This window comes from Paenibacillus sp. sgz302191 (assembly GCF_057749925.1).
Genome location: NZ_JBYLHY010000009.1, coordinates 173015 through 230685, shown reverse-complemented (window position 1 = coordinate 230685; position 57671 = coordinate 173015). Strand labels below are relative to the sequence as shown.

General features: G+C 51.8%; 51 protein-coding genes (2 of these 51 running past the window's edge). 12 read left to right on the top strand and 39 right to left on the bottom strand.

All coding sequences use genetic code 11. The features are described 5' to 3' along the window. The 3 genes from AC3G2T_RS15740 to AC3G2T_RS15730 form a co-directional block, all read left to right on the top strand. Positions 1-269: the 3' portion of an NTTRR-F1 domain gene (locus AC3G2T_RS15740; RefSeq protein ID WP_488436134.1), read on the top strand. It extends 3736 nt beyond the left edge of the window; the window shows 269 of its 4005 coding nt (coding positions 3737-4005); the start codon falls outside the window, past its left edge; the stop codon is at positions 267-269. Positions 270-399: 130 nt separating this feature from the next. Then, on the top strand, positions 400-552 hold the full coding sequence (locus tag AC3G2T_RS15735) for a hypothetical protein (protein ID WP_474684191.1): 153 nt from the start codon (positions 400-402) through the stop codon (positions 550-552). A 104-nt stretch (positions 553-656) separates the two neighbouring features. After that, positions 657-2468 (top strand): DUF2334 domain-containing protein, encoded by a 1812-nt coding sequence (locus tag AC3G2T_RS15730; RefSeq protein ID WP_488436083.1) that lies wholly within the window; start codon positions 657-659, stop codon positions 2466-2468. Between the two features lie 125 nt (positions 2469-2593). Here the strand turns inward: AC3G2T_RS15730 and AC3G2T_RS15725 are convergent, their stop codons facing one another. Both AC3G2T_RS15725 and AC3G2T_RS15720 read right to left on the bottom strand, forming a co-directional pair. Then, a complete protein-coding gene (locus tag AC3G2T_RS15725) occupies positions 2594-3013 on the bottom strand; it encodes a MerR family transcriptional regulator (protein WP_488436082.1) in 420 nt (139 codons plus the stop codon). Between the two features lie 23 nt (positions 3014-3036). Continuing rightward, complete coding sequence (locus tag AC3G2T_RS15720) at positions 3037-3771, bottom strand: SDR family oxidoreductase (RefSeq protein ID WP_488436081.1); 735 nt, start codon at positions 3769-3771, stop codon at positions 3037-3039. Between the two features lie 141 nt (positions 3772-3912). On the opposite strand from AC3G2T_RS15720, the gene AC3G2T_RS15715 reads away from it, so the two are divergent. Both AC3G2T_RS15715 and AC3G2T_RS15710 read left to right on the top strand, forming a co-directional pair. Beyond that, the gene (locus tag AC3G2T_RS15715; protein ID WP_474684187.1) at positions 3913-4074 is read left to right on the top strand and encodes a hypothetical protein; all 162 of its coding nucleotides are present in this window, start codon (positions 3913-3915) and stop codon (positions 4072-4074) included. A 56-nt stretch (positions 4075-4130) separates the two neighbouring features. Next, positions 4131-4559, top strand: coding sequence for a hypothetical protein (locus AC3G2T_RS15710; RefSeq protein WP_474684186.1), 429 nt, complete (start codon positions 4131-4133; stop codon positions 4557-4559). Positions 4560-4725: 166 nt separating this feature from the next. Here AC3G2T_RS15710 and AC3G2T_RS15705 read toward each other — a convergent pair whose 3' ends face one another. The 7 genes from AC3G2T_RS15705 to AC3G2T_RS15675 all read right to left on the bottom strand — a co-directional run bounded on the left by AC3G2T_RS15705 (position 4726) and on the right by AC3G2T_RS15675 (position 12864). Continuing rightward, positions 4726-6243: a glycoside hydrolase family 28 protein gene (locus AC3G2T_RS15705; protein ID WP_488436080.1), complete on the bottom strand. Its 1518-nt coding sequence runs from the start codon at positions 6241-6243 to the stop codon at positions 4726-4728. A 12-nt stretch (positions 6244-6255) separates the two neighbouring features. Continuing rightward, positions 6256-7359 (bottom strand): glycoside hydrolase family 88/105 protein, encoded by a 1104-nt coding sequence (locus AC3G2T_RS15700; RefSeq protein WP_488436079.1) that lies wholly within the window; start codon positions 7357-7359, stop codon positions 6256-6258. A 38-nt stretch (positions 7360-7397) separates the two neighbouring features. Then, positions 7398-8516: a hypothetical protein gene (locus tag AC3G2T_RS15695; RefSeq protein ID WP_488436133.1), complete on the bottom strand. Its 1119-nt coding sequence runs from the start codon at positions 8514-8516 to the stop codon at positions 7398-7400. A 24-nt stretch (positions 8517-8540) separates the two neighbouring features. Next, positions 8541-9416 (bottom strand): carbohydrate ABC transporter permease, encoded by an 876-nt coding sequence (locus tag AC3G2T_RS15690; RefSeq protein WP_488436078.1) that lies wholly within the window; start codon positions 9414-9416, stop codon positions 8541-8543. Positions 9417-9429: 13 nt separating this feature from the next. Further along, positions 9430-10380, bottom strand: coding sequence for an ABC transporter permease (locus tag AC3G2T_RS15685; protein WP_474684182.1), 951 nt, complete (start codon positions 10378-10380; stop codon positions 9430-9432). A 101-nt stretch (positions 10381-10481) separates the two neighbouring features. Further along, positions 10482-12008 carry an extracellular solute-binding protein gene (locus AC3G2T_RS15680; protein WP_474684181.1) on the bottom strand — a complete coding sequence of 509 codons (1527 nt, stop codon included), beginning with the start codon at positions 12006-12008 and terminating at the stop codon, positions 10482-10484. 283 nt (positions 12009-12291) lie between these two features. Beyond that, positions 12292-12864 carry a DJ-1/PfpI family protein gene (locus AC3G2T_RS15675; RefSeq protein WP_474684180.1) on the bottom strand — a complete coding sequence of 191 codons (573 nt, stop codon included), beginning with the start codon at positions 12862-12864 and terminating at the stop codon, positions 12292-12294. A gap of 354 nt (positions 12865-13218) precedes the next feature. Between AC3G2T_RS15675 and AC3G2T_RS15670 the strand changes: the two genes are divergently transcribed. Beyond that, on the top strand, positions 13219-15042 hold the full coding sequence (locus tag AC3G2T_RS15670) for an asparagine synthase-related protein (RefSeq protein WP_474684179.1): 1824 nt from the start codon (positions 13219-13221) through the stop codon (positions 15040-15042). A 15-nt stretch (positions 15043-15057) separates the two neighbouring features. Then, a complete protein-coding gene (locus AC3G2T_RS15665) occupies positions 15058-16269 on the top strand; it encodes an MFS transporter (protein ID WP_474684178.1) in 1212 nt (403 codons plus the stop codon). A 273-nt stretch (positions 16270-16542) separates the two neighbouring features. On the opposite strand, the gene AC3G2T_RS15660 is transcribed toward AC3G2T_RS15665, so the two are convergent. Next, a complete protein-coding gene (locus AC3G2T_RS15660; RefSeq protein WP_488436077.1) occupies positions 16543-18066 on the bottom strand; it encodes an extracellular solute-binding protein in 1524 nt (507 codons plus the stop codon). Positions 18067-18216: 150 nt separating this feature from the next. Between AC3G2T_RS15660 and AC3G2T_RS15655 the strand changes: the two genes are divergently transcribed. Both AC3G2T_RS15655 and AC3G2T_RS15650 read left to right on the top strand, forming a co-directional pair. Then, positions 18217-20517, top strand: a complete 2301-nt coding sequence (locus AC3G2T_RS15655; protein ID WP_488436076.1) for an AraC family transcriptional regulator — start codon at positions 18217-18219, stop codon at positions 20515-20517. Positions 20518-20576: 59 nt separating this feature from the next. After that, positions 20577-22379, top strand: coding sequence for a sulfatase family protein (locus AC3G2T_RS15650; RefSeq protein WP_488436075.1), 1803 nt, complete (start codon positions 20577-20579; stop codon positions 22377-22379). On the opposite strand, the gene AC3G2T_RS15645 is transcribed toward AC3G2T_RS15650, so the two are convergent. The 21 genes from AC3G2T_RS15645 to AC3G2T_RS15545 form a co-directional block, all read right to left on the bottom strand. Then, positions 22343-25000 carry a discoidin domain-containing protein gene (locus tag AC3G2T_RS15645; protein WP_488436074.1) on the bottom strand — a complete coding sequence of 886 codons (2658 nt, stop codon included), beginning with the start codon at positions 24998-25000 and terminating at the stop codon, positions 22343-22345. The two genes, AC3G2T_RS15650 and AC3G2T_RS15645, sit on opposite strands and share 37 nt — an antisense overlap. Before the next feature lie 38 nt (positions 25001-25038). Further along, positions 25039-26526 (bottom strand): glycosyl hydrolase, encoded by a 1488-nt coding sequence (locus AC3G2T_RS15640; protein WP_488436073.1) that lies wholly within the window; start codon positions 26524-26526, stop codon positions 25039-25041. Positions 26527-26653: 127 nt separating this feature from the next. Beyond that, complete coding sequence (locus tag AC3G2T_RS15635; protein ID WP_474684172.1) at positions 26654-28024, bottom strand: sugar phosphate nucleotidyltransferase; 1371 nt, start codon at positions 28022-28024, stop codon at positions 26654-26656. Positions 28025-28066: 42 nt separating this feature from the next. Then, complete coding sequence (locus AC3G2T_RS15630; RefSeq protein WP_488436072.1) at positions 28067-29395, bottom strand: UDP-glucose dehydrogenase family protein; 1329 nt, start codon at positions 29393-29395, stop codon at positions 28067-28069. 4 nt (positions 29396-29399) lie between these two features. Next, on the bottom strand, positions 29400-30500 hold the full coding sequence (locus AC3G2T_RS15625; protein ID WP_474684170.1) for a glycosyltransferase: 1101 nt from the start codon (positions 30498-30500) through the stop codon (positions 29400-29402). Positions 30501-30529: 29 nt separating this feature from the next. Next, positions 30530-31672: a glycosyltransferase family 4 protein gene (locus tag AC3G2T_RS15620; protein WP_474684169.1), complete on the bottom strand. Its 1143-nt coding sequence runs from the start codon at positions 31670-31672 to the stop codon at positions 30530-30532. After that, entirely contained in the window at positions 31650-32909 is a 1260-nt protein-coding gene (locus tag AC3G2T_RS15615) for a glycosyltransferase family 4 protein (protein WP_474684168.1), read from the bottom strand. Before AC3G2T_RS15615 ends, AC3G2T_RS15620 begins: the two co-directional genes overlap by 23 nt. Further along, a complete protein-coding gene (locus AC3G2T_RS15610; RefSeq protein ID WP_474684167.1) occupies positions 32896-33738 on the bottom strand; it encodes a glycosyltransferase family 2 protein in 843 nt (280 codons plus the stop codon). Before AC3G2T_RS15610 ends, AC3G2T_RS15615 begins: the two co-directional genes overlap by 14 nt. A 16-nt stretch (positions 33739-33754) precedes the next feature. Then, positions 33755-35143 carry a lipopolysaccharide biosynthesis protein gene (locus AC3G2T_RS15605; RefSeq protein ID WP_474684166.1) on the bottom strand — a complete coding sequence of 463 codons (1389 nt, stop codon included), beginning with the start codon at positions 35141-35143 and terminating at the stop codon, positions 33755-33757. Beyond that, a complete protein-coding gene (locus AC3G2T_RS15600) occupies positions 35106-36590 on the bottom strand; it encodes an O-antigen ligase family protein (RefSeq protein WP_474684165.1) in 1485 nt (494 codons plus the stop codon). Before AC3G2T_RS15600 ends, AC3G2T_RS15605 begins: the two co-directional genes overlap by 38 nt. Next, complete coding sequence (locus tag AC3G2T_RS15595; RefSeq protein ID WP_474684164.1) at positions 36587-37108, bottom strand: VanZ family protein; 522 nt, start codon at positions 37106-37108, stop codon at positions 36587-36589. Before AC3G2T_RS15595 ends, AC3G2T_RS15600 begins: the two co-directional genes overlap by 4 nt. A 21-nt stretch (positions 37109-37129) precedes the next feature. Continuing rightward, the gene (locus AC3G2T_RS15590; RefSeq protein ID WP_474684163.1) at positions 37130-37906 is read right to left on the bottom strand and encodes a WecB/TagA/CpsF family glycosyltransferase; all 777 of its coding nucleotides are present in this window, start codon (positions 37904-37906) and stop codon (positions 37130-37132) included. After that, complete coding sequence (locus AC3G2T_RS15585) at positions 37903-39243, bottom strand: O-antigen ligase family protein (protein WP_474684162.1); 1341 nt, start codon at positions 39241-39243, stop codon at positions 37903-37905. Before AC3G2T_RS15585 ends, AC3G2T_RS15590 begins: the two co-directional genes overlap by 4 nt. A 5-nt stretch (positions 39244-39248) precedes the next feature. Next, complete coding sequence (locus AC3G2T_RS15580; RefSeq protein ID WP_474684161.1) at positions 39249-40193, bottom strand: glycosyltransferase; 945 nt, start codon at positions 40191-40193, stop codon at positions 39249-39251. Beyond that, the gene (locus AC3G2T_RS15575; RefSeq protein WP_474684160.1) at positions 40183-40878 is read right to left on the bottom strand and encodes a sugar transferase; all 696 of its coding nucleotides are present in this window, start codon (positions 40876-40878) and stop codon (positions 40183-40185) included. The genes AC3G2T_RS15580 and AC3G2T_RS15575 overlap by 11 nt, the downstream gene beginning before the upstream one ends. Next, positions 40847-41785 carry a UTP--glucose-1-phosphate uridylyltransferase GalU gene (gene galU, locus AC3G2T_RS15570; protein ID WP_474684159.1) on the bottom strand — a complete coding sequence of 313 codons (939 nt, stop codon included), beginning with the start codon at positions 41783-41785 and terminating at the stop codon, positions 40847-40849. Before galU ends, AC3G2T_RS15575 begins: the two co-directional genes overlap by 32 nt. Positions 41786-41862: 77 nt before the next feature. After that, a complete protein-coding gene (locus tag AC3G2T_RS15565) occupies positions 41863-42498 on the bottom strand; it encodes a CpsD/CapB family tyrosine-protein kinase (protein ID WP_488436071.1) in 636 nt (211 codons plus the stop codon). Next, positions 42482-43225 (bottom strand): YveK family protein, encoded by a 744-nt coding sequence (locus tag AC3G2T_RS15560; RefSeq protein WP_474684157.1) that lies wholly within the window; start codon positions 43223-43225, stop codon positions 42482-42484. The genes AC3G2T_RS15565 and AC3G2T_RS15560 overlap by 17 nt, the downstream gene beginning before the upstream one ends. Before the next feature lie 155 nt (positions 43226-43380). Further along, positions 43381-44010 carry a response regulator gene (locus AC3G2T_RS15555; RefSeq protein ID WP_474684156.1) on the bottom strand — a complete coding sequence of 210 codons (630 nt, stop codon included), beginning with the start codon at positions 44008-44010 and terminating at the stop codon, positions 43381-43383. A gap of 41 nt (positions 44011-44051) precedes the next feature. Then, positions 44052-45707 (bottom strand): sensor histidine kinase, encoded by a 1656-nt coding sequence (locus tag AC3G2T_RS15550; RefSeq protein ID WP_488436070.1) that lies wholly within the window; start codon positions 45705-45707, stop codon positions 44052-44054. Between the two features lie 637 nt (positions 45708-46344). Further along, positions 46345-46728, bottom strand: a complete 384-nt coding sequence (locus AC3G2T_RS15545; protein ID WP_488436069.1) for a hypothetical protein — start codon at positions 46726-46728, stop codon at positions 46345-46347. A gap of 184 nt (positions 46729-46912) precedes the next feature. Between AC3G2T_RS15545 and AC3G2T_RS15540 the strand changes: the two genes are divergently transcribed. Beyond that, a complete protein-coding gene (locus AC3G2T_RS15540) occupies positions 46913-47254 on the top strand; it encodes a helix-turn-helix domain-containing protein (RefSeq protein ID WP_488436068.1) in 342 nt (113 codons plus the stop codon). Between the two features lie 552 nt (positions 47255-47806). Here AC3G2T_RS15540 and AC3G2T_RS15535 read toward each other — a convergent pair. From AC3G2T_RS15535 to AC3G2T_RS15525, 3 genes are all read right to left on the bottom strand, one after another. Next, entirely contained in the window at positions 47807-48769 is a 963-nt protein-coding gene (locus tag AC3G2T_RS15535) for a PfkB family carbohydrate kinase (RefSeq protein WP_488436067.1), read from the bottom strand. 14 nt (positions 48770-48783) lie between these two features. Continuing rightward, positions 48784-50241: a glycoside hydrolase family 32 protein gene (locus AC3G2T_RS15530; protein ID WP_488436066.1), complete on the bottom strand. Its 1458-nt coding sequence runs from the start codon at positions 50239-50241 to the stop codon at positions 48784-48786. A 481-nt stretch (positions 50242-50722) separates the two neighbouring features. Continuing rightward, on the bottom strand, positions 50723-51010 hold the full coding sequence (locus AC3G2T_RS15525; protein WP_488436065.1) for a hypothetical protein: 288 nt from the start codon (positions 51008-51010) through the stop codon (positions 50723-50725). Between the two features lie 115 nt (positions 51011-51125). Here AC3G2T_RS15525 and AC3G2T_RS15520 point away from each other — a divergent pair, with 115 nt between their 5' ends. Then, positions 51126-52031 (top strand): alpha/beta hydrolase fold domain-containing protein, encoded by a 906-nt coding sequence (locus tag AC3G2T_RS15520; protein WP_488436064.1) that lies wholly within the window; start codon positions 51126-51128, stop codon positions 52029-52031. 248 nt (positions 52032-52279) lie between these two features. Here AC3G2T_RS15520 and AC3G2T_RS15515 read toward each other — a convergent pair whose 3' ends face one another. The 5 genes from AC3G2T_RS15515 to AC3G2T_RS15495 all read right to left on the bottom strand — a co-directional run bounded on the left by AC3G2T_RS15515 (position 52280) and on the right by AC3G2T_RS15495 (position 57056). Next, entirely contained in the window at positions 52280-53254 is a 975-nt protein-coding gene (locus AC3G2T_RS15515; protein ID WP_488436063.1) for a LacI family DNA-binding transcriptional regulator, read from the bottom strand. A 508-nt stretch (positions 53255-53762) separates the two neighbouring features. Beyond that, the gene (locus AC3G2T_RS15510; protein WP_488436062.1) at positions 53763-55073 is read right to left on the bottom strand and encodes a hypothetical protein; all 1311 of its coding nucleotides are present in this window, start codon (positions 55071-55073) and stop codon (positions 53763-53765) included. A gap of 12 nt (positions 55074-55085) precedes the next feature. Beyond that, positions 55086-55919 carry a hypothetical protein gene (locus tag AC3G2T_RS15505; RefSeq protein WP_488436061.1) on the bottom strand — a complete coding sequence of 278 codons (834 nt, stop codon included), beginning with the start codon at positions 55917-55919 and terminating at the stop codon, positions 55086-55088. Continuing rightward, positions 55916-56605 (bottom strand): ABC transporter ATP-binding protein, encoded by a 690-nt coding sequence (locus tag AC3G2T_RS15500; RefSeq protein ID WP_474684146.1) that lies wholly within the window; start codon positions 56603-56605, stop codon positions 55916-55918. Before AC3G2T_RS15500 ends, AC3G2T_RS15505 begins: the two co-directional genes overlap by 4 nt. 73 nt (positions 56606-56678) lie before the next feature. Then, the gene (locus AC3G2T_RS15495; protein ID WP_474684145.1) at positions 56679-57056 is read right to left on the bottom strand and encodes a GntR family transcriptional regulator; all 378 of its coding nucleotides are present in this window, start codon (positions 57054-57056) and stop codon (positions 56679-56681) included. Between the two features lie 546 nt (positions 57057-57602). Between AC3G2T_RS15495 and AC3G2T_RS15490 the strand changes: the two genes are divergently transcribed. Next, positions 57603-57671, top strand: partial view of a hypothetical protein gene (locus tag AC3G2T_RS15490; protein WP_488436060.1) — the 5' end (the start) only. The gene runs 264 nt beyond the window's last position; 69 of the gene's 333 nt are visible here — the first part of the coding sequence; the start codon lies at positions 57603-57605; its stop codon lies beyond the right edge, outside the window.

Below are 57671 nucleotides of genomic sequence, written 5' to 3'. Positions count from 1 at the left end.
CCGGAAGCCGCGTTTGGTTAACCGGAATTGTCGGATGGCAAGCAGATGCGGCTAATACTGTGCTTCAATTGCAAATTCTTAATGGAGCAACCGTCATCTTTAGCATCAATGATGAAGCGATCTCGACATCCTCATTTTTCGCAACGAGCGTCGACCATGTTGATTCAACTTCTGGAACCGGCGATGTAACGTATACGTTACAGGCGTTAACGCTGAGCGGTACGGCGACTGCAATCGGAGCGATCACTTTCACCGGAATTTTGCTGTAAAAAATAAAGCTTTGAGGCCGACCTTTTACAGGTTGGCCTTTTAACTGCCCTTTTGCCCCCTCTCCCTGCCCGAAAAGCGGATATCCTTCCCACCGAATGGCTATATTACTTGTTAAGGAGCGTGAAAATAGTGCCAAAACATGAAAAAGAAACCGAGCCGACGATCGCACCCGGAATGAACACCCATGATCCGCTTGAAGAAAAGGCTGACGGAAAAGAGATCGAGCAAGGCGAATATACGGAGGTTACCCGCTTGTACCTTGATCGCACGCCGGAAGACTAGCCCCCCTCGCATCCTCTCCCCTTGCAAAAGCCGGTTATGAAAAAGGCCGATCCCATCATACATATCACCAACGAAAGGTTTCGTGCAGGCGAGGGGGAATTCGGATGAAAAAAGCATTGATTCGGCTTGAAGATATCGGCCCCGGAGACTATTACGAATCTGCGGAAAATCAGGCGAAGCTTATTGCTGTCGCCGATTTTTTGCGTGCGTCTGGCGTTCCGTTTCATGTCGCCGTCATTCCCCGGTTTGTCGACCCGATCCGCCGGATCGACCGCTCCATTGCGGACCGGAGCGATCCGGTATCGGTTCGTTTTGTCCAAACGCTGCACACGTTGTCCGATAAAGGCGCATCCCTCGGCATTCACGGATACACGCATCAATACGGCAAAACGGTAAGCGGCGAAGGCTACGAATTTCATTACGCAAACTGCCGCGCGAACTGCCCGCCGGACGATTCGCCGAAGGCATTGAGTCAGCCTGCCCAGCTGCGGCATTCGTACGCATACGGTCGGTTCGCCAAGGCGCTTGAGCTGTTTCACGCCGCCGGGCTGCGGGCGGATTGGTTCGAGACGCCGCACTATGCGGCATCCCCGGTTCAAAGGGATATTCTTGAAGCTTGCAGCGGCCTCATTTATGAAAATAATCCCGCCTTCCCCGACAGCCGGAAGGTCACGTTTCACGGCTCGGACTCGCCTGTCTCCAGTGGAGCTCTGTACGTTCCGACGCCCCTCTTCTACGTAAGCGGCGAAGCTGTCAATGAAGACACGAAACGAATCGTCAGCGAGATGCGCAAGTATGGAGCCGATGACTTGGCTTCTTTTTTCTATCATCCGTTTCTTGAATTCCCATATATCCGGCTTCAGCCCGGCGCCCCGCCAATCTATGAGGCCAAAACGCCGCTCAAAACGCTAATCCGCTCCTTTCAAGCGGACGGCCGACGGTTCGTCTCCATTTTGGGTTTGCTTTCGTTTGTACCGGATTTCCGGCAAACCGATGTTTGGGAAGGACCCGATTACCGGGTTCTGACTGCAAAAACCGAAAAAGGCGGTAAAGACAGGCTCATGATCCGTCAGCGCTCAAGCGGCAATTGGTATTTTGCTGAGGTGAGTTTGGACAGCAGGTTTAAAATCGGGAACGGGATTCGCACGGTGCGTCCGGTTTTGTCGGGCTGGCCCGTATCGGGCGGCGGGACGGAGCTGGCCGACGATTTCAACGGCGACGGCCGAACTGACGCTGCGGTATGGCATCCCGGGCTTTGCGTTTGCGAGGTGGCGCTACATACAGGTACCGGGCTGCAGCCTGACGGGAGATGGCTTGCCGCGGGAGACGCGTTCAGGGGATGGCAAGCTCTTGCGGGGGATTTGAACGGCGACGGGTTGACGGATTTGGTGCTGTGGGACCCGGATTCCGGCCGTCTGGCTGTGGCTCTCAGCCACGGACGAGGGTTTTACGCCCCGCAGCTCCGGCTGCAAGTCCCCGGCTTCGCCAAAGCCCGCTCCCCTTATATCGCGGACGTCAACGGCGACGGGCTGGCCGATCTTGTGCTCTGGGACCGCGCGGCAGGTCAATGGGACGTCTGGCTAAGCGACGGACTGCGTTTACATGCCGCTGGCGCCTGGTTGACCGCGCCCATATCCGGCGAGCGCTATGACGCGCTTCTCGCTGATTTGAACGGCGACGGCCGCAGCGATCTCCTGCTTGTGGATCGGGAGCAGGGACTTTGGACAGCCGCCCTCAGTACAGGAAGCGCCTTCTTACCGCCGGCTTCCCCTTTCGGGCCGTGGGCCGCGGGCGCAAGCATGGAGCCGCTCGCGGGCGACTTTCACGGGACTGGCCGGAACGACCTGCTGGCGCGTTGGCCCGATCGGTTTGGCGGCACGCTATCTGCCGCGGTCAACATTTTGAACAGGCGCTAAAACCGCCGGCTGCAGGCTGCAGGCAGCGTGCATTTTGTCACGCTCAGTTCTTTCCCTCGGCGCCACATTCCTTGTGTTCGAAGAAAATAAAATGCAGACTGGCGATATGGCAGCTCATCGTTTAATTACTCTTCTATGGGATCGCAGTTGGAATCTTTTAAATCGGGGTTCATTAGAACCCTATTATAATAATCAATTTTATAATCAACAATTTTTTCGGTCTCCTGCAATCGAGAAATTTCGTCTTGGACTCTTGTCTTGTGCTCGATTAGAAACGAGATTTTTTGATGGATTGAGGAAGATCCTTGCGAGGAGAGTTGACGGTATCGCTTGATTTCTTCCAACGTCATTCCTGTTGCCTTCATTCTCGTCAAAAAAACCATAAACTCCAGCTGATGTTTACTGTAAGTCCTGCGCCCGTTTGCTTTACGATCCGCATACGGCAGCAATCCAATTTTCTCATAATAGCGGATCGTATCTTCCGATAGCCCAGTGAATTTTGCCGCCTGTTTAATTGAACTGAAGGCTTCCGGAACGTCGCTCACTTTTGCCACCTCCTCCTGCTGTATTACCACGGTATCACTCCGTTTTCATCAAAGAAACCGCCGGTCGGACCATCGTTGGGGAGGGTGGCGAGTTTCACGACAATAGACGCGCCCTGTTCAACGGTACGATAACCCGTATGCCCATTCAAATCCGTAGCTGTGTACCCCGGATCAGCTGAATTTATCTTGATCGGCGTACCTTTTAATTCTCTGGCAAACAAGACAGTCAGTGCATTGACAGCCGTTTTCGAACTCATGTAGGCGAGCACATTGACTCCGTATTTTTCGGCATCGGATTCCGGGTCATTATTCAAGGTCAAGGAAGCCAGGCCACTTGAGAGGTTTACAATTCTGCCAGCAGGCGAATTTTTAATCAAAGGGAGCATTGCCTTAGTGACAGAAAACATGCCGAATACATTCGTTTCATAAGTATTCCTTAGAACGGTCAATTCCAGTTGACTCGGAGGAAGACCTCCATCCAAGCTCACGCCAGCGTTATTAATCAGAATATCAAGCGCCCCATATTGATCATCAATTCGTTTCGCGGCAGATTGAATGGTATCCATGTCTGTAACGTCAAGCGTAATTGCCTCAGCATCTATGTTCTCATTCTTCAGCAAAGCTGCAGCTTCATCCCCTTTAGATTGATCTCTTGAACCGATTAAAATTGTGAATCCCAGCTTGCCCAATTGCCTGGCAGTCTCAAGACCAATACCTTTGTTTCCGCCAGTGATCAAAACTGTTTTTGAAGTGCTCATGATTACGCCTCCTGGAGGTAGAATTTACTTGCTGAAAATCATGATAAAACTTGGAGTATACTCCAAGTCAAGCATTAACAAGGAGCGTTTTTTATTGAACTGAGGGGGCGATAGGGAAAGTTCCGCGAGTTCAACGTTCGCGTGATGACAAGTGCGATCACGGGGGCGATCGGGGAGTATTGGGCGAATGCGAATCTTTACGGTAAAGTCGACCTGGAGTCGTATTCCGCGGAATTGGTGAACATATTCGACAGAACTATCCTGATCGACGCCGGCTCCAGCGATTCGATTGCAAAAAAATGAGCCGTGAGGGGGTGGGAATTACTGGAAGTAGGAGTCTGTGCGACGGGGTTGCTTTTATGCATACCCATTACCCTAATTTGAGGGATAGCCGCTTTTTCTGGGCGCGTACCTCTCCTTGCGAGGTCGCGGAACTGAACAAAATGGGCAGGATGCATCGTGTCAGGGAGAAAACCTGCGAAAGTGCAGTTTTTTTCTCTGAAATTGGCTTTTTTTGGCGAAAAGCCTGCGAAAGTGCAGGAATTTGCGCTGAAAGTGAACCTGAGCCCATATCCCCGCTGAAAAGCCTGCACAATTGCAGGAATTTTTCGTGGCCAGCGATCAAGGACGCAAATTCATGTATTTTTGCAGGTTTTCTTCGTGCAGCCAAGCAGATTGTGGTTATCGCCGCTGACACGGGGGTTTTTCAACAGCCTGACTTTTGCAGGTTTTGCGGGGTGGAGGCCTTGCAGAGTGAAGCCACTGCGGGCTGCCGAGCCGCTTCATAAACGGTCGCACCGGCTTTGGACGACGTTGCGCAGAAACGGCTTTTGCTACGGTGGGGACTCGGGTGAATATCGTACTACCCGGAGCCGCCGATGCTCATCAAGAAATAGTCGGGCCTAAGCCCGACTTATCCAAAAAAAACCAGGGGAACCGAGCTCCCCTGGTACGTCATCCCCCCACGCGCGTGCTGCCCGCGTCGGTTTGCAAATAGCTGCCGTCAGCCGTATGCCTGCCGGCAATAAACACCTCCGCCGAGCGGGTCAGCGCCACGACCGGCGTATCTTTGTGCCTGCGCTTCATGGACAGCTCATGCGCTTCGAAGTCGCGCACGTCTTCCGCGCGCAGCGCCGGACCTTGCCGCGTCTCGATGCGGACGTGGTGGAGCTCCATGCCCTCCACGTGCTTGCACAGCATGCCGTCTCCGGCCATGACGATCGGCTCCCGCACCATATCCGGCTCGTCGCCCTGCTCCAGCGGATCGGTCGTCATTTCGATCAGCACATGATGCAGCTGCACGTCCCGGATCGGCATCTCCGGCAGTCCGTAAATAAATCCGGCGGAAGCTCTGCACCGTTTGGCGGTTACGTCGCTGATCCGGATGTGCTCGATCACGGGCGTGCTGTCGGTGACGGCGACGGGAAGCGGACTGCCGATCAACGGATTGCTTTCATCCACTCCGTGCCGGTAGAACGAATTGACCGTCAGCGGGCAAAATACATCCTCCATATACACATTGCTAACCTGAATGTTTCGGATGTACCCTCCGCGGGCGCGGTTCGTTTTCATGCGGATGCCGCGATCCGTACCGATGAAGATGCAGTTCGAAATGACGACGTTGCGAATGCCGCCGGCCATTTCACTGCCGAGCACGACCCCGCCGTGCCCTCTGAGCATCGTGCAGTTCGTCACCGCGATGTTCTCCGAAGGCTTGCCGACACGGCGTCCGTCTTCGTCGATGCCCGACTTGATGCAGAGGCAGTCGTCCCCCACGTCGAAGAAGCAGTCGGAGATCCGCACATTCGAGCACGAATCAATGTCCAAGCCGTCGCCGTTCGGCGTGTCGCTCGGATTTTTAATGTTCACGCCGTGAATATGCACGTTTTTGCAGTAGACCAGATGCGTGTTCCAGAACGGCGAATTTTGCAGTGTAACGCCTTCGATGCTCACATGCTCGCAATCGATCAGCTGCAGCAAGGGCGGGCGGAGAAATTGCGACTCCCACTCCACGATATTGCTTTTGACCGAGCGAAGCAGCTCCTCGTTCAAGCCGGCGATTTCCTTCGTCCGCGCGCTTTCCACGGTTTCGCCCCGGCGCAGGGCCCGATTCGCCTGCCACCACGGGGCTCCCTGCCCATCGATGATCCCTTTGCCCTTGATCGTCACATGGGACAGACCACTGCCATAGATGAGCGGCGAGTAGCCGTAACATTCATAGCCGGACCATCGGGTCGGAACAGGCGGATAGTCGTCAAAGTCGGTGCGGAACTGCAGTACGGCGCCCGCTTCCAGTTCCAGCGTCATGCGGCTGCGCAGCACGATTCTGCCGGTGACATAAGTCCCTGCGGGAATGTAGACGGTCCCGCCTCCGTTGATCGCGCAAGTTTCGATAGCCTCGGCGATCGCCTGACTGTTATCGGTGACTCCGTCGGGAACGGCGCCGAACCGTGTAATGCTATATATCGACATTTGGCTGCACCTCTAGTGTTCATTTGCGGTTAACGATTGCATCTCCACGCAAGCCATGACGAATGTGCCTATGCCGTGCAGATCGTTCTCGCTCGTCGGCCGGGTCACATAATTTTCGTAATCGCCGGCGGAAGTTCCGATACAGATGTGCGGCAAAATCAGGCACTTCTGCTCGTCGAACTGCAGCGTGCGGATAAGTCCCTCATATCCCCTTCGGGCCGCATCCAGGCACTCGTCTCCGACAACGCCGTGCTTAATCGCTTTGGCGATCGTGTACACAAACAAGTTGGTGCAGGATGTCTCCAGCCAATTGTCGGGCATGTGCCCTTTGTCCACGATTTGGTACCACAGACCGCTTTCTTGGTCCTGGTAGCGAATCAGCGCGCGCACAAAATCCCCCAGAGCGGCGGCCAGTTCGTCACGGCCCGCTTCGCCTGCCGGCAGCTCATCCAAAAACTGCGCCAGCGCCAGACCGTACCAGCCCAGCGACCTGCCCCAAAACTCCGGCGAACAGCCCGTCTCCAGGTTGGCCCACGGCATTCTCCGGCTCTCGTCCCACGCGTGGTAGAGCAGGCCCGTACGCTCGTCTTTCATGTATTTGCGCATCAGCTTCTCCTGATGCAGCACCGTCGTCCGCAGGCTGTGATCCCCGTAGGCGTTGGCGTATTTCAAGGCGAAAACGCCGCCCATATACAAGCCGTCCAGCCACATTTGATACGGGTATTTGTCCTTATGCCAGAAGCCGCCTTCGGAAGTCAGGTTCAACGTATGAAACAAGCTTCTCAGCTTGTCGGCGGCTATCCGGTATTTGCTGCGGCCCGTCCGCTGTTCCAGGCGGAACAGCAAAAGCCCGGCCTGAATCGCGTCCAATTCGTCGCGGGCAAAGTACAGATTACCGGATTCGTCCACAAGGCCGTCCACATATCCCTGGATATAGTCGGCGTAGCGCTCTTCCTTCACCTGCTCCGACAGCAGCTCCACTCCGCACAAAAATACGCCCTGATGGTAGTGCCAGCGCCCGGCGGGCGGAAGCTCCATCGGGGTATACTGGCTCATAACGGAATCGCAGGCAGCCTTCGCCCACTCGATCGGTGTCTTTTTTGCAATAACAGTCATTCTGATTTCTCCCTTCCCTCTCTAGCTTGCCAGTGTTATCACAGTATTGGTTTGTAAAATGAATCGGCGGAAAAACTCCACCCCGGCTCCTGCAGGCCGGCCAGATGATAGCACACGGACCGGATCAGCAGCGCCTGCGTTCCCGCATTCATATCGCCCTCGACTAGCCCGCGCCCGATATGAACCGGCCTCGGCATGTCCGGGTAATACTCCCCGCGCTTGATCTGCGCCACATTCGGCGCCGAAGGCGAGTGAGCCAGCTCGCGGGAAAATCCGCCGTCCGTGCGGAGCAGCCTGCTCATGTTCGCCAGCGTGATGCGGACGATCTCGCGCAGCTCCTCCGGCGGGATGTCCGGCTTCATATAGGAAAGCAGGTGGATCGGGTTGCGAATGTAGCACATATCGCTGGCCTCCTCCGTCCGCAGGCAGCGGAGTATGCTGCTGTAAATCCGCCGCTCTGCGGGCATGGGCACACCGAAGCTGTCATAAAAGGTATGCAGCTTGAAAGTGCCGGAAATTCGCTCATACTGCGTTCCCCGGCCCCAAAGCCCAGTGTCCGGGTCCTGAATTTCCGCAAAAAACCGGAACGCCGTATGCGCAAACTCCGCCCGGCGCTCCGGCGGCTCGACTTGCCGCACATACACCGCGGAAGTTGACAAGCGGTCGCAGCCGCGCCAGCTGTTGCTTAATTCCACGGAGCGCAGCCAGCGGAGATAAGCTTCCGGCGAGCTCATGTAGCCGGGCGCCTGCCGCGCCTGAAACGGCAAAGCGTAAAGCGGCTCGCCCCCGAGCTTGCGCAGGGCGTTAAGGCTGTAGCCAATCGCCCGGGCTACCATCACCTCGTCTTCGCGCATATGCGAATTCGCATCGTAAAAGCAGCCTGTGTCCGGGTCCTGCTTGCTCTGGAAAAAGCGGATCAACCGCTCCTTCACCGCGGGCGGCATCGATTCCAACAGGCCGCAGCGCTCCAAAATGTTCAGCGCCTGAGCCGTCGATTCGATGTCCGGCGTAAGGCCGGCGATCTCCCGCGAGCTGCGGGCGTAGAAAAATCCGCCGCTGCGCGCATCGTACTGCCCGGCCAGCCAGTCGAAAAACCGGCTGAACAAACCGTCCATTTCGGCAAGCGCAGCGCGTAAATTCTCTTCGTGTGTCTGCATGTGCATGTGCAAGACCCTCTTTTCCTATCCCTTGATCGAGCCCAACATCGCTCCTTTAGCGAAATGCTTTTGCAGGAACGGGTACACCAGCAGGATCGGCAGCGTCGCAACGACGATAACGGCCATTTTGATCGATTGCGCCGGCGGCGGAGTCGTATTGTCTAAGGCTGAGCTGGAATCCATTCCGCTGGCCAGAACGACGATTTGTCTGAGCAGCACCTGAATCGGCCACAGCTTGCTGTCGTTAATATAAAAGATTGCGTTGATATACGTGTTCCAATGAGTCACTGCGTAGAATAAAGAGATGGTTGCAATTGCCGGCATCGATAATGGCAGCACAATGCGGAACAAAATGCCGAAATCGTTGCAGCCGTCGATTTTGGCCGATTCTTCGAGCCCTTCCGGCACGTTTTGGAAGAAGTTTTTCAAAATGATCAGGTTGAATGCGCTGATTGCAGTAGGCAGAACCAACGCCGAGTAAGTATCGATCAAACCCAGCTCCTTGACAACCAGGAAGGTCGGAATCAATCCGCCGTTAAACAGCATCGTAAATACGACAAGGAAATTGACCGTCTTTCTTCCGTCCAAATCTTTGCGGGCCAGACCGTATGCCATCAAAATCGTCACAAACATACTGAATATCGTTCCGAAAAGAGTAGTTCCGATCGATACGCCCATCGCTTTAAAAATCGTATTCGTCGAGAAAATAAACCGATAAGCGTCCAAACTCCAGTCCGTAGGGAAAAGCACAAACTTCTTGGCGGCCATTTCCGCGCTTGTCGTGAACGAACCCGCTACGACATGCACGAACGGCAGCACGGTAACTAAACCGATAATCGTTAATAATGCATAATTGATGATGTTAAACATTCTGCCGGCTATCGTTCTGTCATCAATCATTGTCCAGTCCTCCTCAATATACGCCCTCTTCGCCTATCTTCTTGGAAATCCTGTTGACCAGCATGACAAGAATCAGTCCGATAAACGATTTGAAAAATCCGATTGCGGCGCTGTAGCTGTACTGCCCTTGCTTTAAGCCTGCCGTATATACATAAGTGTCAATGATCTCGGCAACTTCCCGGTTCATGGAGTTGAGAAGCAGGTAGACGTGCTCGAAACCGAGGTCGAGAACATGACCGATTTTCAAAATTAACAATACGATGATCACACTGCGAACCGCCGGCAATGTAATGTGCCACATTTGTCTGATGCGCCCGGCGCCGTCCATCCGCGCAGCCTCATAAAGCTGGGGATCGATGGAAGCGATCGCGGCCAAATAAATAATCGTTCCCCAACCTGCTTCTCTCCAAATGACTTGAAGCGTATAGATCGGTCTGAACCAATCGGGGCTCAAAAGGAAATTGATTTCCGTAAATCCGAAATACTCAAGCAGCTCGTTGACAATCCCGCCGTCCATCGTCAGCATGACGAAGGTGATCGAGACGATAATGACCCAGGACATGAAGTGAGGCAAATAAACAATCGTCTGAAAAGTTTTCTTAAACAGTTCCGCTCTGACTTCGTTTAACATCAGCGCCAAAATGATCGGAATCGGAAAATAAAACAAAAGATTCATACCGAACAGAATTAACGTATTGCTGAGAATCGTCCAAAAATCGGGTTCCGTAAACAAGCGGCGAAAATGTTCGAAACCGACCCATTCGCTTCCGCTGATTCCTTTAAACGGTTTGTAATTTTGAAACGAAATGATCAGCCCGTACATGGGGATATATTTGAATATTAGAAAATACAGAATTCCCGGCAGCAGCATGATATAGATCAATTTATTTTTCCAAAGGCGTCTGCCGAGCTCGCTGCTTCGGGTTGTCGGCACCACCTTTGGCTGAATGTGTGCTTCCTGCATAGCATTTCTTCCTCTCCGGTAGATTAGATAAAATTAAAGAGGCTGCTGTTCGTGCAACAGCCTCTTCTCTTTTTCAACCTGTGTTACTCCGTACCCATCAGTTATTTTTTGCCCGCGGCATTATATTCTTCGATAATTTTGCTGCCTCCGCGGTTTTTCCAATCCTCTACAGCTTTATCGAATCCCGCCTTGTCGAGGTTGCCGTAAATGTATTTGTAGGTTGCGTCTTTGATTACGTCTTGAAGCTGCACGCCTTTCTCGATGTACGTTTTGGAGTCCAGCGCAGCGGCCGGATCCTGCACGGCGTACTTCAGATTGGCGAATTTCAGCTCATCCGCCTTGCCTTGGGCAGGTATGGTCGGTATGCCCAAATATCTGCCGGTCGTATCCTCGTCGCCAATGGCCATATCAGAGAAAACTTTGACTTCACGCGTCCATTTTTCGTCATCCAGTTTCTTCGCCTTGTTATCGATTACGCTGTAGTGAGCGTCTTTAACGCCCCAGTACATCAGGTTGGCTACTTCAGGGGTCATCATTTTGTCAAAGAATGCCAAGATTTTCTTCAGTTCCGCTTCCGTTTTGATCGCCGATTTCGGGAACAAAGCCACGTTGTTGTAGCCATTTAGGGCCCACGACGAGAATCTGCCTTCAGGGCCGGCAACCATGCTTTGCACATCCACGACAGCCGTAGGAACGTTTTTGATCAAATCTTTGTTCAGAGACGTAACTTCTGTCATAGCCCCGATATACATGCCCGCCGTGCCTTTGGTGAACAGCTTTTGCTGATCCGTTTTGCTTGTCGCGGCAAAATCTTTATTGATAATGCCTTCGTCGCGCAGCTTTTTATAAAAATCCATCGCGGTTACATATTCTGGAAACATGAACTCCGGCTGCAGCTTGCCGTCTTTAAGCCCCCAGTTGTTCGGAACGCCGAACCAGGTCGCTACGGTTTTGAAGGAGCCGTAGATCAAATCGTTGCGGTCCGCCAGACCGATCGTATCCTTCTTGCTGTTGCCGTCAGGGTCTCCCTCGGTGAACGCCTTCATCATCGCGTACAGCTCATCGAGATTCGCCGGCGGCTTGAGTCCGAGCTTGTCGGCCCAATCTTTCCGGTAGATAATGCCTTGGCGGGCGATATCTACGCCGCGGTAAAGCGTATACAGCTTGCCGTCAACTTTCGTGTTGTCATTGGTCGTTGATTTCAATTTGCCGAGATTCGGGAAGTCCTTCAGGTAAGGCCCGATTTCCCAAAATTGGCCGTCGCGAATCGCCGACTTCATTTGGATGAACGTGGCCTGGTTTTTCAGATAAGTCACCTGAGGCAGGCCGCCTGTCGCAAAAGTCGTGTTCAGCTTCTCTTCATAGGTATCGGCAGGGAAAAATTGGAACGTTAACTTCGTGTTCGTCAGCTTCTCCAGCTCCTTAATCACTACGTCCGGCGGTGTTTCCGGAATGTTGAGCGGAGCCATAATCGTGATTGCCGTCGGCTTATTGTCAGTTGTTTTAGGAGTGTCCCCACTTGCAGTCGATGCGGGAGTCGCCGTTTTGCCCCCGTCTGAGCAAGCGGCCAGCAGGACGCTGGAAACGAGCAGAACGCTCAGGGGAATCGAGACCAGTTTTCTCTTCATATTTGTCAGACCTCCACAATTAATGGTTTTGTGCTGCTACACCTCCTACACTACACACCTGTATAGATTACCGAAACAATCATTTCACCATTTCGGCCTTGCATAACAAGGATGTGAGATAATGATTATTGCCGCGGAAGATGACACACCGGGGACCCTACGGGCGCATGCAAAAAAATCACCCTGCAGATGACAAACAAATACATCCACTTGGGTGATTAAAAATTACTCATAACAGCCGTTAATAAGCTGGCCTTCCCGTTGAAAGCTTGATAATCATAATTTATCTGTCCATTATATCTTTAAACAATTGTTCGCTTTCCTCATCCTTACCTTGATAAATATCCAGGAAATCAAAAATTTCAAAAGAAAAATCAACAAATGCACGACCATTTGCAGTAATTACATGTCCGTCTCTTACTACACGCTTATCAAGGAAATTCTCGCGTGGAAATGGATCTTCTACACCTAATGTATTGATTCTTTCTATTGAGCAAGAGGTGGTGAATTTCCTTCTATTTAAAATTCCTGCTCTTCCCAAATATTGTGGACCATGACATATTGCAGCTATCATCTTCTTTTCTTGATCAAGTTTATTTATGAGTACTGTTAGTTCTTTTTGCTGGTCTCGAATTGGTCCGCCAGGGATAATGAGTCCCTCAATATCATCCAGTTCCATAGCTGCATAAACTGTCAGATTAGGTTTATAATACAGACCGGATTCACTAACTACAGGATCATAGTTGTATCCCATTGCAAAGACTTCTTTTTTTCCAACATTCTTAATTTTATGTAATGCAAGTGTAATCTCAAAATCAGCAAATTCTTCTGATACAAAACAAATTATCTTTCCCATTTATCGCACCCCAATTACATTGTTATTCACTTTAACCAAGACGAAAGGAATAGCCTCCGGTGTATATATTCGCCAACAAGAGTTATATTCCTTGGAAGCCATTATTAGAAATGTCGCCCTTTTTTTGAGGGTGGTCTCGAAAAAAAGGTTGTATGGAAATCCGTATGAATCTGACGATAGGTTTTTCCTTCTCTCTTTGCATACATACAAATAACAAATACCAAATATTAGAAAATTATTATACCCGTACCAAATATGAGCAAATGATTATTTACGTAACTATAAACAATTATGTATTCTTGAAAAAGGCAAAATATTACAAGTAAAAATATCATAAAATGGAGTGAGAGAATTATGAATTTAAACTATTTGTATTTAATGGTAAACAGAGATCAGCAATATTTTGATCTTAATTCTGCAGCAAATGACGCAAAAGAAGAATTAACATCTCATACTTACTCAAGCACAAAAATTCAATTAGAGGCGCATAGAATTTCTCTAAACGAAAAGCAAAATAAATCAGTTAAGCTTTATAACCATGTTGTAATTTCAATAGTTGGGGAAATACATAATCTAATGGATTTTAAATCTGAAAATCAATATGAGGATGATTTGGATGTGATTGCTGAAATCTATTTGAAATTTGGTGTGAAAGGTTTTAATCAATTGGATGGTTTTTTTACTATATCGATTTTTGATAATAAATTGCTAAAAGTGTTCATCATTCAAGATCGACATACATCATTAAATCATATGTATTACTACAGTGAAAACAATACTCTTTTCTTATCAAGTGATGTAAGACTTTTACTTAGAAAGGCAAAAATAAAACCAAAAGTAAATAAAGACGCGTTGCCTACTTACTTACACTACGCATTTGTACCCGGGAACGAAACCCTATTTCAAGATGTATACAAGATTCCAACAGAAATGATTCTAGAATATGATTATAATTCAAATCAATTATCATTATTGCCAAATCCGTATGTAAAAGGAGAATACTCTAGAGAGGATAAAGAAGCAGGTCTAATACAAACATTTGATGATGCATTACATTCTAGGATGGAAGAACTAGGAAACAAACAAATTGCTGTCATGTTTAGTGGTGGATACGACTCAAACTTCCTATTATCACGAATGTTAAAACACAAACCAGATTTAGATCTCAAACTGTTTTCCTACGGTTCAACAAGTGTAAAATCAGAGATTAACAATATTCGCAGAATTGTAGATATTTATAGACAGAAGGGGTATAAGCTAAGTCTGTACGACTATACAGTAAAAGCAGAAGATATACATAGATTACCCAAGATGATGTTTGCCCTCGGAGAACCAATATCAGAACCCGGTCTAATTTTTCAAGCTTGTTTAGCTGATGTCATTAATGATAATCATATCGATATCGTGATAGGAGGGGATGCTAACGATCAAGTGTATGATAAAAAATTATACTATGAGATGGTTGAGAAGTTAGTTGAACCAAAAACAATCTATGATTATCCTAAATATGGAAGATTGCGCCTTGGAGAAATTGATAGAATTTTTACTTACAAATTTTTCACTGACATAGAAGCATCTTGGTTATTAAATAGCAGTCATAACTATCCTTCTATGAAATTAAGTTTAGAAAATTATTCTACAGTTTTTACAAACTATTTTCTAACAAAAAGACTAGTTCATAAGCAATATGGTATCGTTTCAAGACTTCCTTTTCTTAGTAACAAATATATAGACTTTATTGACAGACATTTGAGTGAAGAGGATCTCATATTTAAAAATTTGCACGTTAAAATATCAAAAGAAACTTTACCTCTTGAGGTTTGTCAAGAGCTTGTCAAAGCTACGGAGTCTACCTCTCCCTACTCCTATATATTTTTGGAAGATAAAGAAACCCGGCACAAAATTTTTGATTTAATACTTAAGTCAGAAACAACCAAGGAATTTTTTAATTTGACATCAATTAATAAATTACTGCAAGGATTTGAATATAGCATTGAAAGTGGACATGAAACAGGGGATTATTACAAGGCATCTGTACTATCTTGCAGGATATTTACAATAATTGGTTTTTTAGTTTGGCATAATGTATTTATTTCGAAAGATGAGTATTTAAACCAAATGGAATGTAATTCCGATTTATTTGATGTCCTTGGAAATCCAGTATCTATAACGCAGTAGTAAAGGAGTTGCCCCTTGAAATTGATAAAAAACCGTGAATTAGCAATCGTACTGAGCATCGTAGCCATCTTTTTTATGTGTACAAACATGTATCCATCTTTTGTCCCTATACTTATTAAAGAATGGGGGGGAAACTACAATTCCGTTGGTATTATTATGACAATCGCTAGTTTAGCTCCATTGTTGGCGGCTGTACCCGCTGGCATCGCTACAAAGAAATGGGGACTTCGGTTACCATTATTTGTTGCAAGTTTGATAAGCGCTTGTTCATGTTTTATGCTCTTTTTGTTCCCCTCCATTATTCAACTAGTCATTATGTTATCTATATTAAAAATTGCCGAAATCTTTTTTACCGTGGGCCTTCAGACTCAAGTAGCCAATTTAAGCAGTAATCTTAACAATAATATGGATAAAAATTATAGTTGGTTTATGGTTTATGCATCTATTGGTTCGTTGATTGGCCCCATTCTGGGAGGTTTATTAGTTGATTTTAAAAGTTATGGTATGGTCTGGTTGTTTTTAAGTGTTATTTTGGTTGGCTTATCATTCTTAGCATTTTATTTAACTGACATAGGTAATATTTCTAAAACTAATGCTTCAAAGCCTGCATTCCGTTTACAAGATCTAAAAAAATCTCTAAATTGGAAAATTTCAATCGGAATGTTAGTAGGCTGCGGTGTTTTATTTGCTCACGGTGCTAGATTTTTATTCTTACCCGTTTATCTAAAGGACATTGGTTATACATTGACTGCTGTTGGCTTTATTATGGCGGCTCGATCACTAGCGGCGATTGCGAGCAGATCCATATTAGAACTCGTTATAAAAGTAGCTCGAGGACGCTCAGGGGCCTTAGTACTTTGTTCTGTAGTACTAGCTGTTTCAATAGCTATCATTCCAATTTGCAACAATTTTGTACTACAGCTTATTAATTCTATTATCATAGGATTAGCGATGGGAATAGCGATTCCACTTAGCAACTCTGTCGTTGCCGATAGTGCAGATCCAGAGGAACGATCAATTACGATAGGTATTAGCCAAACAGTGAATAGGGTAGGACAACTACTTAGTCCGGTTGTGTTTGGCATGTTCTCGCAAAATCTAGGTGTGAATGCATCCTTTTATTTAGGGGGTTCCTTCCTGCTTATTATTTCTGTTTTAGTTGTTTATCTATTGATAGTAGGCAACAACAAGGTTGGAGTCAACAAACAAAAAGAAATCGGATCGTAACGGAGTATCGTCTGGCAAAACAAATCAAAAAGAGTGACAAATTGCGGTACTAGTATGTCAAAATTAACCAACGACAAGTGGCCGCAGTCATAACACCAGATCATCGACGTGAATCAAATTCCATAATTCACCACAAAACTCCACTTACAAAAACCCAAACAAGCCAAGGTGCCGAACCTTGGCTTGTTGTATGTCAGCGTTCTATTCCCGGCCGCCCGGGATGAACGATTTTATAGCCTGGGTGCTACGTAGAACGATTGCCCACGAGCGACGCTACTTTGCTTTTTTTAGAAAATACGCTTTGCTGTATTCCTCTATGATCTGATTCCCTCCGTTTTGCTTCCAGCGGGCGATTTCTTGACTGAACTCTTCCTTACTCAAGTTACCCAGTATATAGTTGAAGGTCGCGTCGGAAATAATTTTGTAAAGCTCCAATCCCCTCTCGTCATACGTCTTGGATTCCAGATTAACCGTCGGATCTTTAACAATGAATTTCTCATTATCCGCGCTCAATTGATCCGCAAGTTGGGTTAAAGACTCCTGTTCGGCGATGTGCATGACCTTCGGATTGCTCAAATCCGCGATCATCAGCGTATAAAGCGAGTTCACCTCGTCCACGCGCAACTGTGACGTTTCCTCCAAGAGTCGAACCTGATCGCCCACTTTGGTGTAATGTTTCCCTTCGATGCCGTAACGCAGCAGGTTGGCGACATCCTTGTCCATCGTCCGGTCGAAGAATGCGAGTACTTGCTTCAATTCTTCTTCGGTTTTTATCGCTTTTTTTGAAAATAAATACAAGCCGTTATAGTTGGGAATTGACCATACTCTCAAGCCGGTGGGCCCTTCGATGCGATTCACGAGCGTGTACTTCGCTTTCGGGTTGACCGCTTTGCTTTCATCGGCCAGCCGCTGCACATCCTGCATGCTGCCGATATATACGCCCGCGATGCCGCGGATCAGCTTGTCCCGCTGCACTTCCTTGCTGGTCACGGCAAAATCCGGATTGATCAGCTTCTCGGTGTACAGTTTTTTCATAAAATCCATCGTATCCATGTAAGCGGGCGATTCGAATTCCGGAACAAACCGATTGTCCGCTATGCTCCAGCCGTTCGGCGTGCCGAAATAGGAGCTCAGCGTCTTGAACGCGCCGAACACCAGATCGTTCCGGTCGGTTAATCCGATCGTATCCTGCTTTCCGTTCCCGTCGGGGTCCCCGTATGTAAACTGCTTCAATACGTTGTACAGCTCATCCAGGTTCGTCGGTTTGGACAAACCGAGGTTGTTCAGCCAGTCCTCGCGGATAATGATTCCCTGGCGGGACGAGGGGCGCTCCGTGTATAAACCGTATATTTTGTCGTCAACCGCCGCTTGGCCGAGAATGTCCCGGTTGAGCTGCTTCAGATTCGGGTATTGGCTCAAATAGGGTCCGATCTCCCAAAACGAGCCGGAACGGATTGAATTTTTTAAAATGATATAGTCCGAATATTTGATAAAAGTCGCTTTTTTCAGCGTGTTGGTCGTCAGCGAGGTGTTCACCTTGTCCGTGTAAATACCGGCAGGAACCCAATTCATTTCAAGTTTGGTCCCGGTCATCCGCTCGATTTCCTCTACCAGATTCTGATTCGGAGGTTGGGGAAAATGCAAAGGAGCCATAATGGAAATCTCCGGCCGCCCGTCGGCAGCAGACCCGGATTGTGCCGCATGATCGTTCCCGCAGGCGCTCAGCCACACAATAGCCAACGTTATAAATACCAGGCCAGCAATTCTCTTATTTCTTTGTACCGAGCCCATGTTCATACGAATCCCCCTTGTCAATACTTCGATTTATCGTCATAATCTAATAAAATGATTATCCGCCGTCCAGATGATTATTGTCCTGAACTAAAGCGTTTACTACAATAGACATGTTAGATGCTTCGTAACCTCCATGATAAGGTGTTGGATGCTGTGCGTTCTTTAAGTTTTTTGAGCAAAATGACGATTTTCGGGTTCTTGTTGAGCACGCTTCCGGTCATTTTCATCGGCGCTTTCTCGTTTGTGACTTCTTCCAAAGAGATCCAAAAAAATGTAAACGAAGGTAAAATGCAGCTAATCATGCAAATTAATTCAAATGTAGAGCAGAAATTAACGACTGTCAACCATACTTTGAATCAAGTGATTAATTCTACCGTGCTAAAAAAAGCGTTGGATATTCCACTGACTGTAAACGATTTCAAAATGTACGACGACTTGCGCAGCGAGATTCGCTACATGCAGTCTTTCGATACGAAGCTGGAAGACGTTGTCCTTATTAACGGACGCTATAACTGGATGGTCAAAAACTCCGGGCTGTACAAGTTCAACGAGTACCCGTACCACGACCAGTTGGCCGCACTGATGAACGGGTCCGAGAACAGCTCCTGGGTGCTGAATCCGTCCGCATGGTTTTACACGGAGGAAAATGCCAGAAGCGTCGCTTGCGATTACCATATCAGCCTGGTCAAAAAGCTGCCGACCACCGGGTTCGAGCAGTTCGGGATAGCGCTGGCCAACATACCGGCGTGCAGTCTGCAGGATTTGCTGAGCAGCGATACGCCGCAGTATGACGATATTATGATCATCGATGAGCACAACCGGATTCTGATGCACCCGAACCCCGAGTTCATCGGCAAGCCGGTCGCCGAAACGGGACTAAAAAATATCGAGCTCCCATCGGAGCCCCGCGGCCAATTCACCACGCAGATGAATCAAAAGCCGTACGCGGTGACGTATTTGCGCTCCAATCTGAACGGCTGGGCGTACTTGTCGGTGACGTCCATCGACAGCCTGACCAAGGAATCCAATAAAATCGGTACCTATACGATTTATGTGTGCGTGATCATGCTGCTCGTCTCCATGCTGCTGGCATGGCTGGGCTCCCGCCGAATGTATTCGCCGATTCAACTGCTGCTCAAGCAGATCGGAGAGCTCGTAACCGTGAACCAGCAGCGCAAAGCCAACGAGTTCCAGATGATCGGCGAGCAGGTCCGCGATTTGTTCCAGTCCAAATCCCAACTGGAAAACGAAGTGCGCCAGCATATCCAGCAGGTGCGCACGTTTTTCCTGATCAAAGCGTTCCAAGGCAACATCAAACATAACGAGCTGCTGGAAAAGCTGCAGCAGTTCGGCTACGGCGCCCAAATGGCCGAATGGAGAACGATGGCCGCCATTACGGTGCAGATCGACTCGATCGACAATACCAGGTACGAAAAGCAGGACGTGGATCTGCTGCTGTTCGCGGTGCACAACATTATCGAGGAACTGATCGGAACCGAGCAGCGGTTCGCGCCGGTCATTATCGACCATACCGTCGTCACACTGATCGGCAGTCCGGACAGCGATCCGGCGGCTTTCCGCAACACTTTGTACGCCTTGACGGAAAATTTGCAGCAAAAAATATTCAGCTACCTGAACTTGCAGGTCAGCATCGGCATGAGCCTGCCGACGTCGTCGTTTACGAACATGTCCATCGCCTACCGGGAAGGGCTGGAAGCGTTGAAGCACCGGATCAAGCTGGGCGAAGGCATCATTATTCAATATGAGAATATTAACTCGGGCAAGCATTATTTGAATCTGAACTATCCGAAGCATATCGAGCAGGAACTGAAGGACGCCATCAAAGTAGCGGAGAAGGATAAATCGAAGGAACTGCTGAAGCAGCTGCTGCAGTCCGTGCTTTCGGCGCAGCTGTCCCCGCAGGAGTACCAGGTTCCGCTGGCCCGCTTCCTGAACAATCTGCTGATCGTCATGCAGGAATCCGGCATCAGCCTGAATCAGATTCACCCCGGAAACGGCTCTTTATTCGAGGAATTGCTGGAGCTGCAAATCGCGGCTGAAATCGAAGACTGGTTCTGGACGCAGGTCGTATATCCGATGATCAAAATTTTCCGCGACCGGCAGGATGCGCAGTACCACAACATTTCGGAGAAAATCATCGATCTGGTGCAGCGCTGCTACGACACGGATTTGACGCTGGAGGAGTGCGCTTCGCAGCTGCATTACAACGCTAATTATTTAAGCAGTATTTTCCGCAAAGAAACGAACCATTCGTTCAGCGAATATTTATCCGCCTACAGATTTAATATGGCGAAGAAATGGCTGGCCGAGACAGATATACCGATTAAGGATATTTCATCCAGGCTCAGGTACAACAATCCGCAAAACTTTATCCGCTCGTTCCGCAAGCAGGAAGGCATTACTCCGGGTCAATACAGGGAAAAGAACGCATGAATACTCTTTTGAAGCTCCCCGGCATAATCTAGGTAAAAAACGCTTAGGATGTGTATGCCATGGTTAGGAACGGGGAGCCTTCACGCAAGCCGGAACAGCCTAATTTTCTCGTCCTGCTCGTTGATGAGGAGCGTTATCCTCCCGTATACGAAAATGCGGAAATCCGCGAATGGCGCAGGCAAAATCTTACGACGCAGGAGCGGTTACGCGCGAACAGTCTGGAGTTCCATCGGCATTATATCGGCAGCACCGCCTGCTGTCCGAGCCGCGCCACCTTGTTTACGGGTCAGTATCCGTCGCTCCACGGCGTCAGCCAGACCAATGGATTGGCCAAGAGATCCTTCGATTCCGATATGTTTTGGCTGGGTAGAAATACGGTGCCGACGATGGGAAATTATTTCCGCGAGGCGGGATACCGGACGTATTATAAAGGAAAGTGGCATATCTCCTTTGAAGATATCGGGATTCCGGGCACGCACCGCAGCGTTCCGAGCTATCATCCCTTGACCGGGGTGCCCGATCGGGCGGAGGAAGATTTGTACCTGCAGGCCGATCCCCTGGAAAGCTTCGGCTTCTCCAGTTGGATCGGCCCCGAGCCGCACGGCGCCGACCCGCGAAACTCCGCCTCGTCGGCGGCATTCGGCGTCAGCGGCAGAGACGTCGTCTACGCCGCCGAGGCGGCGCAGCTTATCGAGGCGCTCGGCCGCGAACAAAGCGCCGGCAGCAGCGCCGAGCCGTGGCTCCTCGTCGCATCGTTCGTGAATCCGCACGATATTACGCTGTACGGCTCGGTCACGGAGCGGCTGCCTTTTTTCCGGTTCGCCGTGGATCCCATGCCTCCGGTCGATCCGCCGCCGACTCTGGACGAACCTCTGGACACGAAACCGCGATGCCAGGCGAGCTACCGGGATCTGTATCCCCTGGCGCTGCAGCCCATCATCGACGAGCCGTTTTACCGCAAGCTGTACTACCAGCTGCAAAAAAACGCCGACGAACAGATGGGCAAAGTTTTCGATGCGCTCGTGAACTCGCCTTTCTATGAAAACACGATCGTCATTTTTACGTCCGATCACGGCGATTTGCTGGGGGCCCACAACCATTTGCACCAAAAAATGTACTGCGCTTACGAGGAGATGCTGCACGTCCCCTGTCTCATTCACCATCAAAAGCTGTTCCCGCAGCGCCGAGCCTTTCGATCGCTGACCAGCCACCTCGATCTTCTGCCCACCATGCTGGGCTTGGCGGGCGCCGATATCGCGGCGATCGAGAGCCGGCTGCAAAGCAAGTTCAGCCAGGTTCACCCCCTGGCAGGACGCGATCTTTCGCGGCTGCTTCTGGAACAGGACGAGACCGATCCGCTGGACGATCCGATCTATTTCATGACCGAGGACGACCTTCTGCGCGGCCAGCACCAGGTCAGCCTGCTCGGAGTGCCCTATCCCGCCGTTGTCCAACCGAACCACATCGAAACCGTTATCGCCACCGTACGGCGAAATAACGTCAAAGAACTGTGGAAGTATTCCCGCTACTTCGACAACGAGCAGTTTTGGAGCGAGCCCGGAGTCCGGGATGTCACCGTCAGCGTGCCGCCTCCGGGCGGGTATGCCGGCGGGCCTCCGCAGTGGTCGGCCTGCGCCTCTTGCGCCGTGACGGTCAAAACCGAGCCTGTGCCGGAAGAGTATGAGCTCTACAACTTGACCGAGGACCCGCTCGAAACGCGCAATCTCGCTCATCCTTCCCTGGCCACGCCACAATCCCGAAACATGCAGCAGTGGATGGCCCGGCTGCTGGAAGAGCAGCGGAGCCGCAAGCGGCTGACTCCGTATCAGCCCGGTGCGCCTGGACTCTCGCCGATCCCGTAAACGTAAAGCTCATGGATGGACCAGTAGCTGCCGCTCCTCGCGGTTTGCACGATTTTCACGTATCTGGCCCGCCGCGGCGCGAAGCGGATGTCCGTCACCGTAGCCCCGCGCCCCGCCGCGGCCGGGCTTCCCCATGCGGAGCCGTCGTCCGACAGGTAGACCTCGTACCCTTTCGAGAAATCGTTCGGCGAGCCTTCCGTCCGGAGCACGATCCGGTTGATCTCCGCCGTTTTTTTCATATCGACCTGGTAGTACTGCCCTTCCGTCTGCGCAGTGCCCGTATCCCAGCGGCTGTTGGGATTGTCGTCAATCGCGCGCTCCGGCTTCCCGGAACTGCTGGAAACCGCCCAATCCTTACGGTCCAAAGACGCATAATCGGTGGCGGTCGCCTGCGTGACCGGAGAACCCCGTTTAGTCCCCGTCACCTGTATTTGATAAGAATAAGCCGTTTCAGGCTGCGTGTCATTGTCGAAATAATGCGTTTTTTGTATATTTTCGGCGATCATCGTGTAGCTGCCGCCCGGAATGGAGCTGCGCCATACATCGTAGCCCCGCGCCCCTTCCGATTCCTGCCAGTCCAGCTCGATCGCATGCTGCTGCAAAGGCACCGCATCCAGCCAGGCCGAGGCCTTGGGCTTCACTTTCGCGGAACGCGTCAAAATATACTGCACCGCTTCGCCCGGCGCGAGCGTTTCCTTCAGCTGCAGTTCGGAGGCGGCTTGCAGCCCCGATACGTACGTCCGGGCTTCCTCATACGTGTCGCCCGCTCCGAACCGTTCCCCTTCAAATTCCGCCGCTTCCGGCATCATCACTTTGACCTCTATCGTTTGCGCGGTTTTCTCAAAATTGACGAAGTTCAGCAATATTTTGTCCGATGTCCCCTGCGATCCGGGCAGCGGCTTCAACGATGAGGTATCCACAGCGCGAACATATACCAGCTTGCCCGTCAAGCCGCTCTTGTTCGTGACCTCGTAGGCCAGCGGCCGGCCATGGGTCGCATAGGCCAGATTGAGCCTGCGCATGACGGCTGCGCGGGAATCCTGCTCCGACGGGTTGCTGTGGATTCGCGTCTCGGACGGATTATGGCCGTTCAGATCAAAGCCCGTTTCGAACAGCGAATACGACGGATAAAAAGCCGCATGCTGCGTGAACATGTCCGCATAGCCGATATGGGCGCGCATGATGCGGTCGAAAGCGGCCGCTTTCGGCTGAACGGCCCCGTACTGCTTGTCGTCGGTGTGGCTGTCCGACGTCCCGTACTCGGTGTTCAGCATCATTTTCGGCAAGCCGTCCTCCGCTCCTCCGAACGTCTCCAAATTTTCCACGAAGCTCCCGCCATCGTTATCCACGTAGGATGAGCCGTAAGCGTGCCCGTTGGTCAAATCCGTCACCCGCTCCAGCTCCTTGCGCTGGGCCGGATCGCTTTCCCAGCCGTCCGGATCGCCGCAGCGGGCAGTCTGGCCGGGCGCTTGGTTTTTGCACGCTTTCTCCTCATACTCCGGGGCGTATGCCCATCCGGGAGCTACCGTCTTCATATGAGGCGCCAAAATGGGAATATGTTCGCCCAGCCATTTGGCAATCGCCAGATTGACCGCCTTGGACCTGTTGAACAAGCCGGGCTCGTTGTCCACTTCATAATATTGAAAGAGCGAACCGTAATTTTTCAAATAATCGGCCAGCTTCGCTTCGGCGTCGTCCGGCAGGGTGCCGTCCGCTTTCAGCTTGATGTTGCCTGTATGCAGGTGAAAAGAGACGGCTTGCGTATTGTAGTCCCGCAAAGTCTCATAATACTCCTTGATGGACGAGCAGGCATTCTTGACATCCGTGGCGCAGCCGGTCCGCATAATGTTGCCGCTATAGGCGATGCCGAGCCATTTCAGCACGTACGGAAGGTGGCGGACGGCGCCTTCGTCGTAATAGAAGGACATATTGTTGACGCTCGTGCCGGACGCGATGTAATTGCCGTGAATCGGCTCCTCCGCCGGCGCCGGCAAAGCTGTCAGCGCAATGTAATCCCAGTTCCACCACAGGTACTGGTTTTCCGCCGGCGAACAGTACATGCAGCCGATCGCCTCAAGCTTCAATTCATTGTCGCCCTGCCGCAGCATTTCCTTCGGGATGTAAAGATCGTACGTCTTTTTGTAAGCATACTTGCTTGTCGTCCCGCCGACGCCGGCGATTTGCACGATGCCCGACAGCATGCCGTTGGAAAATACAGCCATCTGCGGAACGGACTTGTAGGCACCCAGCACCTTGACCTGGAGCTGAACGCCGTATTCCGGAACCGTGTCCAGGGAATAGTCGATGCTGAAATCGGGATTCACCGATTTGTTGAGGCCTTTGGGCACCTTTTTCCAATTCGCGCCGTTAGCCGGGGCTGCCGAGGCCGAGTACCTTCGGATGCCGGCGTCGTAATTGGCGAACTCAACAAAGGAATCGTCCGGACTGCCAAGCATCCACAAAAGCCGGCTGTCGCCCATGAGTGCCAATGAAGCCTGAGCCCGAGCGGAAGGATTCGTCGTCTTCGCCGCCACGCTCCAATAATACGAAGCGGAAGACAAGATGATGATGCAAAGCAAGACGGCCGACAGGGCAATAAACTGAAACGCTCTTCTTTTCATGATGTCCTCTCTTTCCAGTCTTAGCTTTTGCGAATTCATCAAGGGAGGAAGAGGACGCCTTCGGGAATGATTTCTTTCGCTTGGGAGGAACTGGCCCACATGAGCTTAGCCGCAGCCCCTTCCGTATGATCATAATATTCCACTTTAATATCCACAAGCTGCCCGGCGGTTAGCGCTATCTTTCCCGTTCGTTCCACCCAGCTCTGATTGTTCCAACTGTCTATCACCAAAGTCCCGTCGATCCACACCCGGATTCCGTCGTCGCTGACCGTGGAAATCGTATAGGTTTCCGAATATTTCGGCTTCAGCTTGCCCGTCCACCTGACGGAAAATTTATCGGCATGAACGGACGGCACCGGAGCGGACTTATGCCAGTTAAAGTCGATTTTGGGGTCTGTTCGCACCTCTTTGAGCAAGGTCAAGTTTTTATCGTCGAAATATTCGGCCCGCAGACCGTGCATGGCAGCCGGCGGCCTGTCGGCCATTTGAAAATAAGAAGGCACGGCGCCCCTCGACAGCGATTTCGAATTTTTGTAAAAAGATTGCAGCCCCTGATAGGAATTGTTATCCGTCAGCATTTTGCCCCAAATCATCATGTACGCCCATTTGGGCTGCTTTTCAAGAACTGCGTGATCCGGCACTTCGCCGTTTTCCCCGATTGCCACCGGTTTGCCGTCCGCCAGATCAACGATGTCGTCGTAATAGTCCTGCCGGTAATCGTTGTCGTAGATATCGACGGCCAGCACATCGACCTTGTCGGCGCCCGGATACGTCAGCCGGTAAGGATCGGCATAAGCGTTGGGCGCGTTCGGACTCCACACCCAGAGCAGGTTGTCCAGCTTGTGCACATTGACGAACCGCTCATACATGATATCCCAGAGGGCGGGGTAATTATTTTTTTTGCCCCACCAGAACCAGCCACCGTTCATCTCATGGTACGGTCGCCACAATACGGGGACCCCGGCATCCTTCAGCTTTTGCAGGTACACCGCCACATCGTCGAGATCGGCAATCAGCTTATCGTATTCCGGCGTTCCCGGAGTGACGTACCGGTCGAAATCGGACTGGCTCATTTCCGTCGATACGTTGGACCAGCAGCGGCATTTGCCGGGAATGCTCTGATGATAAGTTAAGGTTACGAGACCTCCGGCTTCATGCCAATCGATCGCGCTCTTCACGACATTCAGCCTTTGCGAAGCAACCGCCGTCTTGGATTGGTTCATAATCGCGCCGAACTCGTAACCGTGGATTCCGGCGTACGCTCCCGTCAATTTTTGCGATTTATCGTTTAATTCGTCCGGACTTTCCAGGTAATCGTGCTGGCCGCCTATAATATTTTTGCCCGAAATGTCATATAAAATCTGCAAAACGGCCTTCGCCTCCGCCGAGGCAGACGGATTCACAGGGACAGACGAAGCAGAAGCAATGTTCGGATAAAAAGGAAGTTGGGGCAAAATCAGCGCGAATAAAAGCAGGATCGCCGCCTTTCCTTTTACACCAACCTTTCTGCCTTGAAACACCCGCATAACGCGCCCTCCATTGGATGATTTTAAGATGCCATTGCTATGCCCATCGGATTACCAAATAAACAACCGCCTTCCAGTCCCATGAAAAAGAGAACAAAAAGGGGTTGTTTATTTCACAATCCAAACCTCATATAAACTGATGAAGCTTGATATCTTTCCATTCCATGCAAATTCGCACAATGTCCTCCTCAATCAGCTGCGATCCGGTTTGGACCTCGATCAGTTCCAGATCGGTTATCGCCAATATGCTGTGCTTGGTCCCTTCCGGAATCCGTACGACATCGCCGGGCTTCACTTGATACGGCTTGTCGTTGATGACGATATCGGCTATGCCGCTGACGATCGTCCATACTTCGCTTCTTTTGTAATGAAGCTGGTAGCTGATGTTTTTGCCGGCGCGGACGAGAATGCGTTTGGTGAGCACTTCGCTGCCCTCCGCGTATTTGACATAGTCGATGACGCGATAGCGCCCCCATCTCCGCTCTTCATACATCGGACGCTGCTGGATCGCATTCATCACTTCCTTGATTCGCGGGCTTTCCGCCTTCGAAGTGACCAGAATGCCGTCCGGGCTGGCAGCAACGACGACATCGTTCATGCCGATCACCGTAACCGGAATATCCAGTTCGTTGATCAAATGCGTGTTCACGGAGTCTTCCGTCACAATGCCCGTGCCGATCTGGGAACGGTTCATTTCCTCCGTCAGCGTGTTCCACGTGCCAAGGTCTTTCCAGAAGCCGTCGTACGGAAGGACGACCACATTCTCTTCCTTCTCCACCACTTCGTAGTCGAAGCTGATTTTCGGAAGCTCCTTGTATTTTTTAAGCATTTCTTCGTACTGGATCGGAAGTCCTTTTTCCGCCAGCACTTGTATTAAATAATCGAGGCGGAATCCGAACACGCCGCAGTTCCACAGAGCGTTCCGGCGGATCAAAGCTTCCGCTTGCGCGCGGTCCGGCTTCTCCCGGAAATGGCTGACCCGAAGCGCCTCCGCATAATCCGGGTGCGGGTCCGCAGGGACGATATAGCCGTACTTCTCTGACGGGACGCTCGGTACGACGCCGATCAGCGCCAGGTTCGCATCCGTTTCCCGAAGCACCTGCTCCAACTCCTTGATCTTCTCGAAGAAAGCTTCGTCCACGTAGGGATCGACCGGCAGAACGGCGACGACCGTATCCAGCGGCATGTCGGCCATCGAATACATATAAGTTGCGGCGAGCGCGATGGCGGCGAAAGTATCCCTTCTTTCCGGCTCTACGATCAGAGGAACCTCGCCGCCAAGCTGGCTGGCGATCATTTCAACCTGGGAACGGTTCGTTGCCAAATAAGCGGAAGTTCCCAGACCGGCGTCATTCAACTGTCTCCACACCCGCTGCACCATCGATTCGATCTCCTGATTCGGGCTGTCGAGCACCTTTAAAAACTGCTTGGATCTGGAATCGTTGGAGAGCGGCCACAGCCGCTTGCCCGACCCGCCGGATAAAAGAACCAGTTTCATGCTAATCACACTCCCTCTTATTATTGGACGAACTTAAACTTGTCAAACGTAGGCCCGCGGACGGAAGTGCGGGGTCATATCCGGTCTTCCCACCGAATAGTAATTCAAGCCGGTTCCCTCGATCTGTTCTTTGGAAAATACATTTCTGCCGTCGATCATAATCGGCTGCTTCATCAGGAAGGTCAGCTGGTGCAGCGAAACTTCCTTGAATTCCTGCCAATCGGTGAGCAGGCATAAAGCGTCGACGCCTCCGGCAGCCTCCAGCGCCAGACTGCACCATTGAATCGCAGGGTGGTCCAGCTGTTCCCTGAATTTATCCATGGCGGCGGGATCGTACAGCTTCACTTTCGCGCCCCGGCGGATCAACGTCTCGACGATTTCGAGCGCCGGCGCATCGCGGATATCGTCCGTGTTCGGCTTGAAGGACAAGCCCCAAATCCCGACGACCGTGTTGTACAGCTGTCCGAGCGATTCCTCCAGCCTCGTAATGACTTTGTAGCGCTGCGCTTTATTCACTTCCACGACCGATTTCAACAGCTGGAATTCGTAGTTGACATTGCCCGCGATCTGGATCAAAGCTTTCGTATCTTTGGGAAAGCAGGACCCGCCGTATCCGATCCCGGCATTCAGGAACGAGGGGCCGATCCGCGAATCCTTGCCCATTCCGAGGGCTACCTGCGTAACATCGGCGTCGACCTTTTCGCAAATGTTGGATATTTCGTTGATGAACGATATTTTTGTCGCCAGGAACGCATTGGAGGCATATTTGATCATCTCGGCGCTGCGGATATCCGTGACGAAGATTTGATCCGTAAAACGGCTGTGCAGCTCCACCATCGTCTGCTCCAGCTCCTTATTGTCCAAACCGATGACAATCCGGTCCGGGTGAAGCGTGTCCTGAATCGCCGACCCTTCCCGCAAAAACTCCGGCACGGAGACGACATCGAACGGTTCAGCGGTATGTTCCGCCAAAATGCGGTAAATTCTCTCGTTCGTTCCGACCGGAACGGTGCTTTTGGTCACGACGATCTTGTGGCCGTTCATCGCCCTGGCAATTTCTCCGGCTGCCGCCTCGATGTATTGCAGATCGGCCTCGCCGTTAGGCAGCGAAGGCGTGCCGACCGCGATGATGACGAGCTCGGACTGCTGCACGGCCTCCCGCAAATCGGTTGAAAACTGCAGCCTGCCGGCTTTCATATTGCGTTCTATGAACGCTTCGATCCCAGGCTCGTAGATGGGTGAAACCGCATTTTGCAGCATGGCGATTTTGCCGGGGTCCTGATCGACACAAATGACGTGATTGCCTGTCTCCGCAAAGCACACACCCGAAACTAATCCGACATAGCCGGTTCCGATTACCGCTAATTTCATACCATCACCGTTCCTCTCTGAATTTGTCATAGGCTTTGATCATATAGTTTTTAAGCTTTTCCATGAACGTCTTCTCGTCGAACTTTTGCGCGTGCTTCACGATCTGCGGCACGTTCCAGGCATGATTCTCCACCTCGCCGATGGCGGCAAGCAAATCGTCGACCTCCTGCCGGCGGAAAAAGACGCCGTTCACCTTCGGTACAATCGTATCGAGCGCGCCGCCCGCCTGATAAGCGATAACCGGCCTGCCGGCGGCATTGGCTTCGAGCGGCGTGATGCCGAAATCCTCTTCGCCCGGGAAAATCAGCGCCCGGCACTGCGCCATCAATTCCGTCACAGTAGCGTCCCCCAGCCTTCCGAGAAAGCGGACGTTGCTTTTCGCCATTTGCTTCAGACGCTCGAGATCGGGCCCTTCCCCGACGATGTACAGGGGCAGTCCGTTGCGGTTGAACGCCTCCACGGCCAGGTCGATCCGCTTATAGGATACGAGCCTGGAGACGATCAAATAGTAATCCCCGATCGCCTCGGAGCTGCGGAAGCGCGATGTGTTGATCGGCGGAAAAATAACGTCGGAATCCCGGTGATAATAATTTTGAATCCTGTTTTTGACGACCGACGAATTGGCGATAAACTGGTTGACGTTCTTCGACGTTTTCCGGTCCCACTGCTTAAGCTGGTTCATATAAATTTTCAAAAGCCGTTTCGTAATGCCGGAGTTGGATTGTCGTTCTATGTAAGTATCGTAATCCCATGCAAACCGCATCGGCGTATGGCAGTAACAGAGGTGAAACGTTTCTTTCGGAACTTGAATGCTCTTCATGAATGCGCTGCTGGAACTGAGCACGATGTCAAAATCACGAAAATCAAAATCCCGGATCGCAAATGGGTACAGGGGAAGCATCCCTTTGAAGTTATCCTTCCCTCCCGGCATCTTTTGCAGCCACGACGCCCGTATATCCGCTTCCTTCAACGTGCCGATCAGCCGGTTGCTGCTGAACATCGTCGTGAATATAGGCGCCTGCGGAAACATATGGTGAAAGACCTCGACGACTCTTTCGGCTCCGCCCATTTGAATCAAATAATCATGCGCGATTGCTATTCTCATTTGATCCACCCCTTTTTCCGAGGTTACTTTCAAGGGTTGGCAATCAACCCTTCATAGTACCTGGTGATCTGTGTAACGGTTCGTTCGATGACAAAATGCTCTTGCACGCGTTTTCTCCCTTTTTCCCCCATGCTCTGCCTCTCTACGGGATGCTCCAGCAAATGCCGGATCGACATCGCCAGCAGAGCGGGATCTTTGGGAGTGATAAGCAGTCCCGTTTCGTTATGGACGACGGTTTCGGTCGGCCCTCCCTCATTGGATGCGATCACCGGCAGACCGGCGGCCATTCCTTCTACGATGACCTGCCCGAAAGGCTCGGGCGTGATCGACGTATGTACGAGAAGATCGGCCTGCTGCATCAGCCCCTGAATATCATCGACATGTCCAAGCAGCGTTACGTTATCCAGCTTGTTCTCCCGGATTTGATCCATCAGCCCTTGCTTGTAAGCTTCCTCGCCGAACAGCGCATCGCCGGCCAGCCAGAATCGGACATGGGCTTCAGGCAAAAAGGATTTGGCCGCTTCCAGCAAAATATGCTGGCCTTTCCATTCGGCCAGACGGCCGACCAGCAGCACCGTGAACGTCTTCCTCGGCTTGATGACGAGAGCCGCCTGACTAACGACTTTGGCGAAGGAAGAATAGACGACCAGCGTTTTTTTGGATTTCGGCAGCTGCAATGCCGCAAGCGTTGAGTTGGAATTGGCGATGACGCCGTTAGGCAGCACCCGCGACAGAAAGCGGATCACCTGGGCGACGGCCGGCTTCAAATACGGTGCGCCGATATGGTCGCGAATGTGCCAGATCAGCGGGATGCCCGCCATTTTGGCGGCAACGGCGCCGTAAAACGCCGATTTCAACGAATTCGTGTGGACGCAAACGACTTGCTCTTCCCGCAAAATCCGGGCCAGTCTTCTTCCGTAAACGAACAGTTGGAACGCTGCGGATACGACCTGCAGGTTGACGGCGTTGCGGTTGCGGTTGCGGACTTTATCGTCCAGGGAAATGACCCTGACGTCGATGCCCTTTTCCCGCAGCCTGTCGGCCAGCACGCCCTCTTCCGCTAAAATGACCAGCGGGTCCACTCTGCTGCCCAGATGGGTCAAAATATTGTAAAGGGCGACTTCGCCTCCGCTCCATCTGGCCGTATGATCAATGTAGGCTACTCTCAACATCCGTATCCGTCCCTCCTCTCCTGACACGCAGGCCCCCGGCGTCGCGGTCCTTGACCATGAACGCCTGGATTTTGCGGCCCATGGCCTGCTCGAACACGGCTTCCACCTGTGTCGTCACCAGATCCCACGTATAATGGTCCAGGACGTGATTCCGGCATTGCTCCGACGAAGGCCACTGTTCGCGGTGATTCAGCATATGAATGAGGCCCGCCGCCATATCGCCGCTATTCGCGCTCTTGAACAGCATCGCCGGATTGAATTTGCTCAATATTTCCCGGCTGCCGCCAATCGGCGTAGCCATGACCGGGACCCCGGAAGCCATCGCTTCCACCGTGATCAGTCCGAAGCCTTCCAGCGACTGGGTCGGCACGACGAACAGATCAGCCGCCTGATACACGCCCGCCAGCTCGCCGTCGGGGATATAGCCCAGCAGCCGCACGCGGTCTTGAAGCCCGTATTCGGCGATGCGGCTCTCCAGCTCGCCCTTCAGCGGGCCGCGCCCGCCTATCAGCAGCACGACGTCCTGAGCTTGCCCGGCGACTTCTTTCCAGGCTGCGAGCAGTTGCAGCAGCCCCATGCGGTTGACCAGCCGGCGCACGGTCAGCACCGCCGTTTGATGCGGCGCCAGCCCCAGCCGCATGCGCACCGCCGTCCGGTCCGCGGACGGCTGGAATCGCACAGTGTCGGCCGCACCGGCGACGATGTGGATTTTGTCCAGCGGTACCTGGTAATGATTGTGCAAAATATCGCGGAACGTTTCGCTTAACACGATGAACGCGTCCGCATGCTTGTAAGCTTTCATCTCAATCGATTTGGCGATCCATCTTTTGAGCCGCTCCCTCATCCCGCCCCCTTCCACTTTGATTTCTTCGCTCCAAGGGCCGTGAAACGCCATGACGACCGGAATGTTCCGCTTCTTCGCTTCCATGGCTACGCCTAGGCCGTAAGGGGCGAAATGCGTATAGACAAGGTCGAACTTCTGCTCTTCCATCTGCCGGGCCGCATACTCGCCGAAAACAATTCTCCGCCTCCTGAGGCTGAGCTTCGGATCGGCGATGTTCTCGACGAACAGTCCCGGCTTCACCACAGGCTCTTCCTGGCTGCAGACCAGCGCTTGCACCACGTGGCGTTCCGAAAGCCGCTCGGTAATGTTCTGGAAGTAAGTATTCAACCCCCCGGGCTGTGCCGACGGCCAGCCCATTCCGGTAGACAAAATGCGCAAGCTATTGGATGGCATAAGCTTTCCCCTCCTTCTTTTTTAACGGCTCTTCTTCATGCCGGAGCTTCACTTGTTTGCGCTCCTGGAGCCTTTCGTAATGCTTCAGACAGACGAGAAATTCGTACAAGCTCCAGAAGACGGCTACGGCCAGGCCCGGTATGCCTTTGCGGTACAAGCCCTGGAACACGTATTTTTGCACGAAACGCAGGGGTGGACGGTACAGCATCCGCAGCAGTCTGAACGATTTGCCCGCCGCCATCACGCCTTCCGCTTCCAGATCGGTATATTTGTTAAAGCGCCTGACGTGATCGCTGACGCTTCTAAAACCGTAGTGCCACAAAGTTCCCGGCAAATGCGTGACCTGCCTTTCCGCTACATCCGGAGCTTCATGAACCAGAATATCTTTGAACTCCACGTGTTTGCGGTTGTACAGGCGCACCAGGCGCTCGCCTTTGCCCATCCACCGACCCAAAAAGTCGCCGATCCTGAACACGGCGTAGGCCCGTTCGCCGTCGGACAAGTCCTGCTTTCTCTCTAATATCGCCTTGGCCAACGTTTCGCTGACGACCTCATCGGTATCGATCGCGAAAATCCAGTCGTACGATGCGCATTCGCTTCCGTAAATCCGCTGCTTGGCATATCCGGGCCAAGGATTCGTGTATACCTTGCACCCCAATTGCTCCGAGACGCGTACGGTTCCGTCCTTGCTCCCCCCGTCCACCACGACGATCTCATCGGCAAAAGCTTTACAGGAAGCAATCGCATCGGCAATCCGCTGTTCGTCATCCTGTGCAATTATGACTGCAGAAATGCGGTACTTTCCTGCGGAATTACTATGGTCAAGCATCGGTTTCCCCCCTCCATCATTCCGTTGATTTGGCAGATTTTTTGGCGGTGTACGCCGATAGCTGCGATATCAACCATCTCACATCTTCCCTTGTAATCAGCAAGTTGGGAATTTTCATTTTTAAAGTAAAGCGCACGTTGATCAAAATAAACAGAAACCGCAGCACGACGGACGACAGCATCGCGAGTCCTGCGCCGGTCAGCCCGAACTTCGGAACGAGCAGTGTCAGCATCGGAATGACGAGCAGCAGCCCAAGGCCCTGCAAAATGGTGACGATCTTCGGTTTCCCAAGCGCCATAAAGGCTTGGGCCAGCACCATCGTTCCGCCGGAGATGGACACCTCCAGCAGCAGCAGCCGGAATACCCCTAGCGCTTCTCTGAATTCAGATCCGTACAACAGCGTTAATACGAACGGTGCGACCAGCATGATGACCAGTGAGGCCAGCACAGCGATGCAGGTGCTTATGCGGTAGACGCGGAACGTCAGCGCGATCACCTCTTCTTTTTCCAGGCCGGACGCTTTGGGAAACAGAACGACGATAATGGAAGTGGAGAACACGTTCACGATCCGCGAGAGGCTGACGGCTACTGCATAAAGCCCTAATTCCGCCGGGTTCAACAGCCCCACGATGACGATCTGATCGATATAATAAGAGACATTGCCCATCAAATCGTTGCCGTAAGAGCCAAGCCCGTACGTGATTAACTGCTTGAAGGAGCGGAGCGTATCCTCCAGTACAACTCGATAAATCCCGACTAACCGCAAAGTCGTGTATATATAGAAGGGTATCGCTGGAGCCAAATAAGCGACTGCCGACGTATGGGCGCTCATCGTTCCGGTCAAAATCAGAACGCTCAAGCACACCAGCGTGCTGAGCGGAACGAGGAACCGCATCCGGTTATACAGCTTGTATTCGCCCCTCACCTGCATCATCGCGTTGTTGATCTGCGAGAATACGATCAAGGGCACAAGGAGCATCGTCCATTGCGAGAACAGCACTACGCTGTGGGAGTAGGATTTCAGCCAGTAGGGCAGAGCCGCCACGCCGAACGCCATGGCGATCGCACCGCCTGCGAGTCCCATCCACAAGGCCGTCGTATAAAGCTTCGCAGCATCCTTTATGTTCTTTTTGATGTTGTAAATCAAGGCCGAAGGAATGCCGAACGTGAAGCTGAAAGCGAGAAATTGCGACCACAGCACCATGGCCGTCTGCTCGCCCCGTCCGGACGGACCGAGGAAGCGAGCGGTCAAAATTCCCGTAAGCATATTGATGACCAGTATAAAAATGCTGAAGAACATCGTTCTGACCGTATTGGCCATATTGCTTTTGCTGGACAATAACGTTTTGACCAACCCGAAGAGCGGTCTAATGCGGACTACTTTTAAATTCACCGGCTGCTCCATCCGGGTTTTGCCTCCTTTTTTGGGTGATGGTTCTGTGCGCCATGATCCCGATGCCGACCATTTTCCACAACAGAAAACCCCTCAAGCCCGTATAGCCGTTCTCGAAAATCAAGCTCACCATACTTCCGATCAAAGCGGCAACTCCCATTCTTCGATAAGACAACAACCCGGTATTCCCCTCTTGGCGGGCAATGAGCATTTTAATGATCAGCCCCAGACCCCAGAAAAACACTGCGCCGCCCAACACGCCGAAGGTCAGAAAGACGGCGACGAACCCGTTATCGAATACCCCGTATTCGCCAAGCGCACCATCGTTGTTCAGCTTCGTCCCGACGCCGATGCTGCCGAGACCCATGCCCTGCGGTTTGCCGAAAATGACCGGGAACACGGTGTTGAAAAAGCTCAGCCGCTCCTGATACGAATGATCGCCCTGAATGTCGGTCATCGTGTTCATCCTGGCGACAAGACCCTCTGCGCCCGGAAGCTTGGGGATGATAAAATACAAAGCTGCGGCGACCAGCGTCATTTGCGTCAGCAGTTTCCATTTTTGCTTGCCCGACGAGATCATCGTATAAGCGAAAATGTCGATAAACAGCATCACCCATGCCGAGCGGACGAGCGTGATGAGCAAGCCCACGGCGACCAGCAGGACGCCTGCCCAGCCGAGCGGTCCCCGCCATTTTTTCTCCAAAATCATCGGCGCCAGCGCAGCCCCCATGAACATGCCGGCCGGGCCCGGGGAATTCAGGCTGGAGAATACGCGTATTTCCAGCGGATACGGCTTGCCGATCGAGTTCATTTCCACATGATTCATCCAGAATGCGTCCCACGGAGGTACGATCAAATACTGTATGATCCCGTACACCGCGACCAGAATAGCAACGTTGGAAAAGGTGATGAGCAGCCCGTCCAAGTCTTTGTTATCGAAGGAAGCAAGGGCAAAATACGGAATGAGCAGCATTGGAATGAGATAGTTGGCCAAATCGTAAAACGTTCCCGTCCCGTTCTTCGTAATGCCGACCAAAGTTCCGTAAATCAGAGCCAGCGACAGGAAAAGAATGATTTTTTTGATCGGCGCATCCAGCTTGTGCATATTGGCGAGAACCGGAATAATCAGCACGGCGCTTGTCAAAAGCGGCGCCAGACTTAACATGGAAACCGAATGATAGGAGCCTTCCAGCCAATCCTCAATCCGCCGAATCTCGGGACATATCGCCCAAATGAACAAAATGTAGGGCACAATCCGGCGCGATTCCAGCAAAGCCATAATAAAAGCCGGGAATAGAATGACGCACAGGATCGTGATCTGAATGCTGACATTGAAGCTCAATTTGGCGCTTGCATAGCCGATAACCAGAGCCATGAACAAAGCGGAGCACGCCCATAAGCTTGCCGTTACCGCCGGATTCGTGAAGGGAATGACAGTCATGCTTCTTAACGTTCTCATACACCCTCCGTCATGCGAGATTCGCTGTGTCTGCGCTTCTTCCATGCTGCAAGCGCCATGTACGTCAACATGCCGGCTGCCGCGCCTGCCGTATCGAGAATGACATCCTGCGGCCTGGATCCCCGGTTGACGGCAAACAATTGATGAATCTCATCCGTTACGGCATATCCGGCCGCAATCAGAATCGTAACAAGCACGGCATAAGCGACACTCAGCCTGGTCGCATAGCGAAGCGCTTTAAGCAAGCATAGGCTGAGCAGGAAGTATTCCGTGAAATGGGCCAGCTTGCGGAGTATAAACTCCATCACGCCCCCCGGCCCGTCTTTGCGGCCATCGACCGTCAAGGTGCCGTATTGAAACTTGACATCGGACAAATAAGGACTCAGAGCAGTCTGTTCCACTGCGCGCGTCAGCTGCTTCTTGATCGATTGCTGCTCGTAGGATTGGGAAGAAAGCATGAAGATAACGCCCATCACAATGATGGCAGGCCCCCACACGGCGGTGAAGCTCCTAGTCATACCGGCCGGAAAATCCTCTGTTCATTCCGTTTCCCCCCGTTTCAGCTTGAATTGCTTAATGAATTCCATCCATACCAGCACGATAAACATCGAGTCGTCCACCAAATAACGCTTCCACAGCCTTTTCGGCTCCTGCACAAGTCTCCAGAACCATTCGAAGCCGATTTTTTGCATCACGCTAGGAGCCCGTTGGACCGAGCCGGAAATAAAGTCGAAGGTCGCTCCGACGCCGATGGAAACCGGCACCCGGTATTTCAGATAATGCTTGTAGATCCATTTCTCCTGCTTTGGCGCTCCGACGCCGACGAAAACGATATCCGGTTTGGCATCGATCAGCATCTGGACAATATGGCGGTTCTCCTCATCTTTATGCTCGAAACCGTAGGACGGCGAGTAGCATCCGACAATATTGATGCCCGGGAACAGCGATTTCAGGTTTTTCATCGCCCGCTCCGGCACCCCGTTTGCCGATCCGAGGAAGAACAGGCGGTACTGCCGGTGTTCAAAAGCTTTGCCCAGCTTCTCGAACAAGTCGGAACCCGACACCTTCTGCTTCAGCGGCTTTCTCAGCACCCTGGACGCCCATACAATCGGCATTCCGTCTGCGACGATGGCCCCTGCGTTCGAGTACACCTTCTGAAATTCGGCATCCTTTCTGAGCTTGATTAAATGATCCACATTGCAGGTTAAAATGTAAGAATGGTTGTTCCGGCGAATCACGTCATCAATGAATCCGAGCAGATCCATAAAATCGTAATTGTCAAAATTGACATCGAACATATTGACTCTACTACTCATGGGATCACATCTTCTTTGTTCGGAGTTGTCTTGGACAATACGTACAGGCAATTCAAATACCAGCAGAATGGAATGATGAACTGAACGGTAGAGAGCGTATTGTCGGAAAAAGAGTAGAGGAAAAATCCCCATATAAACGCCAAATAATACACTTTGATCGGGGGCGCCAAAGCCCGGTAAATCAAAATAAATACGATGATCAGCGAAAGAAACAGCAGCCCGCTGCCCATGTAGCCGGCGTCGTAGTAAAAGCGGATGTATTCGTTGTGCGGGACGACGAAACCTTTGTATAAGCTGCCGTCGTTCGCCACGGTAACCGCGCCGAGCCCTCTGCCCGCCAGCGGGTTATCTTTGACCCCGTTCAGGAAAAACGCCCAGGCTTCGGTTCTGCCGGACAAATCGATTCCCGAAGAAGTCTCACGCTCGAAGGAGCGCTTCGTCATATTGTCCCACTGCACGTATAATGCCGCTCCGATCAGCGCTAAGGAACAGGCGAGCGGGATGATCAAGATCACTTTTCCTTTGATATATTGTTTGACCATATCGAAAAAGTAATAGGCGATCATCGCCAGCATAGCCAGAATCGGACCCCGCGTTCCCGTCGCGATCAATACGGCGAAGTTGGCGGCGAGCGTAAAATAGAAAAATTTCGCCTTCCGCGGATTCCGCTTCGTCTCGATCAACGCGATCGTCATCCCGAGAAAAGCGAGCATCGCCAAATGAGGCGCGATATTCGCCCCTTGCACCCGCACGGCCCCGGTGAACTCGACGTCCAGGAAAGAGTACAGGTGCGTGAGCTGGAGCAGCAGCCCCGCCGCAACGCTGACGAGCGGAAGCAGGCAGATGAGCTGAATATGCCGTGCCGCCATCTCCCGGCTCCACTCTATCAGCAGGAAGACGAAGGGCAGCGCCAATCCGATATAGGCTTTGAGCGTCAGCGAAGCCGTCAGCCTCGGATGCCATTCGGAAAAGAAAAAGGTGATGAACAGCATCGCCGTGAGCGCCGCAATCGGATAAATGAACTTTAGCCGGATGCCGGTGCGCAGCATGCACGGGACGAGCAGCGCCAAAATGCCGAGCTTATACAGCGAAATGATTTCAATCCCGAGCACATTCGTATCGATAATGTAGTTGATGGATATGGCGGTTGACAGCAGCACCGGATAGCTGACGGTTTCCGGTCTGTGCAGAGTGACCGCCAGCAGGAGTAAGAGGGCGGCTCCACCGACGCCAAGTGCCGGCTGGTACACCGCTGCGGCTCCCGTAAGCAGCGCAGTGAATAAATAGGCGGCCGCATAGGTTACCGGCTTTTTGATGTTCAAATGGAGCCCCGTCATAGTCCTCACCTGGTTGATGGCATATTTTCGCGTCTTCTCAGCATATAGAGCGTTCCGCGAATGCTTTCCAGCCTGCACTGGATCAGCAGCTTCCTTCCTTCGCTGCGGGCGAGCAGCGAGTCTGCCGCAATGTACACCATCCTCGCTGCGACCGTGCCGAGTTGGAACAGCTTGCCTCCGAATCCCTGGCGCATAAGCCCGTTGGAAATGCCTTGATAATAGTAGCGCTGCAAAATCCATTCCTTGGTCAGCCGGCCGGCCGGGATGAAGTGGTCGACAGCCATGTCAGGATGATAAAGAAACGTCTTGCCTTCCTTTTTCATCTTGTCAAACAGCCACGATTCCTCGCCTGACAGCAGCAGCTGCCCTTTTCGCCCAAGCCCTGTCGGGAACGGATGGCTTTCCATAAAAGATTTGCGCATCGCCATATTGGCCCCGTATGGGTGCAGGCCCGCCGGATACGCCCTGGGCGCATCGCCCAGATTCACTATCGTGTACGGCAGTTCGAGCGCCGGAATGAGCCAATCCGGGCGATGCGTTTCAAAATTCGGGCGGATGATGCCGCCCAGCGCATCAACGTCGCGCCTGCCGCTAAAAACCGCGCATATCGTGCTTAACCATGTCGGACAAGGTATGGCGTCATCGTCCAGAAAAGCGACGACCTCTCCCCGGGCCGCCTGAACGCCCGTATTCCGTGCGACGGACAGCCCCTGACTCCGTTCGAAGCGGTAGCGGACCTCCAGCTTGCCTGTCTGACGCTCGGCAAATTGTTCCGCAACGCTGCGCGTATGATCGGTGGAATTGTTGTCCACAATGACAATTTCGGCTTTTTCGATTCCGGACAGCCCCGGCAGCGAATCCAAAGTAATCCGCAGCAAGTCGGCGCGATTATAGGTGCATACGACGATCGAGACAAGCGGCTTATCTTTGTAAGGCTGATTAAAAGGCATCTTTGGAACCAAGCAGCACCCGGACGGTTTTTACGATAATTTTCAAATCGTACCAAATGGTGCGGTTTTTGATATAGGTCAAATCCAGCTCGACCATCTCTTTGAATCCGACGCTGCTCCGCCCGCTCACCTGCCACAGCCCTGTGCAGCCCGGCGTCACGGCCAGCCGCTTTTTATCGTACGCCGTATACTCCGCGACTTCAGCCGGCAGAGCGGGGCGAGGTCCGACCAAGCTCATGTCGCCCACGAACACGTTCCACAATTGAGGTAGCTCGTCGACGCTCGTTTTGCGCAAAATTTTGCCGATGCGCGTCACCCGCGGATCGTTCTTCATTTTGAACATCGCGCCGCTGACTTCGTTTTGCTCCAGCAGCTTCGCTTTCAGCTCTTCGGCGTTGGAAACCATCGATCTGAATTTATACATCGGAAACAGCGCTTCGTCTTTCCCTACGCGGTTCTGTTTAAAGAAAACCGTGCCTTTCGGATCTTCCAGCTTGATCAGCAGAGCGATGATCAGCCCTGCGGGGAGCAGGACAATCATCCCGCACAACGACAATACGATATCGAGCGCGCGTTTGAAGAACAGATACGAATCCAGGCCGCGATCCCTTGACGCCACAGTGCGGTAATAATTTTTTTGCGGTACCGCATACTCATAATCCTCCTGCAATTTTGGCAAACTCATTCTCCCTACCTCCTAAATGGTCCATAATGGACGGATATTGTTCCTTAATCAGCATGGCAGCCATAGCATCCAGAACCGGATCGCGCAAATCCTTGCTTTCGAGAGCAAAACTTAGCGTAGTGAGAATGTAACCGAGGCGTTCCCCGACGTCGTAGCGGATGCCGTCAAAATGATAAGCGAGCACCTGCTGGACCCGGTTCAGCTTTTGGATCGCGTCCGTCAGCTGAATTTCGCCGCCGGCTCCTTTTTCCTGAAGCTCCAGGTAATCGAAAATTTGCGGAGAAAATACGTACCTGCCCATGATCGCCAAATTGGAAGGGGCCGTGCCCTGCTTTGGCTTTTCCACAAAGTCGTTAACTTCATACAACCTGTTATCCTGAGCGCCCGGATCGATGATTCCGTAACGATGCGTCACTTCGGAAGGCACAGTTTGCACGCCGATGACAGAATTTTCTGATAATTCATACTGCTCGATTAGCTGTTTCAGGCAAGGCACCCTGCCTGTGACAATATCGTCGCCTAGCAGCACCCCGAACGGCTCGTTGCCGATAAACCTTCGGGCGCACCACACGGCATGTCCGAGACCCTTGGGCTCCTTCTGGCGGATGTAGTGAATATCCACCTTGGCCGAGCGCTGCACTTCCTGGAGCAGTTCCAGCTTGCCGGTCTCCAGCAGCTTGTTCTCCAGTTCAAAAGCGTTGTCGAAATGATCCTCGATGGCCCTTTTCCCTTTGCCGGTTACGATAATGATGTCTTCAATTCCGGATTCGATTGCTTCTTCCACGATGTATTGGATAGTCGGCTTGTTGATGATCGGAAGCATCTCTTTGGGCATCGCCTTCGTTGCGGGCAAGAACCGGGTACCGAGTCCTGCCGCAGGAATAATGGCTTTCTTCACTTTTTTCATCTCTCTCATCCTCCTATCAAATTGGCGGAGCAAAACACAGGCCTGGCCGGCCCTGTGAGCGATTGCCGGCCGGCGCTTCAGCCGTTCATGACGATCCCCAGCATCTTGGCGCCCGACTGCTCGAGCCGGAGCCTCGCTTGCTTGGCATGCTCGCGCTTCGTTGTGCCGTGCTTCGCTACCAGCATGACGCCGTCGCTGTATTCCGCCAGCAGCCCGGCGTCCGTGAAGCTGAGCGCGGAAGGCGAGTCGAGCAGCACGACATCGTACTGCCGCTTCAGCTCATCCAGCAGTTCCTCCATCGACCGGGAACCGAGCAGCTCCGAAGGGTTCGGCGGCTGGCCCCCTGCCGGCAGCACGTGCAGGTTAGGCACCGATGTCCGGCAGATCGCGTCTTTCGCAGCGGAAGCCGATTTCAGGCACTGCACAAGTCCGGCTTGGCCCGGCAATCCGAACAGGGTGTGCACGGAGGAGCTGCGCAAGTTGCAGTCGACGACGACGACCGTTTTCCCATCCTGCGCATACGTGACGGCCAGATTTGCTACGATGGTCGTCTTGCCTTCCTGCTCGCCCGGCGAGGCGACCATGAGAACGACCCCGTCATCCGATTGTTTCACCCTCTTCTGCCTGATTGCGGTCCGCAGGGAGCGGTAAATCTCGGCGGCGGATGAAGCCGGTTCCGACGCGGTGACAAGTGCTTCACTTAACGGTGGCATACTTCGTATCACTCACCTCTCTGCTCGCAGCTTTTGAACGGCTCCGGGCTTTATTGTTCTTGATCGGTTCGATGGTCGCAAGCACCGGCAGCCCTACGTAGTGCTCGGCTTCTTTGGCGGAACGCAGCGTGTCGTTGATGTTTTCCAGGAAAAATATGACGCCGAGGGCGGCCATTGCCGACAGTACAAAGCTGATTGCGAGATTCATGACAAGGCCGGCGCTCCCCGAGGGAGGCAGGTTGCCGGAATCGGCGGCCGTCAATATTTTGACATTGCTCATATTCATCAGGTCCGGGATTCGTTTCACAAAAGTTTGCGTAATTTCGTTTGCGATTAGCACGGCTTTGCCGTAGTTGTTGTCTTCCACTTCGACGGTGATAATATTCGTTTTATCGATGGAGCTTACTTTCAATTTCTTATCCAGCTTTTCCCTGGTTAGCACGAATTCGGGATGGTTGGCGAGCACCTCGTCGAGAATGGCGTTCGATTTGATGATCTCCTTGTAGCTGTCGATCAGATTCAAATTCATCACGACATCGTTTAGCTGTATCGAGTCCGAATTTTTAAAAACGCTGTTGACCAACAGTTGGCTGTCGGCCTGATATACAGGCTTGATGAGCACTTTGCTGACGACGAATGTGATCATGCAGGAAAGAAGAACAAACAATGCAATAGCCCATAGCTTCTTTCGAATCAGGATGAAGTAATCCAGTATTGTCTTCTCCATAACACCCTCCCGATAGAACTGCTTGTCATTTATTTTATATGAATTACAAATATTATGATATTATCCGATATTACGATTTTTTAGGTATCAATTGGAATATCCTGTATCCCCTCTATGTACTACCCAGGCGGTATACTTTCGTACCATAACTTCCATTATGCATGCTCCACGCTGAAATGAACCAGCCCTTTGGATTGCGCATACAGGGCCGCCTGGGTCCGGTCGTTCAAATTCAATTTGTTCAAAACCTGGCTGACATGCTTCTTGACGGTAAATTCCGTAATCGTCAGCTTGCGCGCTATCCCCTGGTTGGACAGCCCTTCTCCCAGACCCATCAGAACTTCCCGCTCCTTGGGAGTCAGCCTGTCCAACTGATCGTCGTCGTCCTTTTTGATCAGCATCTCCATCAAGCCCGGATCGTAATACCGTTTCCCTTTGGAAATCAGCTTGATCGCCAGCAGCAGCTCTTCCGGCAGCGCCTCTTTGAGCACGTACCCGTCCGCCCCCGACGCTTCCGCCCGGCGCACATCCGTCTCCATCATCGAAGATGTCAGGATCATACAACGGCAGTCCGTATCTTTCAGCTTCTCCACAACTTCAAATCCCGACCGGTTGCCGAGCTTGATGTCGACAATAGCCAGGTCGGGCTTCGTTTCCTCGATCAGTTCCATCGCTTCCTCAACCATTTCCGATTCGCCCATAATTTCGATGTCCCGCTCCAGTTTCAATACGGCTGAAAGCCCTCTTCTCACCAAAGGATGGTCGTCTACAATAACAATCTTCATCGCTTATACACCTTCTTTCATCGAATGAGAAACTACCGGCTTTACCCCATAACCTCTTCCAAAGCTTTTTTGTCCTGTTGATCCATAGGGATGAACACGGAGATGCGCGTGCCCTCTCCTTGGTTGCTGGAAATTTGCAGCGTTCCGCCTAACGATTGCACGAGGAATTTCATATTGCTGAGCCCCAGTCCCGAAACTTTCGGATCCGACATCTGCACATTGACGTCAAACCCTTCCCCGTTATCGCTGACGGCCAGCTTGACCTCGCTTGGTTTCAGACATAATTCCACGACGATGGAACTGCTGGAGCCGTGTCGGATGGCATTGCCCGCAGCCTCGGAAATAATTCTGGATAAAGCTTTCTGGTGGCTGACCGGAAGGCGGTGATCGTCTCCCGTTACGTTCAGGCGGATTTTCACGGCATACAGCTTGGACAAGCTGTCCAGATGAGCCTGGACCGTGCTCAGCCAAAAGGCGGCGCCGCTTTTTCTGGAGCTGAGACTGTAAATGGTCGTGCGAAGTTCTTGCGAAGCGGTGTTGGCGGATTCCCGGATAAATTCCAGCTGTGTCTTCAGCTGGTCTGCCGGGATGTCCTGCCATTTGCGGTTGAGCGAGTGGATCGCGTACACGATGCCGAACATGTGCTGTGAGACGCTGTCATGCATTTCGTCGGCGATCCGGTTCTGCTCCTCGATAATCATCAACTGATTTTCGATGCGCTCAAGCCGGTGCCGCTCAAGAATGACCGCGCACAGTTCGGAGAGGAAATAAAGCTGCTGCACGAACCACCGGCTTCCTTCCTCGTGATTCCAGCGTTCGATCTTGATGCCGAGCACTCCCCAAAATTTGCTCGCCGACTTGACCGGCGTGATCAGAAACTCGCCGTGGCCGGGCAAATTCATCACCGTGCAGTTGTCCTGCCTCCGCAGCCCGGTCAAATTCGACTCAATGGCTGCGCATAGGGAAGCCTCGGTATCCTTGAACCTTTTGCCTTGGACAATAAGCTTGTCCTCGTCGTCCTCACCGTTGACGTCCCAGAAGAACGCCATCTTTTGCTTCGTCAGCTTGAACGCGAACTCGGCAAAAATTTTCTGCAGGTTGCCCGATTCGCTTTGAGTGGCCGCTTCGACGATTTGATACAAGGATTTGATATGCTCCATCGTCTCGTTGGTTCGCGTATTGGCTCTCTCCAGCTTGTTTTTCATGCCGGCCAGCACCTGAATGGCAAGCGTCATCAGGAGCAGCACCAGATAAAAGTCGCTGTTGTCCAACACGATTCTCCAGATCGAGTGGTCGCTATTGCCGGCGATAAAATAAGAGAATGACGTTACGAACAGGAGGTATCCGAGCAGAATAAACCAGCAGTACACCGTGGAGAGGTAGCTTGCTGCGATCAGGGTCGGGTTCATCACACACCAGAGAAAGGGACTATCCATGCCGCCGGTGGAAATCAGCAGGCAAATCATGCCGGCCATCTCCAGGCCCACGGTCACTTTGAACGTCCGGGAGCCTTTATGGCTTCTCCGGTAAAACGCCGTTATCCATTTCACCGCAATGAACAGCGCCAATACAACGCCCATTTTCCACATAGACGGCGGATTGCTGTCCCCCAACAAAAAAACGATAGAAGTGAGCGAAAGCGACGTGTATCGGTAAAAATAAATGGCGCCGTCCTCTTTTGCGGCCATTGGCTTCATCGCAGCACCATTCCTTTATGCATTTTTTTACCACATAAGAATGTTTAAGTTCTTTACAGCGCTAAAGCGTGAAGAACAGCATTCTTATTGGCGAATAAACCTGCCTCTAAACGCTGTCGCTCATCTTCGAAAGACCTCGATAGAAGTTTATCTCATTAATTAAATTTTCTGAATATTAATCATACTTACTTATAGGTCCTTTAGAACGAACTCTCCCCTTTCCCAAAATAGATCTTGAAAATAATTATTTCATGATCATGCACGAAAATGAATAAGTCGACAGATTCTTATCTGAAACCTTTATAGGTTTCGCTTTTTTTTCCACTTTTTTGTCCATAAACGCTGAAAATGAGCATTTTTTAGGTGCTTAGTCCCGATTTTGCCGACCCATGCGTCCATCGCATCGACCTATTTTTCGGGTTTTGCATTTTGTTACAGGATAATTTTAACCATTTTTTTGCTATGCTCTGATCCCATGTACTCTCCTACCAAAGTCTGCACTTCCATAAAAAATAACCGGATCGAGTGCATATTTTTCTCTTTTATACAAATGAATGCGTATACAAAACAACTTCGCCGCAAGCCGGGGAGCCGTCTGACGGCCTCTAGTAAAATTTACTATATCCGCCATCTGATTCTAAACGTGCCTTCGAGTGCCGCTATGGTCCTCTCTTGGGTCCGAACTCACATATTTCCTCCGACCGGCTGCACCGCGCCAAGGCCCAGGAAAACCGGGCAAAAAGAAAAAAGAACGCCTCGGGAGGTGTTCTTTGGGGCGTACTGGCGGGATCGAGAAATATATCGAAAGCAATCTTATATGAAGCAACTCTGTCTGCAAATCCTTACCGATTGTATGCGCGGCCGAAACAATATCCTCCGCTGTAAGCACATGGATCTGATCTGCCCTCTTTTCAATAAAATCCAATATGATTTCAACACATTCATTACATACCCTGATTCTTTCGTTCAGAATTTGTTCTTCCTCGACTACAGACTCGTACTTGCGCAGCAATTGTTCCATCCCTTCACCTTCCTTTGTAAAGTTCATGAATTCAATTCAACGTAAAGTTGAATGATGAACCGATTATAACTCAACAAAACGTTGAAAACAACCACAAAATCAACTAATAGTTGATTTTGTTTAGCAGGGTGCGAAATAATGCTACGATTATTTTCAAAAGCAGGCAAATAGGCGGTATGAATCCATGTCCCTTGGAACGCGATTAAAAAACGAACGTGACAAAAAAGGATGGTCACAAAAATATGTTGCTGACCAAATTGGAATCACTAACTCAGTTCTGTCCAATTATGAGCGCAACTATCGAGACCCCGATACTGAAACATTAAAAAAGCTTGCCGATTTGTACCAGGTAGACACAGACTATTTGCTTGGTCGCACCGACAAGCCTAAGTCGGAGACAAGCCCGTCATTTGGGGCATCCTGGACAGATGAAGAGAAAGAATTGGCAATCGCAACCGTTGAAGCATACAGAAAGAAGAAGAGGGAACTCGAGGAAAAGGCACATCGCAAAGAACAACAACGATAAGACCGTTTCAAGCCTCTGTTTAGGACTTGAAACGGTCTTTTTGTCGCGCCACCGGACGGCGTCATTGCCGACGGCTTAGCGGCGTTGGGAAAACCTGCAAAAGTCAGGCTGTTGAGAAAGTCTAACGGGTTTCCTCTCAGATCAATTTTTATGTGGGGGCACTCATCTTGAAGAGAAAAAATTGATTTAAAACGATCTGAGAGGGGTATTTGGCTCATGCTTTTGGTGCTTTTTTTGAGCATCCAGGAAAAAAGGGGGTTTCTCAACAGCCTGAAAAGTGCAGGTTTTTTCTGCGAAAGCGGCCCGTTTTGGTGAAAAGCCTGCGATTGTGCAGGAATTTACGATCATGAGGGGCCTGAGCCCTAAATGTCGGCAAAATAACTGCGGATTTGCAGGAATTGTTCGAGGAAAGCGTATCAGCGAGCAAAAGCCTGCACTTTTGCAGGCTTTCTGGAGCGGCACCGGCTAAAGGCGACTACCAGCTGCCGGGCCGTCAGCTCCAACAGGCGCAGGCCGCAGCACGGCTTAGCGGCAGCTTGCATGCCTGCGCGGCTAGCGCGCGGCAACGAACTGCCGCACCTCTTCCAGCGTCGGCAGCGAGGGGATCGCGCCGTGGCGCGTCGTCGTCAGCGCCGCGGCTGCGTTGGCGAAGGACAGCGCCTGCTGCATCACGCCGCTGTCCAGCTCGCGCAGCGTCCCGGCTTCGAGGCTGAGCCGGTACAGCAGCGCGCCGATGAACGAGTCGCCGGCGCCGGTCGTATCGACGGCTTGCACGGCATGTCCCGGAACCGAGACGTTTCCGGTTCGCGTATGCCATGAAGCCCCTTTTGAGCCGCGCGTATAGAGGACATGCGCGACATCGCCCGCGAACAGCGAAGCAATCGCCTCGGCTTCGTCCTCGATTCCGGTGATGAAGGCGAGCTCTTCATCGCTGATTTTGACCATATGGCTGCGCGGAATAAACTCCAGAATCGTCCGGCGGCACTCCTCCGCGCTGTTCCACAGCGGGAGCCTGACGTTCGGATCGAAGCTGATTAAGCCTCCGCGGCTTTTCATCGTTTCGATCGCTTTGATATGCGCGTACTTCACGGGCGCTTCGATCAGATCGACGGAGCCGAAGTGCAGCAAATCCCCCGCCGCGAACGGGCATGCGTCGATATCGCTTTCCTCCAGCAGCATGTCTGCGCTCGGCTTGCGGTAGAACGAAAAATCCCTGCTGCCGTCCGCCTGCAGGCTGACGAACGCGAGCGCCGTATTCGCTTGCGCGGTGCGGGATACATAACGCGTATCCACGCCAAGCCGATCCAGCGTCTCCACAAGAAAATCGCCGAAAGCGTCTTCGCCGAGCTTGCCGATAAAAGCGCTCCGCCCTCCGAGCTTCGCGACCGTACAAGCGACATTCGCCGGCGCTCCGCCCGCCGCTTTGGCAAAACTGCCGACCGCCTTCAGCGGAACGCCGGTCTCTGCAGGAATAAAATCAATCAATGCTTCGCCAATTGTATATACAGTTCTCATGTGCCGTCCTCCTCTTAACGAATGTCCCATTTGCGCAGCGAAACGATCCGGCACTGCCCTTCAGAGAAAAGCTGAATGCCCAGCGATTCCGGCCCCGGGTAGATCCGCCCGGTCATAACTTTCTCGCCGTCTTGAATGAACGCCTCGACGGAAGAGCGGTCTACGAATACGCGCAGAGCAAGCTTGTTATCCTTAAGCTCTACCGCGGTTCTGCGCTCGCCTTTCGGCCCGCTTCCCGAACGGTCGCGGTTGAAGCGCAGCAAACCGGAAACTGTATCGTAGGCGATCAGCGTCTCTTCTTCCGCACCCTGGCGCAGCTTCAAGCCGAACGCGGACGCTTCCCCCGCCTCGATGACAACATCCAGCTCGTAGCGGTCCCCCGTGCAGCCGAGCGTCAGTTCGCCGTCAAGCTCTTGTGCCGCAAGCTCATACGGCTGTTCCCGATAAGCCTCTATTTCTTGCACAGGCACGAAGAGCAGCTTGTCGCCCTGCAGCCTGACTTCCCGCGGCAGAGTCATCGCCCCCGCCCAAAAGTGTCCCTGCTGAGTCGGCATGTCCGATTCCCACATGTCCATCCATCCGACCATGATGCGTCTTCCCCGATCGTCCTCGCACGTTTGCGGCGCGTAAAAATCGAACCCATAGTCGATCGGGCTGTAGCTGTCATAATGGAACTTTCCTTCCGCCGTATCCAGCATGCCCAGCATGAAAACCGTGGAATGCAAATTATGATAGTCGTCACCCTGCGACGGCATGCGCTGCGGGGACATCATCAGCACGTCGCGGTCCTCCAACCGGAATAAATCCGGACATTCCCAATTATCTCCCAGCGTGCCGTCGCTCCTGGCAATTTCGCCGGCGAACGTCCACTCCCGCAAATCCGCCGACCGGTACATCAAAATAATTCCGCTGCCGGCACCGTCGTTGGAGCCGAGCACGACGTAGTATTGCCCGTCCCGCTCGAACACCTTCGGATCGCGAAAATCTTTTTGGCTGGCATGAGCCGGGATTTGGGACGCAGGGATGACCGGATTGAGCCCGCTTTTCGTAAAAGCGACTCCGTCCACCGACAGCGCCAGACTCTGGGTCTGCACATAATCGCGGTCTTTATCGGGGCCTGTCACCACATGCCCGGTATACATAAGCGTCAATTGCCCGTCCTTCACAATCGCGCTGCCCGAGAAGCAGCCGTCCTTGTCGTATTCCCGGTCCGGAGCGAGCGCAACCGGCAGATACGACCAGCGGATCAAATCCCGGCTGACCGCATGCCCCCAATGCATCGGCCCCCAGACAGGCTTATACGGATAATGCTGATAAAACAAATGGTATTCTCCCTGAAAATGGACAAAACCGTTCGGATCGTTGATCCAGCCCAATTCCCCGGCCAAATGATACCCTGGCCGATAATCATTGCGAAGCAAATGCGTATTCTCGCGAATAAACGCGTCGGCCTTTTCCCTGGTATAGCTCATCGCGCACCCTTCTTTCCCATTTGGCGGAGCCCTGCTCCCCAAACCGTATCTAAGTGAGATTATAGTGATCCGCCGGTGTTATGTCAATCGTTTGACATATCATCGAGTTTTGTTGTTTACCGGCACCTGAAAAGGGAGCATTTTACCGAGGATATTGACTATAGATACAGGCAAATCTATACTAATTTGTGTAACTATACCGATTACACTAGTTGCATCATCGAACGAGCGCAAACAGCCGCTTTTTCGCCGCCCAGCCATCCGCAAGTATTTGCTGAATTCTCGCTCGCTAGAGCTAGCAAATCTACTCGGCAACGTGGAGAAACGCCTGCAAATGTGTGACTGTTGAAGAACCCGCATGCTAAGAGGCAGCATTTCTACTTGGCAACGCGTGGAAAACCTGCAAAAGTACATCTTTTTCCTCGTTGGTACGCTCAGAACGCAACATTCCTGCAAATGTGCAGGCTTTTCCACCAATATTCTAGCTTGGACCCGTTTTTATTGGGAATTCCTGCACAATTGCAGGCTTTTCCGCAAAACGAACCGCTTCCGTCGAAAAAGCCTGCACTTTCGCAGGTTTTTCGGGTGGCCAAGCCGCTTCACAGGCGACCGCATCGGCTTGGGCGGGAAAGCGAAACACCATTGCTTCGAGCACAGCTCCCCCAAGACTTTCTCGAGCGTTCTGAATAACATTGACGCAAGTGTTGTTAGCGGTTTCACGATTCTCCGAATCCCAAATCCCGATTGCCTCGCAGAATGCCGTGCCCATGTGGTCGACCGGCCGCCGTCATGCAGCACAACACCGCGGGCTGAGAGCTGCGCGCGGTGCGAATTGCCGCAATCGGCCAGTAAAACGATCCGCCAAACTAAGGAGGAATTAACAAATGGAAGCCCCCAAATTGACTTTTCTTCAAGTCAAAGTTCCTGTGGATAACTACGATTCCGAAGATATGCAGATCGTAAGCGGAGACGAAGAAGATCGCTATATCGCCAAGTACATACCGGACATCGTTTTCGCCTCTTTCGGAGAGCGCGATATTCGTATCAATCTTATAAAGCCGGCTCACTGCAAGGGACCGTTCCCGTTGCTAGTTTACATTCAAGGATCAGGCTGGCTTCCGCAGGAACGGTATACGGCCATCCCGCAGTTATCCGATTTTGCCCATCATGGCTACGTTGTAGCAAGCGTCGAATACAGGCATTCGCTCGAAGCCAAATTTCCGGCTCAAATCCAGGACGTGAAAACGGCTATCCGGTATTTAAGAAAACATGCCGTAACCTATCAAATTGATCCGGGCCGGGTTGCTGTCTGGGGAGATTCTTCGGGAGGACATCTGGCAGCGCTTACAGGGGTCAGCGAAGGCGTAGCCGGCTTCGATTCGGATTTATTCCCGGAACAACCGAGCAGCGTCAACGCAGTTATCGATTTTTACGGGCCGAGCGACATTCTTCAAATGAGCAAATATCCGTCCAGGATCGACCATGACGCGGCCGGTTCTCCCGAATCTTTGCTGATCGGCGGCCCGATTCAACAGAACAAGGAGAAGGCGGCCCTGACAAATCCGATTTTCTATATTTCCAAAGAGAAGCCGCTTCCGCCGTTTTTAATTATGCATGGCGATCAAGATGAAATCGTTCCTTTCAACCAAAGCGTTTTATTATACGAATCTTTAAAGGAAGCGGGGCAGCAGGCAACCTTCTATAAGGTGAAAGGAGCGGGGCACGGGGCGCGCTTTTGGACGCCGAAGGTGCTTGATATCGTCCGCGCTTTTTTGGCGGCGCATGTATAAGAGCTGTAATTTTATTGGAGGGCATAGGCCCTCCTTTGGCTTTTCCGGTCACTCTGCCTTTATTTTGAAATCAGACGGATGGATATGCAAAAACTGCTCGACGTGCCGCTGCGCATTCCGGGTCTCCGGCTCCACGGCCTGTGGGCCCATTTTTATCAGGAATTCCTGCACGATTGCGGGCTTTTCCGCAAAATGAACCATATGCGCAAAAAAAGCCTTATCCCGCAAAAGGGATTCGGCTTTTTCGTTTACGTAGTTTGTCGTTCCACCAAAGTCACGGGAAGCACGTTCTCCAAAGGGACGGTTTCCCCTGCCGTCAGTCTGTCGATAATGTCGAGCGCCATCCGGCTCATCGCTTCGAGCGGTTGTCTGATCGTGGTCAGCCCCGGCGTCACCAGCGAGGAGAACTGAATATCGTCGTAGCCGATCAGCTTCAACTGCTCCGGAATCCGAATTCCGAGCGATGCGCAAGCTTTGATCATATAATAGGCGATCATGTCGCTGCTTGCAAAAACGCCGTCCACCTCCGGATAATCGGCCAGCATCCGCCTGACTGCTCTTTCGTAGTCGCCGCTTTCGAACACATCCGTTCCGAGTTCGATAATGACCGGTTCCAGCGAATGCCGTTTGAGCGTTGCCATAAACCCCTCGGTCCGGCGGTTGCCCAGCATGTCCAGGGACAAATTGCCGCAAATATGCCCAATGTTTCTGCATCCCTTGCGGATCAGCAATTCCGCCGCCATTACGCCGCCCTGATAGTTATCCGAGGATACGTAGGGGATATCCGCAATGCGCCGGTCAAACGTCACGACGGGCTTGCGAAGCTGTAAATACTCAAGCACATCCAGCGTGTGGCTGCCCATAATAATGCCATCGACGCGATTGCTCTTGAGCATATCGATATATTCTTTTTCCTTCGCCTGATCGAGCCGGGAATTGCACAGTAAAATTTTGTACCCTTTGAGAGAGGCGTAATTTTCCAACTCATTCGCCAGTTCCCCGAAAAAAGGATGAGCAATGGCGGGAATGATCAATCCCAGCATCATCGATTTTTTGCGCATAAGCGAGCGTGCGATTTCATTGGGCTGATACTGCAGCTCTTCCATGACTTTATGTACTTTTTGCCGGGTAGCGTCGCTAATATAGCCACGGTTATTGAGAACCCTGGAAACCGTTGTAACGGTTACTCCCGCTTTCTCAGCCACATCCTTGATCGTCGCCATCTGTTCGTCCTCTTCCGCATGCAAATTTACAAAAGTATAGCACGGCCGCAGCGGGAAATAAAGCGCCGCCGATAGTACGGCAGCCGACGCTCCAACCGCCACCGCCAAAAAACGGCGGCGCGGAATCGGCCTGCCTGCCGCTTATTCCAACGGGATTTTCTCCATAGTCATGCGAACATCCTTAACAATTATCGTAGCACAACCAACTGAAAGTGCACTGAATGTGCGCTGAAAATACGCTGTCAGGTCATACGGGTTCTATGACGTGAAGTATTCCGATTACAGACTCGATACTCCGAGGAGCGGACGCGTATGGCCCTTCGATCAATGAGATAAACCTCTATCGAGGTCTTTTCGAAGATGAGCGACCGCGTTTAGAGGTAGGTTTATTCGCCAATAAGAATGCTGTTCTACGCGCTATAGCGCTGTAAAGAACTTAAACATTCTTATGTGGTAACGAAAAAACCTCCAGACCGCTGCATGCGCGCAGCGCCGGAGGTTCTTCGTATTACGACGGCGGCAGAAGAGCCCAGGCCGACTGCCGGGACGGCTCTTCTTGCTGTTTGCCTTCTATATCAAAAATCGTCAAATTTCTAAACTTCCGATTATCGTTGGTCGCGACCGCGCCCTGATAAACGACCGTTCCGTTGTCCAGTTCGGCGATGACTACCCTTGGAGGGGATGTTTCATCCTTCATCGAGTTAACCAGCATGTATATACGATTATTCGCAATACTTGCGGTTCGCACCTCTTCCCCGCCTTTGCCCCCGTCTTTGAACGCTATCGTCAGATCTTTCATAATTTTGTTGTCCGCCAGACTATATCGGATAACACGGGGCCCTTTGGGGTCCTTCCATGAGGTCAGGAACAGCTCGTTCCCGGAGTGTCTGACTGTGACGGCATCGGTTTCTTTCAGCAAACTTGTTATCGCTGCATCCTGTATCACCGCCAGCTTGCCGCTTGGTATGTCGTAGACAATCAGTTCCTCTTTATCCTTCACATACTCCCGAGAAGCAACCGTTTCCGATGATTGTTTTGCCGTATTCTTTTTGGAATATGTAAGATTAAAAATAGCGTAGCGGCTTGCCTTCGTCGGATTCGCCTCAAGCACACCCCCGATGTCGATCGGGTTATCGTCGTCCTGTACAAGACCGGTTAAAATCGCCTGATCCTCGGCCACAGTTTTCGTGTCCAAATTCAGCGTATACAGATGAACTTCCGAAATGTAGCTTCCCTGCTTGTTTGGATTTCGCTTGGAATTATATGTAATCAGCTTCATATTCTGACCGTCGATTTGAACTTCAGCCATATTCAGATTATTATATTCGTTCTCCCTTGGCACATTGACCTCGAAGGAAGAGCTTTCTTTCCGCGACTTATCGTATACCGACACGGCAAAACGGAAATTGAAAGGATGGAAGGCTAAAAAATTGCTTTTTTTCGAATCGGACTCGTATTTGATATCCGCATACCCGATGATGCGGTCATCCTCGTAGACGCCGCCGAGGTTCCTTTTCCCCCGCATGAATGAACGGTGTTCCTTCACAAGCTTGTTAAAGTCATCGTTAAACATATTATAAGCATCCGTTATTTCCCGAACGGACTGCTCGTTGCGATACAGGCTTCCGGCCGAACTGATACTGAGCGGTTCATTTCTGTAATTAGCTTGAAGTAAGACCGGCAAAGCCTCTTTTTCGTTACCCTCCTGCCACTTCAAAACGTATTGCGGATAAGCGCCGCCGGTCAGCCATATATAATAGATGCCTATGCACACAACGATAAGAGGAATGAGCACGGCTAATTTCCAATAACGCTTCATTCTTACTCCTCCTTAGACGGTTACCTTGTTACGAAGCAGATAGGAACTGAACCACAGCGAGACGCCCAGCACCACAAGCCCGGCGACGGCTTCCATCAAATATAACTCGCTGCGATAAAAATAATTCGGAAGCAGGTTTTTAGCGATGAACATGGGCAATAGGAGCAATAAACCGGCCAGGGCCGCATAAACAATGCCTGCAACGATTCCCTTGATGCGGAAGCTGCGTTCCAGCAAAATGGTCGCAAAAACGACCGTTACTGCCATAATTCCAGCGCCGTAATACAGGACGAACTGAATGAAATGCCGGGGAATGATCGTATTCAAGTTGGAACTGCTTGAAATCAGCTCCCCCATGGATACAGGAACCCTGAATTCACTCGGAATCATCAGATTGAAAAAGAGCAGCTGCGGCCGAAGAATCAGCAGTTGGAAAGCGACAAATCCCAGCACAAACAGCAGAATGGCGCTCAGCTTGGCCCAAAACACATTCATCCGCGAAGTCGGAAGCATGAGAAGCCGGTAGGCAAAAGTATGTTTGCCGAACCAGTCCCGATACCAGATCAGGAATACATACAGCAGGAGCGCCGCCGCACACAAAGAAAATGGCGCTTCAAACCAGGAAGACGAGATCGTATGTTCAAAGCTCGCCGGCCGAAAACGGGCGGTGTATTCGGCTGCGGTTAAAGAATCATTGTACATGATTTCGCCGGCAGTGCTCGTATAATTACGGGCGTACAAAAACACGCCGGTCATTTGCGAGAGCAGAACTGCAAGCCATAATACACCGTAAATTTTGGCGAACCGGTTCAATTCCCAGCTCAGAAGCTTCCAGTAACGATTCATGCCAAATACACCTCTCTCATCACGTCCACGACGGACTTGCCTTCTTTCATGCGGATATCTTCCGCGATAAACTCTTTCATCACCCTGCCTTGGTCAAGCAGCACGACCTTGTCGATCAAATGCTCGATATCATGAATTTCGTGCGTCGTAATGATGACCCCGCGTTCTTCGATCAAATGGCTGGTGAACACGGCGGCAATCTGCTCCCTGCTGAAAATATCGATCCCGGAAAAAGGCTCGTCCATCAATACATAATCCGCGTCAAGCGACAAGCCGAGCAGCAGATTGACCTTAGCCGCGTTCCCTTTCGATAGATCGCTGATCCGGTCCCCTTCCTTCAGCTTGAAAAAAGCGAGCAGTTCCACAGCGCGTCGCACGTTCCAGGATTCATAAAAATCCTGCATAAAGTCCATCGCCTCACTGATCTTCATAGAGGGCGGCATCGTCAGCGTATCCGGAATATATGCGATTTTTTCGTAGAGCCGCTTATTCATCGGCTGGCCGTCGATTCGAATATGGCCGCCGCTAACCGGCGTCAGCCCCATAATGGATTTCAGGACCGTTGACTTACCTACCCCATTCATGCCTACCAGGCACGTGATCTGGCCTTTCTCCGCTGTGAACGTAACTTCGTCCAGCACTCTTTTTCTTCCGTATTTCTTGCTTATCCGGTTCACTTCAACCATAGGGCAACCTCCTTCAAGTCTTCCTTCAGAAAAACCGGCTTCAGACAACGTCAGCTGCTCCTTAGCCCGTCTCCTATTCCTTAGCCCGCTCCGATTCGTATTTGTCCTTGACAATTTGCATCAGCTCGTCGACGGGCACCGCGATTTTCTTGACCGAATTCACGAACACTTCGACCGCTTCCCGAATGAGCTCCTCCCGAATCAAGCTCAGCACCCGCTCATCCGTCGTAATACGGCTCGGGGAATTGCCTTCCGTCGTAATCAATTTCTGCTCCTCCATTTCCTTATAAGCCCGCTGCACCGTATTGGGATTAATCTGGAGCAATCCTGCCAGCTCCCTGCGGGACGGTATCTCCTGGCCTGCCGCCAATCTGCCGGTCGCAATCTCCTCTTTAAAGTACCGCACCACCTGCAAATACACCGGATCGCGATTATTAAACGTAACGTTCATCGGCCCATCTCCCTAAGTTCCTTTCTCGTGAAGCCTGACCAAACAGTCCTCGAAACCAGCATTCCGAAAAAACGAAGTGTGTGTACTAAGTAGTTCATACACTATGGGTGTACTATACCCTTAATACAGTGATTGTGTCAATAATAAAATACACGAACGATTCTTGGCATCGTTCGTGTATGGGGGGGCTCGGGGCGCCGGATGGGGCGGCTAGGCCCGGCGCGGCGGTGGTTGGCGGCGCTCCGGCAGGGAGCGGGCGCACGGCTGAGCGCCTAGCCTCGGCGCGGTGGTGCTTGGCGGTGCTCCGGCAGGGAGCGAAGCGTTCGGCTCAGCGCCTAGCCTCGGCGCGGTGGTGGTTGGCATCGGCTGGGCGAGTCCCCCTCCCGGCCCCCGGCTCCGGCGATGATCTGAAGAGCCGCTCGCCAAAATCACCACCCATCGCAAAAAAGTCTGCGAAGTCAGATTGTTGATAAAGTGACGAGTTAGAGGAACCAGAGTAGGTACAGCCGCTCTTCCCCGACCCACGCCTCACTTGCACGGGTTGCGATGCTGAAGTGGTGGGGACAAGACGGCTCGGCAGGGAGAAAACCTGCAAAAGTGCAGGTTTTCCCCGTA

Excerpts from the sequence above, each read along its gene's own strand:
- AC3G2T_RS15600 (WP_474684165.1), bottom strand. The coding sequence starts at position 36,590 with ATGAGAACGTTAAGAAGCATGACTGTCATTCCCTTCACGAATCCGGCG.
- AC3G2T_RS15660 (WP_488436077.1), bottom strand. The coding sequence starts at position 18,066 with ATGAACATGGGCTCGGTACAAAGAAATAAGAGAATTGCTGGCCTGGTA.
- AC3G2T_RS15565 (WP_488436071.1), bottom strand. The coding sequence starts at position 42,498 with ATGCCACCGTTAAGTGAAGCACTTGTCACCGCGTCGGAACCGGCTTCA.
- AC3G2T_RS15675 (WP_474684180.1), bottom strand. The coding sequence starts at position 12,864 with ATGGGAAAGATAATTTGTTTTGTATCAGAAGAATTTGCTGATTTTGAG.
- AC3G2T_RS15515 (WP_488436063.1), bottom strand. The coding sequence starts at position 53,254 with ATGGCGACGATCAAGGATGTGGCTGAGAAAGCGGGAGTAACCGTTACA.
- AC3G2T_RS15630 (WP_488436072.1), bottom strand. The coding sequence starts at position 29,395 with ATGAAATTAGCGGTAATCGGAACCGGCTATGTCGGATTAGTTTCGGGT.
- AC3G2T_RS15550 (WP_488436070.1), bottom strand. The coding sequence starts at position 45,707 with ATGAAGCCAATGGCCGCAAAAGAGGACGGCGCCATTTATTTTTACCGA.
- galU (WP_474684159.1), bottom strand. The coding sequence starts at position 41,785 with ATGAAAAAAGTGAAGAAAGCCATTATTCCTGCGGCAGGACTCGGTACC.
- AC3G2T_RS15580 (WP_474684161.1), bottom strand. The coding sequence starts at position 40,193 with ATGCCTTTTAATCAGCCTTACAAAGATAAGCCGCTTGTCTCGATCGTC.
- AC3G2T_RS15495 (WP_474684145.1), bottom strand. The coding sequence starts at position 57,056 with ATGAACGTTACGTTTAATAATCGCGATCCGGTGTATTTGCAGGTGGTG.
- AC3G2T_RS15535 (WP_488436067.1), bottom strand. The coding sequence starts at position 48,769 with ATGAGAACTGTATATACAATTGGCGAAGCATTGATTGATTTTATTCCT.
- AC3G2T_RS15520 (WP_488436064.1), top strand. The coding sequence starts at position 51,126 with ATGGAAGCCCCCAAATTGACTTTTCTTCAAGTCAAAGTTCCTGTGGAT.
- AC3G2T_RS15610 (WP_474684167.1), bottom strand. The coding sequence starts at position 33,738 with ATGCTTGACCATAGTAATTCCGCAGGAAAGTACCGCATTTCTGCAGTC.
- AC3G2T_RS15585 (WP_474684162.1), bottom strand. The coding sequence starts at position 39,243 with ATGACGGGGCTCCATTTGAACATCAAAAAGCCGGTAACCTATGCGGCC.
- AC3G2T_RS15635 (WP_474684172.1), bottom strand. The coding sequence starts at position 28,024 with ATGAAACTGGTTCTTTTATCCGGCGGGTCGGGCAAGCGGCTGTGGCCG.
- AC3G2T_RS15700 (WP_488436079.1), bottom strand. The coding sequence starts at position 7,359 with ATGACTGTTATTGCAAAAAAGACACCGATCGAGTGGGCGAAGGCTGCC.
- AC3G2T_RS15590 (WP_474684163.1), bottom strand. The coding sequence starts at position 37,906 with ATGAGTAGTAGAGTCAATATGTTCGATGTCAATTTTGACAATTACGAT.
- AC3G2T_RS15685 (WP_474684182.1), bottom strand. The coding sequence starts at position 10,380 with ATGCAGGAAGCACACATTCAGCCAAAGGTGGTGCCGACAACCCGAAGC.
- AC3G2T_RS15505 (WP_488436061.1), bottom strand. The coding sequence starts at position 55,919 with ATGAATCGTTACTGGAAGCTTCTGAGCTGGGAATTGAACCGGTTCGCC.
- AC3G2T_RS15525 (WP_488436065.1), bottom strand. The coding sequence starts at position 51,010 with ATGGGCACGGCATTCTGCGAGGCAATCGGGATTTGGGATTCGGAGAAT.
- AC3G2T_RS15595 (WP_474684164.1), bottom strand. The coding sequence starts at position 37,108 with ATGACTAGGAGCTTCACCGCCGTGTGGGGGCCTGCCATCATTGTGATG.
- AC3G2T_RS15555 (WP_474684156.1), bottom strand. The coding sequence starts at position 44,010 with ATGAAGATTGTTATTGTAGACGACCATCCTTTGGTGAGAAGAGGGCTT.
- AC3G2T_RS15640 (WP_488436073.1), bottom strand. The coding sequence starts at position 26,526 with ATGCGGGTGTTTCAAGGCAGAAAGGTTGGTGTAAAAGGAAAGGCGGCG.
- AC3G2T_RS15615 (WP_474684168.1), bottom strand. The coding sequence starts at position 32,909 with ATGCCATCCAATAGCTTGCGCATTTTGTCTACCGGAATGGGCTGGCCG.
- AC3G2T_RS15670 (WP_474684179.1), top strand. The coding sequence starts at position 13,219 with ATGAATTTAAACTATTTGTATTTAATGGTAAACAGAGATCAGCAATAT.
- AC3G2T_RS15695 (WP_488436133.1), bottom strand. The coding sequence starts at position 8,516 with ATGCAGACACACGAAGAGAATTTACGCGCTGCGCTTGCCGAAATGGAC.
- AC3G2T_RS15530 (WP_488436066.1), bottom strand. The coding sequence starts at position 50,241 with ATGAGCTATACCAGGGAAAAGGCCGACGCGTTTATTCGCGAGAATACG.
- AC3G2T_RS15560 (WP_474684157.1), bottom strand. The coding sequence starts at position 43,225 with ATGGAGAAGACAATACTGGATTACTTCATCCTGATTCGAAAGAAGCTA.
- AC3G2T_RS15605 (WP_474684166.1), bottom strand. The coding sequence starts at position 35,143 with ATGGAGCAGCCGGTGAATTTAAAAGTAGTCCGCATTAGACCGCTCTTC.
- AC3G2T_RS15625 (WP_474684170.1), bottom strand. The coding sequence starts at position 30,500 with ATGAGAATAGCAATCGCGCATGATTATTTGATTCAAATGGGCGGAGCC.
- AC3G2T_RS15680 (WP_474684181.1), bottom strand. The coding sequence starts at position 12,008 with ATGAAGAGAAAACTGGTCTCGATTCCCCTGAGCGTTCTGCTCGTTTCC.
- AC3G2T_RS15705 (WP_488436080.1), bottom strand. The coding sequence starts at position 6,243 with ATGTCGATATATAGCATTACACGGTTCGGCGCCGTTCCCGACGGAGTC.
- AC3G2T_RS15720 (WP_488436081.1), bottom strand. The coding sequence starts at position 3,771 with ATGAGCACTTCAAAAACAGTTTTGATCACTGGCGGAAACAAAGGTATT.
- AC3G2T_RS15575 (WP_474684160.1), bottom strand. The coding sequence starts at position 40,878 with ATGAGTTTGCCAAAATTGCAGGAGGATTATGAGTATGCGGTACCGCAA.
- AC3G2T_RS15545 (WP_488436069.1), bottom strand. The coding sequence starts at position 46,728 with ATGGAACAATTGCTGCGCAAGTACGAGTCTGTAGTCGAGGAAGAACAA.
- AC3G2T_RS15540 (WP_488436068.1), top strand. The coding sequence starts at position 46,913 with ATGTCCCTTGGAACGCGATTAAAAAACGAACGTGACAAAAAAGGATGG.
- AC3G2T_RS15620 (WP_474684169.1), bottom strand. The coding sequence starts at position 31,672 with ATGTTGAGAGTAGCCTACATTGATCATACGGCCAGATGGAGCGGAGGC.
- AC3G2T_RS15650 (WP_488436075.1), top strand. The coding sequence starts at position 20,577 with ATGGTTAGGAACGGGGAGCCTTCACGCAAGCCGGAACAGCCTAATTTT.
- AC3G2T_RS15510 (WP_488436062.1), bottom strand. The coding sequence starts at position 55,073 with ATGAAGCGTTATTGGAAATTAGCCGTGCTCATTCCTCTTATCGTTGTG.
- AC3G2T_RS15710 (WP_474684186.1), top strand. The coding sequence starts at position 4,131 with ATGCATACCCATTACCCTAATTTGAGGGATAGCCGCTTTTTCTGGGCG.
- AC3G2T_RS15690 (WP_488436078.1), bottom strand. The coding sequence starts at position 9,416 with ATGATTGATGACAGAACGATAGCCGGCAGAATGTTTAACATCATCAAT.
- AC3G2T_RS15730 (WP_488436083.1), top strand. The coding sequence starts at position 657 with ATGAAAAAAGCATTGATTCGGCTTGAAGATATCGGCCCCGGAGACTAT.
- AC3G2T_RS15500 (WP_474684146.1), bottom strand. The coding sequence starts at position 56,605 with ATGGTTGAAGTGAACCGGATAAGCAAGAAATACGGAAGAAAAAGAGTG.
- AC3G2T_RS15645 (WP_488436074.1), bottom strand. The coding sequence starts at position 25,000 with ATGAAAAGAAGAGCGTTTCAGTTTATTGCCCTGTCGGCCGTCTTGCTT.